The organism is Neisseria sp. 27098_8_139 (assembly GCF_041433195.1).
In the GTDB taxonomy this organism is placed as follows: domain Bacteria; phylum Pseudomonadota; class Gammaproteobacteria; order Burkholderiales; family Neisseriaceae; genus Neisseria; species Neisseria subflava.
In genome coordinates, this window is the sequence record NZ_JAPWBA010000004.1 from 1 (window position 1) to 57,671 (window position 57,671).

Here is a 57,671-nt window from a genome sequence, read left to right on the forward strand (position 1 = left end):
TAAACCTAATAAAACCATCTTCAGCACATACGCCATGATTCATTTCTTATCTCAAAATATTTCATCCAAACAAGCCACTGCCATCGGGCTGCTTGCTGTTGCCTTGTGGAGCTTCGTCATTTCCCTGATACGCTCTTTGAGCCTGCATATGGGGGCAGTGGGTGGCGCGGCAATGATGTACACCTTGTCCACCGTATTGATTTGGCTGATTTTCGGCCGGCCGCATTTGCGCAATTACAACCGCAGCTATTTGTTTTGGGCGAGCGTGTTTTTTGTCGGCTGCGAATTATGTTTGTCGCTGTCGGTCGGTTTCGCGCAAAACGCAAGACAGGCGGTGGAAATCGGCATGGTGAATTATTTGTGGCCGACGTTTACCATCGTCGGGGCGGTATATTTCAACAAACAGCCGTCAAAATGGTGGATAGTCATCGGCTTTGTGCTGTCGTTTTTAGGAATTGCCACCGTACTGGGGGGCGATGTCGGCTTGTCGGTTTCCGGCATCTACCACAATGTCCGCACCAATCCCGGCGGCTATATCATGGCATTTGTAGATGCCGTGCTTTGGGCGGCATATTGCACGCTGACGGCGCGTGTGAAAGCAGAGGGCAGCAGCGTTGGCTTCTTCTTTGCGCTGGTGTCGATACTGTTGTGGATCGAATACTTTCTCAGCGGCGCGAATACGTTGAATTTTGATGCCGTATCGATCGGCTATGCCGTTGCCGCGGCAGCTTGTATGGGTTTAGGCTATGCGGTGTGGAATATCGGTATTTCGCGCGGCAACCTGACAGTATTGGCAGGCGCATCTTATTTCATTCCAGTGTTGTCTGCGGTAGTGTCCTCGTTTTTGATTAGCGCGCCTTTGTCCATGACATTTTGGAAGGGGGCTGGAATGGTGTGCTTAGGATCGATTGTGTGTTGGTTGGCGACACGGAGAAAACGGATGGCGTGAGGTAATATCCCATAGCTTTGCGATATAACGAAAACAGCTTTTTTAACAACCAAACATTCTTTCCCATTTTCAGACGGCCTGTTTAAAGTAGCACTCAGTTTGAGAAATCACGAGAAGTAGACAAACTTAACCGCGCTGCCGAATCCGCCGAAACGCTCAAGCTCAACGACATCGGTAGTATCAGTTTCAAAACTCGCCGCTGCCGCATACGAAGACAACCATGCACAAGGCGCGTTTATTCTGATTGACGAAGCCACCAACCATACTGTCGCGGCAGGCATGATACGCAAAGTCAGCGAAGCAAACAGTTTTGAAATTTAAAAGAAAAGTTGAAATAAAAAAAGGCCGTCTGAACATTCAGACGGCCTGATATTTTATTCAAGTCGAAAATGCTTATGCGCCGTAAACCGGATATTTATTGCACAAAGCAGTCACTTGTTCGCGGACTTTTGCGAGGTTAGCTTCGTCTTCAGGGTTTGCCAAGACATCGGCAACCAAGTTCGCCAATACGCGTGCGTCGGCTTCGTCAAAACCACGAGTGGTCATGGCAGCAGAGCCGATGCGGATGCCGGAAGTCACGAATGGTTTTTCCGGATCATTCGGAATAGCGTTTTTGTTGACGGTAATGTGAGCTTTGCCCAAAGCGGCTTCGGCGGCTTTACCGGTGATTTTCATCGGTTGCAGGTCAACGAGGAAAACGTGGCTTTCGGTACGGCCGGAAACGATGCGCAAACCGCGTTTGACCAACTCTTCCGCCATGGCGGCAGCATTGATTTTCACTTGTTTTGCGTATTCTTTGAACTCAGGTTGCAACGCTTCTTTAAACGCTACGGCTTTGGCGGCAATAACGTGCATCAACGGGCCGCCTTGCAGGCTTGGGAAGATGGCAGAGTTCAGCGCTTTTTCGTGGGTATTGTCACGGCACAAAATTACACCGCCGCGAGGACCGCGCAGAGTTTTGTGGGTGGTGGTGGTGACGAAGTCGCAGAATGGCACGGGGTTAGGATATTCGCCGCCGGCAATCAGGCCGGCATAGTGTGCCATGTCGACAAAGAGGTATGCGCCGACTTTATCGGCGATTTCGCGGAATTTTGCCCAGTCGATTTGCAACGCGTAGGCAGATGCACCGGCCACAATCATTTTGGGTTTGTGTTCAAGAGCCAAGCGTTCCACTTCGGCATAATCGAGAACTTCGTTTTCATCCAAACCATAAGTAATGGCGTTGTAGAGTTTGCCGGAGATGTTAACGCTTGCGCCGTGGGTCAAGTGGCCGCCGTGTGCCAGAGACATACCCAAAATGGTGTCGCCCGGTTTCAAAACGGAAGCGTACACGGCTTGGTTGGCTTGCGAGCCGGAGTGCGGTTGGACGTTGACATATTCTGCGCCAAACAACTCTTTAGCGCGGTCAATCGCCAATTGTTCGACAATATCAACGTATTCACAGCCGCCGTAGTAGCGTTTGCCAGGATAGCCTTCAGCATATTTGTTGGTCAATTGCGAACCTTGGGCTTCCATAACGGCACAGCTGACGTAGTTTTCAGAGGCGATCAGCTCGACGTGGTCTTGCTGGCGCTTGTCTTCTTGGGCGATGGCTGCTGCCAAATCGGGGTCATATTGTGCGAGGGTAACGCTTTTTGAAAACATGTTCTCGATTCCTTTGTGATGGGCTGAAAATATAGGATGGAGTGCTGCGGATTGGTTCAAGATGAACTATTTTTCTTGCATTGTCAACAATTGTGTCAGGTGTTTGGTTTCAGACGGCCTGAGATTGAAGGGTTTATTTGAAAATATCATCTTGTTTTAAATGAAAATCCATTTTTTCCAGAAGCGCGGCTAAATCGGCTTCCGCTTGAGCGGCTTTAAGATTTTTTGCCAGTTCTACCAGGGCTACCGCATTTAATCGTTCTTTCTCCAGCCGTAGGGCTTCTTCGCTGAAGATTTTGATATTGTCTGCCGATTCGGCGGCATCTATTTTTTCAAATGGATAAAACGATTCTTCGTGTACGGCCAAACCGTCGGGCAGGGGCGCGGCATGGTTGAAATCGGCATCATTGATCGGCATCCATGAAGGATGGTTCTCAAGCAGGATAAATTGTCCGTCCATGCCGTTGATATGACGGAATAGGGTGGTTCGGCCATTATGTAAACGCATAAGTCCGATTGTATGCCCAAGTCGGCAAGCCGTCTATAAAGCCGTTTCTTTCTATTTTGGCGCTAACTTATGTTGATATTATTAATTTTGATGTAAAACAGTTTCGACTTAAAAAAGACTGGATAAAACGCCCGTGTTTGTTATAATGAAGCTAAAGATTGATTCGTCCTAGTTTTTGACCGCAGTACTTTTTTATTTAATTAACAGGAGAGGAAAACAAAATGTTTCCAGAATATCGCGATTTGATTTCTAAACTGAAACAAGAGGATGCACACTTTGCCCGTTTGTTTGACGAGCACAATGAGCTGGACGATAAAATCACCGGTTTGGTTAACAATCCTGTTACCAGCGGTGCCGAAGAGATTGAAGAGCTGAAAAAAGCCAAACTCAAACTCAAAGACGAATTGTATGCTATTCTGCAAAAAGCAGCAGGCAAATAATTAAAAATTGAATAAGGCCGTCTGAACGGTATGATGGAAATCTCGGATTTCGTTTCATGCTGTTTCAGACGGCCTTTTTAGTTGTTTGGTATTTTGTTAATTCTATTAACAAAATTTAAATATTAATTGTAAATCACTCTTAATTGCATTGAAAACTTTGTTAATTTTATTTAAAATTCAAAACGATTTTCATTTTAATTTTAAACAAACAAAACCAAGAGAAACGATGCAATGAAAACATTCACACTCGCCATTTTGCCTTTGGCGTTAATTAGTGCATTCTCACACGCAGCTGAAGAGAAAGCCGTTGAGCAGGCTGAAGTCGATACCGTTTACGTTACTGCCGAGAAGCAGTTGCAACAGTCGCTCGGCGTATCGCGTATTTCTAAAGACGATATCGACAAACGCCCTGCAGCCAATGATATTTCCGAATTTGTCCGCACCATGCCAGGTGTCAACCTGACCGGCAATACGGCAACAGGTCAGCGTGGCAACAAACGCCAAATTGACTTGCGCGGTATGGGTCCTGAAAACACTTTGATTTTGATTGACGGCAAGCCGGTTAATTCGCGCCAGTCCGAGCGTATCAGTATGCGCGGTGAACGCAATACGCGTGGTGACAGTAACTGGGTGCCGGTTGAAGAGATTGAATCCATTACCGTCTTGCGCGGTCCGGCAGCAACACGTTACGGCTCCGGCGCGATGGGCGGCGTGGTCAATATTGTCACCAAAAAAGTGTCTAAAGAATTTAAAGGCCAAGTCAATCTTTACGCCAATCAGCCGCAAGACAGCAAAGAGGGCGCAACCCGCCGTATCGGCTTCAATTTGAGCGGTCCAATCATTCAAGATACTTTGGGCTTCCGCATTTACGGCAACCTGAATAAAACAGATGCAGATGCTGCCGATATTAATGCCGGACACGGCAATGACAGCGCGGCCGGTGTCGAAGGCGTACGCAATAAAGACATTGCAGGCCGTCTGCAATGGAAAATCAGCCCAGCGCAAACGCTGATTTTAGACAGCAGTTACAGCCGTCAGGGCAATATCTACAACGGCGATACGCAAAACAGCAATCCGCGTTCCGCTTTGGTTAATTCTTTGGCCGACAGCAAAGCCGAAACTGCCCGCTTATACCGTTCTGCTTATTCCTTAACGTATGATGGCGCATGGGAATGGGGCGATACCAAAAACGTGATCAGTTATGAGCGCACAATTAACAGCCACTTGCCTGAAGGTTTGGCCGGTGGTCCGGAAGGCAGCTATACAGGCTTGGATTTTGTTCAAAGCCGTCTGAAAAACCTGCGCTTCAGCAGCGAAGCGAATATTCCGTTCAAACTTGGTGTCGATAATGTATTGACGGTCGGTGCGGAATTTACTGACAGCAAATTGGACGATCCTGCCTCCAATACTCAGGGATTTAAAGACCAAGGCAAAACCGATGCGTTTAACGGTATCTCCGCAACGCGCGGCGGTAAGGCATCGCAACGCAACTGGGCGGCATACGTTGAAGACAATATTTCATTGACCGACAAAACCCATCTGATTCCGGCCATCCGTTTCGACCACAACAGCGACAGCGGTAGCAACTGGAGTCCGGCTTTGAACTTCTCGCATCAAATCGGCGAAAACTGGTTGGTCAAAGGCGGTGTTGCCCGTGCGTACAAAGCGCCAAACCTGTATCAAACCAATCCTGACTTTATCCTGTACACACGCGGTCAGGGTTGCCCGCTCAATGCGCCGAACAGCGTCCGTTGCTATTACATGGGCAACAACAATTTGAAACCTGAAACCAGTATCAATAAAGAGATTGGTCTTGAGTTCAACAAAAACGGCTGGCAGGCTTCCGCGACTTATTTCCATAATGCGTACCGCAATAAAATCGTAATTGGCGACCAGCTTATTGCCACCAGCAATATCGGCAACTGGCTCCTGCAATGGGAAAATACGCCGAAAGCGACTATTTCGGGTATCGAAGGCAACTTGGTGATTCCGTTGCATGACACACTCAAGTGGAGCAACAATTTCACTTACATGCACAAATCCGAAGATTATCAAGGCAATCCATTGTCTTTGGTGCCAAAACACACCATCAACAGCACACTGTCTTGGACGCCGAACGAACGCTTTGATGCCAACCTGACCTTTACCCACTACGGTCGCACCAAGCCGCGCAGCGTGGCAGTCAACCATTTGGAGCAAAAAGGTAATCCTCGTGCAGGCGTGGCAGCGTTGTCTTCCGAACACAGCCAAACTCAAGTCGGCTCTTACGGCATCTGGGGCATCAATGCAGGCTACAACTGGAACAAACGCGTAGCCGTCCGTGGCGGTGTCAGCAATCTGTTTGACAAAAAACTGTACCGCACAACTGCCGGCGCACAAACGTACAACGAGCATGGCCGTGCCTTCTACGGCAGTTTGAAAGTATCGTTTTAAGTAGAAGCGTATCAAATAAGGCCGTCTGAAACGGTGTGAAATGAAATCTAGGATTTCTGACACATGGTTTCAGACGGCCTTTTTGAGTTTAAATTTAGAAGCATTTGTTGTTACGGAATTTGCCTCACTTTTTTAGAAAAGTAAAAGGGCAGCATTTGCCGCCCTGAGAATACAAACTGCTTATTCGACCCAAGTTACCATTTCTTCAATCGGTTTGCGTGATTTTTTGGTGATTTCTTTGGCACGATAGCCGAATGTTGCCGCTACGGATACGCCCCATTCGTTGGCATCAAACAGGCCTTCTGCTGCCAATACTTCGTTCATTTTATCGTAGTTGAAGCCTTCGATTGGGCAGGAATCGATGCCGATGGCGGCTGCGCCTGTGAGCATATTGGCCAAAGCAATATAGGTCTGCTTGCCGCTCCAGTCGAAGAGTGCGCGTTGGTCGTCGGCAATTTTAATGTCGGTTTCTTGGAAGCGTTTGTATTTTGCCAACGCTTTTTCCAGCTGCTCTCCTTGCAGGCCCTTGCGTTCGACAACACTGCGGAAGAACGGGGTATCGTAACGGGCATTTTTTTTGGCAAGGATAATCACCAGATGGCTGCAGTCGTCCAGTTGGAATTGCATCCCCCAGCTGAAAGGCTTGATTTTCTCACGCAGGGCTTTGTTTTGAATCACCAAGAATTTCCATGGCTCAGAGCCGACAGAGCTTGGGGAGAGGCGGGCAAATTCTAAAATCGCTGCAAAATCTTCTTGGCTGATTTTTTTGTTGGGATCGTAATAACGGGTGGAGCAGCGATTTTCGAATACTTGCAGCATTTGTTCGCGTGTAATTTGATTCATCTGGTTTTCCTAATAAATGAAGATGTTATTCCAATATCCGGTTCCTTTTGAGGCATTATTACCAGCATAACCTTAAGGAGGAAACAGGCTGGGGCAACACCATGTTAAATCAAACCTGACGGTCAGGCTATCTTTTAATTCTGAATTTCGCAAAAAAATTCGATAAATATCCATATCAATACGAAAAGGCCGTCTGAAACTTTAAACGTTAAAGTTTCAGACGGCCTTTGATTTCAAATCCTGATTACAGATGAGGATTCATCAGGTTTTCTGGGGAGAGGATGCGGTTGAGTTCTTCTTCGCTCAACAGACCGCGCTCCAGTACGACTTCGCGTACGCCTTTGCCGGTTTGGGCGCAGATTTTGCCAACCAAGTCGCCATTGCGGTGGCCGATGTATGGGTTCAGATAAGTGACCAAACCGATGGAGTTGAAGACGTAGTGTTCGCAGATTTCGCGGTTGACCGTAATGCCTTTGACGCATTTGTCGGACAGGTTGACCGCGGCGTTGCCTAAGAGGGAAATGGTTTCAAACATACATTGGGCGATTACCGGCTCCATAACGTTCAGTTGCAGTTGACCTGCTTCGGCTGCGAAAGTGATGGTGGTGTCGTTGCCGATGACTTTGAAGCAGACTTGGTTGACGACTTCGGGAATCACGGGATTGACTTTGGCAGGCATGATGGAAGAACCGGCCTGCAATTCAGGCAGGTTGATTTCTTTCAAACCGGCGCGCGGACCGGAAGAGAGCAGGCGCAAGTCGTTACAGATTTTGGACAGTTTGACGGCTGTGCGTTTCAATGCGCCGTGTACCATCACATATGCGCCGCAGTCGGAGGTCGCTTCGATCAGGTTTTCAGTCAGTTTGCAAGGCAGGCCGCTGACTTCGGAGAGTTTCTCAACGACCAAAGCCGCATAGCCTTTAGGCGTATTCACGCCCGTACCGATGGCGGTGGCGCCGAGGTTGACTTCAAGCAGCAGGGAGCGGGTGCGGTCGAGGTTGAGGATTTCTTCTTCCAACAACACTTGGAAAGATTGGAATTCTTGGCCGGCAGTCATCGGCACGGCATCTTGAAGCTGGGTGCGGCCCATTTTCAAAACGTCTTTAAATTCTTCGGCTTTGGCGGCAAAAGCGTTTTTCAGGACGGCCAGTTTGTCGAGCAATTCGCCGATGTTGTAATACACGGCAAGGCGGAAGCCGGTAGGGTAGGCGTCGTTGGTGGATTGGCTGGCGTTGACATGGTCCATCGGATTGACGATGTCGTAGTGGCCTTTTTCGTGTCCCAAGACTTCCAATGCGAGGTTGGCAATGACTTCGTTAGTATTCATGTTGACCGAAGTACCGGCGCCGCCTTGATAAACGTCGGACGGGAATTGGTCGAGGCAGCGGCCTTTGACCAATACTTCATCGCAGGCTTTTTCGATGGCGGCCGCGATTTCCGGCTTGATGGCACCCAATGCGCCGTTGGCTTGTGCAGTGGCTTTTTTAACCATGACCATGCTGCGGACAAATTGCGGTACGTCGGAAATTTTTTGTGTGGAAATTTTAAAGTTTTCAATGGCGCGCAAAGTATGGATGCCCCAATATACTTCAGCAGGGATCTCGCGGTCGCCCAATAAATCGTGTTCGATTCGTACAGTCATTTCTCTTACCTTCTCGTATAGTTGTGTTGGTGTGCATTATGCGTTTGGAACATTAGCCCAGTTCGGCAAGATTGTCCAGTTAATAAGACTTAATCGTCAGGATGAAAGCGCGCCGCTTCGCGTTCCTTAGCAACTGTATCTTTGTCTTTCAGTTTTGCGCCCAGACCCAACATTTTTTCGTATTCGGATTGCGGCGTGCCGTCTTCCTGCATACCGAACGCGCTGGCATTGACCCAGAGGGCGAGTAGGGAAACGATAATGGCGAAAAAGCCGACGATATACCAAAACATTTTTTTCTTCCTTGTGTGTCTGCGGGGCAGATTGTTGTGGTTTGTAAAGATGTGAATGTAGCACAAACGCGGTTGGGTTTAAATTCTTCTCCTGCATCCTTTCATTGATTTACCTGTAAGTGTTTAGAAAGGAAAAGGCCGTCTGAAGAGTCTTACTTTTCAGACGGCCTCGGAGGCTTTGGTTGGGAAGATTAGCCGCCGCATGCGCCGCAGCAACCGCCTTCGCTGTGACCGCCGCGTTTTTCTTCGTTATTGATAACGGGCAGTTCGGTTTCTTCGGTTTGCTCTTTTTTATCTTCAGGCAAATCGTTTACTTTGATTTTGTTTTCTTCAGCCATGATACATCCTTTCAATGGATTGAGGAGTGGAAAGATTCATAAAGATAGCATCTTTAAGCAGATAAACCAAGCAGCACAAAACTGCCTTGTGATAATGCCATGACTTGGAACAATAAATTTGCTTGTAAAAGCGTTAAGGCCGTCTGAAAAAATCTAAAGAGGAGTGTTGGTTTTTATGGTTTGAAATGGCAGCAGAAAGATTTAAGAATGCTTGATTTGAAGGGATAAACTGACATTGAATTCAAAAAACAATACAATGTTATCATCATCTGAAAACAGCCAATTTATCGGAGCATATATGTATTCATACCACAGCGAACGCCATTTCAGCGACTGCAACAACTGGCTTCGGGCAAGCGTATTGGGTGCCAATGACGGCCTGATTTCCACTGCCTCGCTGTTGACGGGCGTAGCCGCTGCCGCGCCAGATTTCCAAACCCTGCTGTTGACGGGCGTTTCTGCGCTTATCGGGGGCGCGGTGTCAATGGCGGCGGGGGAGTATGTTTCCGTGTCCAGCCAATCGGATACGGAAAAAGCCGATTTGCACAAAGAACGCTACGAATTGGCAAATAATCCTGATGCAGAGTTGGAAGAGCTGACTGAAATTTACCGCCGACGCGGTTTGTCTGACCCGCTCGCGGCAGAGGTAGCCAAAGCATTGATGGAACACGATGCACTCGCCGCCCACGCGCGCGACGAAATCGGCATTACCGAAACCTCTGCCGCCCAACCCATGCAGGCCGCGCTGGCTTCTGCCGCTTCATTTTGTGCCGGCGCGATTTTGCCTTTACTGGTCGCGTTGACGGCTTCTACCGCCATTGTTCCGGCCTTGGCAGTTTCCACTTTGTGCGGATTGGCCGGACTGGGCTATGTCTCCGCTAAACTTGGTGGCGCGCCTGTCGTTCCTGCCGTTTTGCGCGTGTGCTTATGGGGCGTTGCGGCATTGGTAATAACCGGATTTATTGGAAAACTGGCAGGCGTGGCTGTCTGAATGTAAGGCCTTATATTCTTTTAAACCTGTATCCAGTAAAATTGAAAATCTATTTTGATCGCTAAAGGCCGTCTGAAAATTTTTCAGACGGCCTATGGTGCTTGTATTTACTTATTACAAACTGTTTTGTCATGACTTATCCGATTCCCAAACCCCGTGAAAAATCCCGTTGGCTCAATCTGTCTCAAGGCTCGCTGCCCTTGGCTTTGGCGCGTTATCTGCCGCATAAGCGGCTCAAAGTCGTGCTGACCCAAGATGCGGAACAGGCGTTGCGCCTTCAGACGGCATGGCGGTTTTTCCGTCCGCACGACACGGCGGTGTTCCTGCCGGACTGGGAAACGCTGCCTTACGAGCGTTTTTCGCCGCATCAGGATTTGGTGTCGGAGCGGCTCTCGGCGTTGTGGCAGATTAAAAGCGGCGCGGCGGACGTGTTGTTTGTGCCGGTTGCCACGGCGATGCAGAAGCTGCCGCCCGTGCCGTTTTTGGCGGGGCGCACGTTTTGGCTGAAAACGGGGCAGACTTTGGATATAGGTCGTCTGAAAACCGATTTGGTGGATGCGGGCTACAACCATGTTTCCCATGTTGTCGCGGCGGGCGAGTTTGCCGTACGCGGCGGGATTGTCGATTTGTTTCCGATGGGCAGCGAAATGCCTTACCGCATCGATTTGTTCGACGATGAAATCGACAGCATTAAAACGTTTGACACCGACACGCAGCGCACCATCTCGCCCGTTTCCGAAATCCGCCTGCTGCCGGCGCACGAGTTCCCCACCGACAGCGAGGCGCAAAAAATCTTCCGCAGCCGCTTCCGCGAGGAAGTCGATGGCAATCCAAACGATGCCGCCGTGTACAAAGCCGTCAGCAACGGCCACTTCGGCGCGGGCGTGGAATACTATCTGCCGCTGTTTTTTGAAAACGAGCTGGAAACGTTGTTTGACTATATCGGCGAAGATGCGCTGTTTGTCTCTTTGGGCGATGTTCACGCCGAGGCAAACCGCTTTTGGAGCGACGTCAAATCGCGTTACGCCATGGCGCAGGGCGACGAAACCTATCCGCCTTTGCTTCCACAGCATTTGTATCTCTCTGCCGATGTGTTCGCAGGTCGTCTGAAAAACTACGGACAAGTGCTGCCCGATGTTTCCGGCAAGGAACACACCCTGCCCGACCTTGCCGTCAACCGCCAGTCCGACGAGCCGTTGCAGGCATTGAAGGATTTTCAGACGACCTTTGAAGGACGGATTTTGCTGTGCGCCGAAAGTTTGGGACGGCGCGAAACCATGCTCGGTTTCTTGCAGCAAAACGGTTTGAAAGCCAAACCTGTGTCCGACTGGCAGGGCTTTTTATCGGCGCAAGAGCCGCTGATGATTACAGTGGCGCCGTTGGCATACGGATTCAAACTGGGTGGGCTGCGCGCTCCGGACCAACGACAACCTACTCCCGCTTCCGAGGGAGAAGGTAAAACGGTTGCCGACCAAACCAAATTTCCCGCAGCCGCAACAAACCCTCTCCCTAGCCCTCTCCCACAGGAGAGGGAACAGAATGCAGCCGCCATTTCAGACGACCTAAAAACCAAAAGCAGCCTGCTCCCCATCGAAAGTACTCTGTACGGGCAAATCCAACGGCAACCTACCCCCTCCCCTGTGGAGGAAGGTTGGGGAGAGGGCAAAGCAGTTACCGCTCAAAGTGAATTTCCCACAGCCGTAACAAACCCTCTCCCGCAGGAGAGGGAACAGAATGCAGCCGCCATTTCAGACGACCTGAAAACTAAAAGCAGCCTGCATCCCGTCGAAAATAGCCTGCACAGGCAAATCCGACAGCAACCTGCCCCCTCCCCCGTTGGGGAGGGTTGGGGAGTTGCCGCTCAAACCGAATTTTCCACAGCCGCAACAAACCCTATCCCACAGGAGAGGGGACAAAGTGCCGCTGCCGTTTCAGACGACCTAAAAACCGAAAGCAGCCTGCACCCCATCGCAAGTGATCTGCACAGGCAAATCCAACAGCAGCCTGCCCCCTCCCCCGTGGGGGAGGGTTGGGGAGAGGGCAAAGCGGTTGCCGCTCAAAGTGCCATCGCCGTCATCACCGAATCCGAGCTCTACCAATACGTCGCCCGTTCTCGCGTCCACAGCCGCCGCAAGAAACACGCTGCCGTTTCAGACGGCCTGTTGCGCGACCTTGCCGAAATCAACATCGGCGACCCCGTCGTTCACGAAGAACACGGCATCGGGCGGTATATGGGCTTGGTAACGATGGACTTGGGCGGCGAAACCAACGAAATGATGTTGCTCGAATACGCGGGCGAAGCACAGCTTTATGTGCCTGTTTCGCAACTGCATTTAATCAGCCGCTACTCCGGCCAGGCGCATGAAAACGTCGCCCTGCACAAGCTCGGCAGTGGCGCGTGGAACAAGGCAAAGCGCAAAGCCGCCGAAAAAGCGCGCGATACCGCCGCCGAGTTGCTCAACCTCTACGCCCAACGCGCCGCCCAATCGGGACACAAGTTTGAAATCAACGAGTTGGACTATCAGGCGTTTGCCGACGGCTTCGGCTACGAAGAAACCGAAGACCAGGCCGCCGCCATTGCCGCCGTGATTAAAGACCTGACGCAGGCGAAGCCGATGGACCGCCTTGTGTGCGGCGATGTCGGTTTCGGCAAAACCGAAGTCGCCCTGCGCGCCGCGTTTGTAGCGGTGATGGGCGGCAAACAGGTTGCCGTACTCGCTCCGACCACGCTTCTGGTCGAGCAGCACGCGCAAAATTTCGCCGACCGCTTCGCCGATTTCCCCGTGAAAGTCGCCAGCCTTTCGCGTTTCAACAACAGCAAAACCACCAAGGCCGCGCTGGAAGGCATGGCGGGCGGCACGGTCGATATCGTTATCGGCACGCACAAATTGGTGCAGGACGACATAAAATTCAAAAACTTAGGTTTAGTGATTATTGATGAAGAACACCGCTTCGGCGTGCGCCAGAAAGAGCAGCTCAAACGCCTGCGCGCCAATGTCGATGTCCTCACCATGACCGCCACGCCGATTCCGCGCACCCTCAGCATGGCGCTCGAAGGTCTGCGCGACTTCTCGCTGATTACCACCGCACCCAGCCGCCGCCTCGCCGTCAAAACCTTTGTCAAACCGTTCAGCGAAGGCAGCGTGCGCGAAGCCGTGTTGCGCGAACTCAAACGTGGCGGGCAGGTATTTTTCCTGCACAATGAAGTAGATACGATTGAGAATATGCGCGAGCGGCTGGAAACCCTGCTGCCCGAAGCCCGCATCGGCGTGGCGCACGGACAACTGCGCGAGCGCGAGCTGGAACAAGTCATGCGCGACTTTTTGCAACAAAGATTCAACGTGTTGCTCTGTTCCACCATCATCGAAACCGGCATCGACATCCCCAACGCCAACACCATTATCATCAAACGCGCCGACAAATTCGGACTGGCGCAACTGCACCAGCTTCGCGGTCGCGTCGGCCGCAGCCACCACCAAGCCTACGCCTACCTGCTCACGCCCGAATACATCACCAAAGACGCAGAAAAACGCCTCGACGCCATCGCGGCGGCAGACGAACTCGGCGCAGGTTTCACCCTCGCCATGCAGGATTTGGAAATCCGCGGCGCAGGCGAAATCCTCGGCGAAGGACAATCCGGCGAAATGATGCAGGTCGGCTTCACGCTCTACACCGAAATGCTCAAACAAGCCGTGCGCGACCTCAAAAAAGGCCGCCAGCCCGACCTCGACGCACCGTTGGGCATCACCACCGAAATCAAACTGCACAGCCCCGCCCTGCTGCCCGAAAGCTATTGCCCCGACATCCACGAACGGCTCGTCCTCTACAAACGCCTCGCCGTCTGCGAAACCGTGCAACAAATCAACGCCATATACGAAGAACTCGTTGACCGCTTCGGCCTGCCCGAACAACCCGTCAAAACCCTCATCGAAAGCCACCACCTGCGGCTTGCGGCAAAAGAACTGGGTATCGATGCCATTGATGCGACCAGCGAAGCGGTAACGGTAACCTTTGGCAAAAACAATAATGTCGATCCAACCGAAATCATCCTGCTGATTCAGAACGACAAAAAATACCGCCTTGTCGGCGCGGATAAGCTGCGATTTACCGCAGAGATGGAAAATATCGAAGTGCGGATTAATACAGTGAAGAACGTATTGAAGACTTTGAAAGAAAGGGTGATGGTTAAGTAGAAAGGTTAGGAAAAGGCCGTCTGAAAATACTGAAACTGTCAGTTTTGAGATTACTAAATCGAACAGGGAATTATTATGAAAATGAGGGTAATGATGCTGGGAGTAACAGGCTTGATATTATCCGGCTGCTTTTTCACTGATGAAATTAAGTTGGAAGATATTCAGAATTTTAAAATTACTGTCAATGAAGCTAAGGGGAATAGGCAGGTGCATTTGACAGGCTTATTAGGCAATAGTGCAATGGGTATTTCAGATATCAAAACAACTAGCCGCAACGATGAGCTGAATATTACTTTATTTCAAAAATTAGCAGGTTCGGAATACTCAGGAACATTAGATAAAGAAATTGCTCTTGAAAGCAATATCAAGAAGATTACTTATGGTTCTAAACACGAGATGATATGGCAAGACTAAAAATACAATAAAGGGCGTCTGAAAAAGATTCAGACGGCCTTTAAAATTATAAATAGGATAGATTTTTTGACTATCCTATTTCGGCAACATTTCAAGGTTTATCTGCGCAGAAAAAGGAATACAGCAACTGTATCATCTCGGTTACCCTCGGGTCGGCAATGTAATATTGCCGTTCCCGATGGTTCACTTCAAACGATACCAAACCGGCTTCACGCAGTAGCGCTAATTGGCTGGACATTGCCGCTTGCGGCAGTCCGGATGATTCAGCCAACTCGGTTACATTGTGCGGTCTTTCATGTAGTTTGCACAATACGGCGAGGCGGTTGGGATTGGCCAGTAGTTTGAGAAAAGCGGTGGCTTCTTCGTAGGGCGGTTGATTGTCGGCAATGGTCATTTTTCACGCTTTTCGGCAAATGAAGAGGTCGAATTATCAGTCATAATGGCCTCAGCAGCAACTTTCAGACGGCCTTTGCTTAATGGTTCCATGGCATTTTGGCTAGCAGGCGAGCCATGCCGCAGAATCCGGTTAGTCCAGCCGTTAATAGGCCTGCGCCGACCATCACGTCTATCAGATAAAACCAAGGCGATACCAGCCAACCTGCCAGCACGCCCAACAGAATCAAACTGCCCGCAATGGTTTGCACCTGCCGCATGATATCCGGTGCGGCACGGTCGGCAACAATAGGAAGCCCTGCAGCTTTCCATGCAAGTAAGCCGCCTTCTAGAATATAACATTCTCGACCTTGGCCAAGCGCTGACAATATTGTTTCTGCCCGTGTTGTACGTTTACCGCTCAGGCAATAAAAAATCAGGCATTGGGCAGTATCATCGGGCAGTTTGTCTCGCTGCTGTTCAAGCGGAAGGGATAATGCACCGACAATATGCCCGCCCCGATATTCGACTTGGTTTCGGATGTCCACTGCCAACGCGCCCTCACGGATTTTTGCCATTGCTTCGGAAGGCTTGATTTGCGGGAGTTGTCCGACCGTACTCATGTTTTGCCTTCTTTATTTTTTGTTGATGCGGCAGGTGTTGATGCCCAATAAGCTGTACAGCGCGCAGTTGCCAATCAGTGCTGTACCCAGGGGGATGATGCCCAGCCAACCCCACCAGCCAATGTGTCCGGTAGCGGCCGCAGCAATCAGCGCTACGCCGATAACAATACGGATTACGCGATCCAAAGTACCCAAGTTTCGTTTCATTTTATTGCTCCTTGTTTCAGAATGAATTATCTATAAATAAATATATATAATAAAAATCATATATGAGAAATATTATATCCCTAAAAATGATTTTGTCAAATTATTTGTAACCATGCAGTTTGGAATAGGGATAGGTATTGGTTTGTTTGGTTGGTGTAAATGATCGCTTAAGCATCTGATTTAAAATAAAAGAACGATATAATTTTTATATATAAAAAAGGCCGTCTGAAAAGTATTTTTCAGACGGCCTAAATATTTATGTTTTACAGTAAAGGACTCATCAGGCGGACGACATTTTCCACGAGGCCGCGGAGTTTGGAGCGTTGTTGCCATGATTTGATGGCAATGTAGCTGCTGTTTTTAAGGTAGCTGCGTTGGAGGTTGCAGATTTGTTTGGTGGTATCACGATCGTAGATGGCGAGGCTGATTTCTAGGTTGAGGAAGAAACTGCGCATGTCCATGTTGACCGTACCGAAGAGGGAGTAGTCTTCGTCAATAGTCATGGTTTTGGCATGTAGAAGACCGCCTTCAAACATGGCGATTTTGACGCCGGCTTCCAGCAACATAGGGTAGTAGGCGCGTGAGGCGTAGCGAACCATCAGTGAATCGACTTTGGCAGGCAGTATCAGGGTCACTTTGACGCCGCGTTTGGCGGCAACGGTTAATGCCATGAGAAGCGGCTCGTCGGGGACAAAGTAGGGGGTGGTAATCGTGATTTGTTTGGTGGCGGCATAGATGGCGCTGATGATGGTTTCGTAAATAACGAAGCTGCCTTGCTCGGGGGCGGATGGAATGATTTGGGCAACGATATCGCCTTGCTGCATTTTTTCAGGAAGGATTTGGGGCAGCAGGCTTTGGGCTTTGTTGAGGTATGTTTGTACGTTTTGGAGGTTTTCATCGGTTTCGACGGCAAGGTCGGCGAAGAAGACGGCAGACAGTTCCAAAACCATAGGCCCTGTGCAGCGCATCATGACATCGACCCATTCTCCAACGCCGGAGTTTTGTTTGAAATAGCGCGGGTCGACGAGGTTGAAGCTGCCGGTGTAACCAATTTTGCTGTCGATAACGAGGATTTTGCGGTGGTTGCGCAGGTCGGTACGCGTAAATAATGTACGCCAAATGCCGACAGGCAATGAGGTATGTACTTCAATGCCTGCTTGGCGCAGTATCTCTACCCAATCGCTTTCAAAAAAACTCCTGCTGCCGACGGCATCGGCCAGAATGGCGCAGTCAACGCCTCGATCTGCGGCGGCAAGAATTTCATTTAAAATTTCTTCAATGCGGCCTTTGGGTTCGATAATGTAAAAGGCCAGCAGGCAGGAATGGGTTGCGGCGCGTATGTCCGCAAGCATGCTGTCGATGATGGCATCTGTGGTAGAGAGCAGGCTCATGGCGTTGCCTTTGGTTGCACCCAGCCCCGTTCCTTTTTCGGCAACTTTACTGATGCCGTGGTATCGTGATTTGACTTGGTCGGCAATGTCGAGATAGATATCGGCTAGATGGGTGGCGGCAAAGTTGCGGTAGAAGCGGTTCATTTCGCCGGTACGTTTGGCGCGGGCGGTGCCTAGACGAGGCTCTCCAATAAGGATGTAGGCGATGGTTCCGAATACGGGGAAAAGGAATAGGATAATCAGCCAGGCAAAGGTTGAGCCGATGTTTTTTTGTTTGTACAACACGCGCAGCATACAGACGAGTGCGGCGCAGGTGTGGGCGAAGATGAAAATTTCGGTCCAGGTGATGTCTTTAAAAAAATTCATATTCGGTAGCGGGAGTGGATGTGTTTTTAAGTTTGAAGGTGTCAGCTGATAAGCTTCAGATATTAAGTATATAGAAAAACCGTCTGAAAACAAATTTACACGATAATCGTGTTTCTGTTTTCAGACGGCCTTTGAGTTGTTTTAATTAATGGTGATACTGACGGGATAATTCGTGTACGGTATCGACCAAAATTTTGGCGTGTTCCGGATCGGCGTGTTGGTTGATGCCGTGTCCGAGGTTGAATACATGGCCGCTGCCGTTGCCATAGTCGGCAAGAATGCGTGCGACCTCGGTGCGGATAGATTCCGGTGTACCGAAGAGGGCAAACGGGTCGAAGTTTCCTTGCAGGGCAACTTGTTCGCCGACGCGACGGCGGGCTTCGCCGATGTTGCAGGTCCAGTCCAAGCCCAATGCATCTGCGCCGATTTCTGCCATGCTTTCCAGCCATAAGCCGCCGCCTTTGGCAAATACGATAACAGGCACGCGGCGACCTTCGCTTTCGCGTTTGAGTCCGGCAACGATTTGTCGGATGTACTTCAGGCTGAATTCTTTAAATGCGGCATCGCTCAACACGCCGCCCCAAGTATCGAAAATTTGTACGGCTTGTGCGCCGGCATCGATTTGGGTGTTGAGGTAGGCGGTAACGGCTTGAGCATTGGTGTCGAGGATTTTATGCAGCAAATCAGGACGCGAATACATCATGGTTTTGATGGTGCGGAATTCTTTGCTGCTGCCGCCTTCAACCATGTAGCAGGCGAGTGTGAACGGGCTGCCTGAGAAGCCGATCAGCGGAACTCGGCCGTCCAGTGCTTTACGGATGGAAGTTACGGCATCAAAGACGTATTGCAGTTTCTCCATGTCAGGAACTTGCAGTTTTGCAATGTCGACTTCGTGTTGCAAGGCGCGTTCAAATTTCGGGCCTTCGCCTTCGGCAAAATACAGGCCCAAACCCATGGCATCGGGAACGGTCAGAATATCGGAAAACAGAATTGCCGCGTCTAGATCAAAACGTTCTAAAGGCTGGATGGTAACTTCGGTTGCCAGCTCGGTGTTTTTGCACAAATCGAGAAAGCTGCCTGCGCGTGCGCGCGTGGCTTTGTATTCAGGCAGATAGCGTCCGGCTTGGCGCATCATCCAGATAGGAGTGTATTCGACAGGCTGTTTGAGCAGGGCGCGGAGGAAAGTGTCGTTTTTCAGAGCAGTCATGGTAGAGAGGCTTTCTGATTTGGTGTGTTGGACAAAGTTCAGACGGCCTTAGATATGTATTGAGGCCGTCTGAAATGATTAAATGGTTGGTTCTGTTGTAGATTTCATATTGTCGCTTAATGCGAAATCAGCACATCAATTTGACTGAGGAAGGGCTGCCGGATGTTCTTCTTCGGCCACGCTTTCCAAAACCAAATTGCGTTGTTCTTGAGCTTTTTGCGGTTGGTCGGTTTCATCAAACACGCGGGCCAAGACCAAATGTGCGGATACGCTGGGCTGCAGGGCGATGCTGGCTTCGAGGTAGCCTTGGGCTTTGCCCCAAAGTTTGCGTCCGTAAGCCAGTTGGCCAAGATACATCAACAGTGGTGCATTGTCGGGTTGTTCCTGCAGCCAAGAGTCTGCCAAGTCGATGGCTTTTTGTTGCTCGCGCTCGCTTAGGAAACGTACGGATTCGACAAATGCTTCCAAGAGCTCAGGCTGACGGGTTTGCGGATAATGGGCTTTAACCCATTTGACCGCCTCGGCATACAAACCCAAACGCTCGTATTTTTCGGCAATCGCGACACACAATTCGCCTGATTTCATGCTTTCAGGAATGTGTTTCAAACAAGCTTTCAGACTGCCTGCATCGGTTGCTTCGCTTAAGAGGCGGCGATATGCCCAATTTTGATACTGTTCGGCTTCGTAATCGTTGATGGCGCCGGCTTTAACCAGTTTTTCTGCTTTTGCCAAGACATCTGCAGCATCGCCATGATCAAAGGCATAACGCAATTGCAGGCGGACTAGGCGGCTTAAGTTGCTATTGATTTTTGCTGCGGCTTCAAGGTTTTGTGCGGCAGTCGGATAATCGCGGCGGCTCAGTGCAGATTCGGCCAGCAAAAGATGACGGGAAAGCTGTTGTTTTTGTGGCAGGTGTTCGATTTCATGCAGGTAGCGGTCGCGCAATTCGAAGTTTTCCATTTGGTCGGCCGCATGCGCGCCCAACATCAAAGCCAGGGTGCGGTTGTCGCCTGCTTCTTTGTTTTGCAAGACTTTGGCGGCTTCTTGTTCGGCTTTTTCAAAACGGCCTTCAAAATATGCCAGACCTGCGCTGTTCAAAGAGGCAGAAGCCTGACGGCCTTTGCGGGCAATGCCGAAGCGTTGCATACGCGCCGGAATGTTCAAGAGGCCGAACACGAATTTAATCAGGAAATACAAGACCAATACGCTCAACAGCAGACCTAAAACAAAGGCATGCAGATTGATACGCAGCATGGTTTGCTCAACCACGACGTACACGTTGCCGGTATAAATGCCGGAAGCCAAGGCTAAACCGACGGCGGCTGCAAACAGAATGACAATCCAAACGACGGTTTTCATGCTTGCTCTCCTTTAATTTTGGCAGCAGGCTTGGTTTGGTTTTGTGGTTTGGCAGCTTCGGCGGCCGGTTCTTTTTTGTTTTCAGACGGCAAAGCAGGTGCTTCCAGAGATTGAGAGGCAGAAGCGGCCGCCGGTGCGGCAGTTGTGGCTTGTTCGGTAGCTGCAGCCGGAGCGGAAGCGGTTTGCTCGGCAGCTTGGGTTTGTGCAGCTTCTTCGGTCGTCATTTGTATACGCGAACCTTCTTGAAAAGCGCGAACGGCGCTCAAGCTGGCTTTCAGGCTGTCGTCTGAAATCATACGGACATCAAGGGCTTTGAGTTCGGCCAACTCTTTCAGCCATGACTGGGTAGCAGGGGATTTACTGTCGAAGTATTGCTTCACGGTTGCTTCAACGTTGTTCAAATCGCTTTGATACACTTCGCCGTTGTGTTGCAACAGGGCAATGCGCGCATCCAAAAGGCGCAGGCGCAGGTTTTCACGGATAAAGTAGGTTTGATCGGGTGAAATCAACATGGCGTCGTTGCTGTCCAGATGACGGACTTCAACCAAGCCTTTGAGGGCATTGAGGGATTTTTCCCATGTATTTTCCCACCAAGTTCCTGAATTGGCGGCTTCGACAGGCGCGGCACCTGGTTTTAATACGCCGTCCAAAACCAAAGGCAGGCCTGAAATACCGGTTTCCAAACGGTCGATACGCAAGGCAGTAGCGGAAATATCGACATAAGGACGGTTTTTCAGCGCGGCCAAATCATTGCTGATGGCTTGTTTGATGGGGATAAGTTCAGGTTGTTCAAAACGGCTTAAGCGGCTGTCGATGTGTTCCAATACGCTGACTGCGCCTTGGAGGTTGCCTGACAGCATCAATTGTTGCGAAGCAGTGTTCAACATCGATTCGGCTTCGTCGACCAGCCAGTTGATACGGCCTTTGAGTAACTCTTGATAAGCTTTCTGCAATTGCAGGATTTGATCGCTATTGTTTTTTTGACCGTTGTTCAGGCGGTCTAACTCGGCTTGAATAGCGGTTTGGCGGTTGAGGTTGTCTTTTAAAAGGCTGGCGTTTTCAGACTCGCCCAATGCAGCTTTGTCGATTTTTTGGTTGAATTCGAGCTCTTGGTTTTTTAAAACATTTTGGCCCTGTACAAACAGGAATCCGCTCGCGCCCAAGCTAAGCAGTGCCAAGACGGTTGCACCTGCGGCCAAGGCTTTGCCGCCAGATTGTTTGATGATAACAGGGGCGTTGTTTTGTGGGAGATTGTTGGACTCGGGCATGCTCGCCTCCACTCGCTGAGGTTGGGTAGGTTTGATTTGTTCAGACGGCCTTGTGTTTTCAGAACGTTCAGGCCCCGGAGCTGCCGTATTGGCAACTTGTTGGGTATCTTTATTGTCTTCGACTGGGTTCACTGCTTGGCTCCTTTGTGGCATGGATGAAAGTGCAGCGGATAAAGAAGTGACGGTTTCTACATGTTTGGCGCCGACGATGCGAAGTGCATCGGCAATACGCGGATGGTGGGTAAAGTATAGCAAGGATTCGAAGAATCGGGAAAATTGCGGCGGAATCTGATGGAAAAATTCGCGCGCGAGCTCGCCGGATGTGACGTAGGCGGCAGCGATGTCTTCAGTTTTAAAGTTCTGCCAATCGATGGCGTGTGGCCGTCTGAAATAGATTTCGGCGATGTCGATTTGGAAACCCAGTTCGGTCAGTTTGTCTGCTAAAAAATCACGGCCGCCATGACCTCGAATGATTAGAACTCGGGCGTTGGGTGGCAGGTTTTTCCAAATAGGCATTCTCAAGACGGCTTCGCTGTCGTTGCCGTCTTCGGGAGAGAATACGGGATAGGGGGAGAATTGCGCCAAAGTATGTTGGCTGGTTTGGCCGACGGTAATGTGTGCTTTGTGGCCGTCTGAAAAGTTCAGATGCGGCGCTGCGGTTTCAATAGCGGTCGGGCTGACCCAAAACACGACGTCGGCTTGCTTGAATTGTTCGGGGAGTTTTTTTTGCGCCGAACGATCCACCTCTATTTCAATCGGACTCAATACCTGAGCCTGCCAACCGGCTGTATGGCAGGTTTGGATATCTTGCTGTGGACGGTTGGACGGACGGATGATGAGTAGAGTAGGCATAATGTGGGATAAATTATTAAGGTTTAGGCCGTCTGAAAGAAGGGTTTCAGACGGCCTGTTGCTAACGTACGTTATTGATCGACGAATGCGCGCTCAATCAGGTAGTCGCCGCGAACGCCGGTTTTCGGAGAAACGGTCAGTCCGAATTCGTCCAAAACGTTGCAGGTGTCTTTCAACATGGCTGGGCTGCCGCACAGCATAGCGCGGTCGTCTTGCGGATTGATTTTAGGCAGGCCGATGTCTTCAAAGAGTTTGCCGCTGCGCATTAAATCGGTCAGACGGCCTTGATGTACATATTCTTCGCGTGAAACGATCGGGTAGTAAATCAGTTTTTCTTTAACCAAGTCGCCCAAGTATTCGTGTTCGGGCAATTCTTTGGTGAAGCGGTCGTAGTATGCCAAGTCTTTTTTGTAGCGTACGCCGTGAACCAAGATAATTTTTTCGAATTGCTCATAAACATCAGGGTCTTTGGTAATACTCAAGAAAGGGGCGATACCGGTACCGGTGCTCAAGAGGTAGAGATGTTTGCCCGGATTCAGGTCGCCGGCAACCAGTGTACCGGTCGGTTTTTTACTGATGAGGACATCGTCGCCGACTTTAAGGTGTTGCAGGCGGCTGGTCAATGGGCCGTCTTGTACTTTGATACTGAAAAATTCCAGATGCTCTTCCCAGTTGGCAGAAGCCACGCTGTATGCGCGCATCAGCGGTTTGCCGTCTACCATCAGGCCGACCATGACGAATTGGCCGTTTTCAAAGCGCAAAGACTCGTCACGGGTACAGGTGAAAGTGAAGTAAGCGTCGGTCCAGTGGTGTACGGACAAGACTTTCTGGGTGTTGAATGCTGCCATTGATATTTCCTGTCGGATAAGGCCGTCTGAAAAGAATAGGTAGGGGCGGCCGAGGTTAATAAAAAGAATGGAATATGGTGTTCAGCTACTTGCTTGCCGGTTTGGCTGATTTTTCGCTGAGGCTGTGCAGGTCGGAATAGCGTCCGCCTGCGTTGATCAATTCATGATGAGTGCCTTGTTCGACTACATTGCCTTCGTGCATCACAACGATATTGTCGGCTTTTTCGATGGTTGAAAGTCGGTGGGCAATCACCAATGTGGTACGGTTTTGCATCAGGTTTTCCAATGCGGTTTGTACCAAACGTTCGGATTCATTATCTAATGCGCTGGTGGCTTCGTCCAAAATCAAAATCGGCGCATTTTTCAAAAGCGCACGCGCAATGGCGAGGCGCTGACGTTGGCCGCCGGACAGTTTTAAACCGTTTTCGCCAACTTCAGTGTGCAAACCTTGCGGCATTTTTTGGATAAATTCCCAAGCATTCGCGGCTTTTGCAGCATTGATAATTTCTTCTTCACTGAATTTGTCAGCTTGAGCATAGGCAATGTTTTCAGCAATCGTACCATTAAACAGGATAACGTTTTGGCCGACAAATGCCATGCGGCTGCGCAGGCTTTCGAGTGTATATTCCTTGATGTTGATACCGCCAATCAAAACCTTGCCTTCATCCGGATTTAGGAAGCGCGGCAACATATTGGCCAGAGTGGTTTTACCGCAGCCTGATGCGCCGACCAATGCAGTCACTTTGCCTTGCGGTACAAGCAGGTTGATGTGGTTCAAGCTGTTGCGTTCGGCTTCAGGATAGCGGTGTACAACATCGCAAAATTCAATATCTCCAGGGTTTGGGCTGAGGATTTGTTTGCCTTCGTTGCTCTCTTCGGGTTGATCCAAAAAGGTAAAGACACTTTCTGCCGCCGCCAAACCGCGTTGCAGGGATTGCATCACGCCGGTCATACGTTTGATGGGGTCAAACATCATGATCATGCTGGACAAAAACGACATAAAATCGCCTGCACTAAATCCTGAAAGCCCTGCTTGGCGTGCCGCTGCGTAAATAATCGCAGCCAGTGCAACCGAAGCCATTAATTGCGTAATGCCGGTACCGGCAGAGCTGGCGGAAACCTGTTTGAGCAGGTTGCGGCGCACATCGTCGGCAATACGGTTGAAGCGGCGATTTTCATAATCTTGACCGCCATAGATTTTCACAACACGTTCACCATTGATGCTTTCTCCCAAAACCTGCATCAGCTGACCGATGTAAATTTGATTGTTGGCAGACAATTTGCGCAAGCGTTTGCTGACCGTTTGGATACATACGGCGACGACCGGCAAAATAATAAAAGTAATCAGGGTCAAACGCCAGTTTAGATAAGTCAACAAGCCCAACAGACCGACCACGCTCACGCCGTCTTTGGCGATCACGGTAATGACGTTAAATCCTGCATCGGTAATTTGGTTGACGTCGTTTAAAATGCGCGACATCAGACGGCCGCCGGTATTGCTGCTGAAATACGAAGTCGGCAGGTGCATCATTTTATTGAACATTTCACCGCGCAAACGCTGCACCAAGTGGCTGGACAGATAAGTCGTGCAATATTCGTTAATGAAGTTGAACAGGCCGCGAACGAAAAACAGCGCCACAATTGCCAGCGGCAACCATGACATGCTTTTCATGTTTTTATCGACAAAACCTTCATTAATCAAAGGTTTGAGTAAGTAACCGAAAGCCGGCATCGTACCGGCGACAATCAGCATGGCTACTACGGAGACGATAAACATCTTCCAATAGCTTTTTAAATATCCAAGCAAACGCTTGTACAGCTCCCAGTTGGATGTGGCTTGTGTTGTCTGCATATCAATCCAGATTTAGAGCAAACATGCAATTCTAAACGAAAATATCTGTCATTACAATGTTTGCAATTGAAAGTTGAAAGGAGTTGGTATTGTTTTAACGCCTTGATTTTATAATGAGAACGACTGTGATGCGGTAGGATTGGCAATAATGTTATCCACTTCTCAAGCACCAGTTGCGGCCGTCTGAAAAAGTTTCAGACGGCCTCTTCAGTCGTCAAAGACAGCTGGTTAAGCCAAAGCTTCCTTAATGATGTCTTTTACTGTCGTTGCGTTATTAGGGACAACACGGACACGTTGCGGCAAGTTTTCCAAGCCTTCCAATGCGGCCGGGCGGGGGATGGCAACTTCGCCGACAGCTTCATGGATGGTGGCTTCAAATTTGGCAGCCAACGCGGTTTCGAGACAGACGATGGTTTCGCCGGCTTCGCGTACTTCACGCGCTACTTTGACGCCATCGGCTGTATGCGGATCAATCAACTCACGGTCTTGTTCGTAAACCTGTTTGATGGTGGCAAGGCGGTTGGCATGGGTCGATTTGCCGGAAACAAAGCCATATTGTTGATGTACTTTGTTTAACATAAATTCCAAATTGAAACCTTTGCCGGAGCCTACTTCAGCCCATAATGTTTTGATTTCGTCTGCATCGCGGTCTATCAGGTCAAACACAAAACGCTCGAAGTTGGAGGCTTTGGAAATATCCATAGACGGGCTGGAAGTGACGTGGGTGTGTTCGCTGTTGCGCGGGCGGTATGCGCCGGTTTTGAAAAATTCGTCCAATACGTCGTTTTCATTGGTGGCAACAATCAAGCGGTGGATAGGCAGACCCATTTGGCGGGCGATATGGCCGGCGCAGACATTGCCGAAGTTGCCGCTTGGCACGCAGAAGCTGACTTTTTCATCATTGCTCGAAGTGGCATTGAAATAACCGGCAAAGTAGTACACGACTTGGGCGATGATGCGTCCCCAGTTGATGGAGTTGACTGTACCGATGTGGTATTTGGCTTTGAATTCGGCATCGTTTTGTACGGCTTTGACGATGTCTTGGCAGTCGTCAAACATGCCTTCAACGGCGATGTTGTGGATATTAGCATCTTGCAGGCTGAACATTTGCGCACGTTGGAATGCGCTCATTTTGCCTTCCGGAGACAGCATGAAGACATTAACGCCTTTTTTACCGCGCAGGGCATATTCGGCGGCAGAGCCGGTGTCGCCGCTGGTGGCGCCCAAGATATTGAGTTCTTTGCCTTCTTTGTTTAATACATATTCAAACGCATTGCCCAAGAATTGCATGGCCATGTCTTTGAATGCCAAAGTCGGGCCGTTGGACAGTGCTTGGATTTTAATGCCGTCTGAAAGTGTGCGCACCGGAGTAATGGCTTGGGTACCGAATACTTCTTCGGTGTAGGTGCGGTTGATGATGTCGCGTAAATCATCAGCAGGGATGTCGGTGGCAAACAGGCTCATGACTTCAAACGCCAGCTCAGGATAGCTGAGTGTGCGCCATTGGTCTAAAGTAGCACAGTCGATTTGAGGGTATTGCTCAGGCAGCATCAAACCGCCGTCAGGAGCTAAACCCATCAATAAAACTTCGCTGAATTGCTTGCGTGCGGTTGCACCGCGGGTACTGATGTATTTCATGGTTTCTTCTCTATAAAAACAAAAATATTGCCGGTCAAAACAGGAAACCCGCCTGCGGACAATCCCGCAAACCGCTCTATCCCGACCTTAATCCACTATAAACTTTCAGACAACCCTGATACACAGAGGTCGTCTGAAAAACATTATCTATACAAACGCTTGAAACAAGCATTGACAGTTTTCACCGTTACCGACGCAATCGCCCGATCGCGCGAAGAAGGATTCAAAACATCCATCAACTCTTGCGCGGACACCTGATTCGGCGCCTCCTCGCTCGCGCAGCCGCAGATTTTATCTTCCCACTCGCGCTGCTTGTCCGCGCTCATCGTCAGCGCGATCAAACGCCACTCGTTGCGCTTGTTCAACTCCGAACGGCACTGATGATCGACCGCCATTTTCACCACGCTGCCGCCGATACCCGTACCGCCGCCCAAACCGCCGAACGCCGAGTCAGAATCAGAAGCGCAACCGCCCAACAACGCCGCCACAGAAGCAACGGCAACCATCTTTTTCATATTCATAGCCATCCCTTGCTGCAAGGTCGTCTGAAACGCCCCGCAAAGTCTTTAAACAAACGCGTATTATACCGTAAGCGGTGTGAGATGGGGGATTGGGGATTGTTGGGTTATAATTTTGGGTGAGCTTTGAGAATCTTTTAAAACGAAGGGATTTAATAATGATGAAAAAGCGAAAATTACATATTCAGCTAAAAACGAATGATAACAAAAAAGAGAAAATACATAGTATTTCGAACAATCGAATTAAAGAACCTACATCACCCGAGATAAAGCAACAAACACAAGTTGATTTAAAAACAAAGCAAACTGATTATATAGATGTAATTAATAAACTAACAGGTATTTCAGTTACCATAGGTATTGTAACAGGAGGTTTTTTGGCCTATACATATCTAGGGAATATTAACTATCTAAGTATTTTTCCTGACACTATAAACAATCCATCAAGCTTAGTAGCCTCAGCAGTATCTTTAGGTATAATTTATCTGTTATTCACCCTCCCATTTGCTACATTATACTTTATTAGCCCTTTTGATAAAAAAACAGATAAAAAGGGCAGAAAACAACTTGAAACAATTAAAGATCCTATTTCTATCTTAAATATTATAAATACATCACTACTAATATTATCAATAATAGTCATATTTTATTTTATTATAGAAAAAATTTATGATTTTTTTAAGTTCCCACTACTTTATGTGTTAATCTTAATCTCACTGATAATATTTCTTTTATATATTAACTTTTCATTTGCAAAATTATATAAAAAGAATAACAAAAAAATTACCTTATCAGAGCCTATTTTTTCTTCTTTTCTAGTTTTAATGACTATTTCAGCCATGCCATCGCAGTATTCTAGGGAAAAATCAATTTTATATTTATTAAATACTGTCCGCTTCATTGAAACTCCCGCAAACTCATCCTGGTATTTATTACATAATAATTTCCAACCAAACAATGGCATTAGAAGAGGTGATTTGCTCAAGTTAAAACAAAATTTCAAATGTTCTTCCCTTTCAGAAAAAGAAAAAGTAGAAAAAGGCATTACCTGTTCTTCAATCCCCGAACAACGCAACAACGCCCTATACGGCTACATGGCTTGGAACTTAGGTGACACTAAGGTCTTCTGCCCACCGACTGCTGAAAACAACAAAGGAAAAGAGGAAGCTGCGAAATTAGCTGAGGAATGTATCGTCATCAGCGGGAAATCACTACAAATTTTGAATGAAAATTATATTGATATTACGCCCAAAGAGCGTTAATCCCCCTTTCAGACGACCTGCTATAATCCACGTCGTCTGAAACCTCTCTTTCACGGAAACCGCCATGTCCGACCTTTTCACCCGCCAACCCGATGCGCCGCTTGCCGAACGCCTGCGTCCGCATTCTTTAGACGATGTCATTGGGCAGCAGCACTTAATCGGCGAAGGCAAACCTTTGCGCGTAGCGGTCGAGGGAGGAAAGCCGCATTCTATGTTGCTGTGGGGGCCGCCGGGGGTAGGCAAAACCACGCTGGCGCGGATTTTGGCGCAAAGCTTTAATGCCCAATTTCTGCCGGTTTCTGCCGTATTTTCCGGCGTGAAAGACATACGCGAGGCAATCGAGAAAGCTGAAATTGCCTTGCAACAAGGGCGCGCGACGATTTTATTTGTTGACGAGGTACACCGCTTCAACAAAGCGCAACAGGACGCATTTTTGCCTTATGTCGAAAGTGGCCTATTAACCTTTATCGGCGCCACCACGGAAAACCCGTCATTTGAAGTCAATCCGGCATTGCTCAGCAGAGCGCAGGTGTATGTTTTGCAATCCTTGTCTTCAGACGACCTGAAAAAGTTGATTGCCAAAGTATTGGCTTTGCCCGAATACCAAGATTTTACGATTGATGTGGATGCGCAAGAATTGCTCGTGAATACCGCCGATGGCGATGCGCGCAGATTGTTGAACTTGATCGAGCAACTTTTACGCGCTGCCGATACACGCCGTCTGAAAACCCTAACCGCCGAATTTCTGGCAGACAGTTTGGGTGCGCAAATCCGCCGTTTTGATAAGGGTGGTGAGAGTTTCTACAACCAAATCTCCGCGTTGCACAAATCTGTGCGCGGTTCGCATCCTAATGCGGCATTGTATTGGTTCTGCCGTATGCTCGACGGTGGTACCGATCCTCGCTATCTCGCCCGCCGCATTGTCCGTATGGCATGGGAAGACATCGGCTTGGCCGATCCGCGTGCCTTAACGATTGCCAATGATGCCGCCGCTACTTATGAGCGCTTAGGCTCGCCAGAAGGGGAACTCGCTTTGGCTCAAGCCGTGTTGTACCTTGCCGCCGCCGCGAAATCCAACGCGGGCTATAAGGCATACAACCAAATGCGCCGCTTCGTCAAAGAAAATGCCAGCGACGAAGTGCCTGTCCACCTACGCAATGCGCCGACCAAGTTGATGAAAGAGTTGGGTTACGGACGTGAATACCGCTATGCCCACGACGAGCCGAATGCCTACGCTGCCGGTGAGAGCTATATGCCCGATGGCTTGGACGAACCCGATTTCTACCAACCCGTCCCGCGTGGATTGGAAATCAAAATTGGCGAAAAGCTGAAATGGCTGAAATCCTTGGATGAAGATGCGCTGGATGATTAAAACAGTAAATGAACATAATACAAATCTAAGATCAAATTGAGTTTTTCAGACGGCCTTTGCTGTTTGAATATTTTTAACCTATACCATACACACAAATTTTCATGAATATTTTTGAAGCCTTACTATTATTGTGCCTGCTGATTGTTATTAGTGCGTTTGTGTCCTGTTCCGAACTCGCGCTTGCCTCGGCACGTAAAATCAAATTGCAGGTCATGGCAAAAGACGGCGGCGACACGCGCGCGCTGGATGTACTCAATATGCAGCAGCAGCCGGGCAGCTTCATCACCGTCGTCCAAATCGGTTTGAACGCCGTCGCCATTCTCGCCGGTATCGTCGGCGAAGCGGCAATACGTCCGTATTTTGGCAAGCTGTTGGAGAATGTAGGCAGTTGGGGTAGCACAGTTGCCTCTTTGCTGACTTTCTCGCTGGTTACAGGCAGCTTTATTTTAATTGCCGACCTGATGCCCAAGCGCATGGCAATGACCCATCCCGAAGCGGTGGCGGTACGCATTGTCCGTCCAATGATGTTTTTGATTTTTATCTTAAAGCCCCTTGTCTGGGTTTTTGACGGATTGGCAAACGCAATATTCAAACTCTTCAAAATCTCAACCGTCCGTCAGGAGCAGCTGACCTCGGAAGATATTTATGCCGTCGTTGATGCCGGTGCGCAGGCTGGTGTATTGAAAGAACAAGAACACTATCTGATTGAAAATATTTTCGATATGCAGGAGCGTACGGTTACTTCTACCATGAGTACGCGCGAATATATCGCCTATTTTGACAAACACGACGACAGCGATACCGTATTGGAAATGATGTCGGAAAAACCGCACAATAAATTTCTCGTATGCGACGGCGACTTGGAACGTGTCATCGGCTATATCGAATCGCATACGCTGTTGACCTTGTTTTTAAAAGAAAAAGACGTCCGCCTGACCGACAAACGCGTGTTACGTAAAGCCTTGTTCATCCCCGACACGCTGTCGCTTTACGATGTCTTGGAAACCTTCAAAACTTCCGGCGAAGACTTTGCCGTGGTGGTGAACGAATACGCGCTGGTGGTCGGCGTGGTCACGTTGAAAGACGTGATGAGCATCGTTATGGGCGAGCTGGTCAATACCGAAGAAGAGCCGCAGATCATCCGCCGCACCGAAGACACTTGGCTGGTGGATGGTGCCACGCCGCTTACCGATGTCATGCGTGCGCTGGATATTGAAGAGTTTCCCAATTCGGAAAATTATGAAACCATCGCCGGCTTTATGATGTATTCCCTGCGCAAAATTCCGAAACGTACGGATTTTCTGGTTTATGCCGGTTATAAGTTTGAAATCATTGATACTGAAAATTTGAAAATCGACCAGCTTTTGGTTTCCAAACAAGGAAATATGGTGGGGAAAATGTAATAGGCTTTAAAGGAATATTTGTAGTATCAGATGAAAACGGGCCATCTTGAAATAAGTTGCTTATGATTTATGTCTTTTCTTAAGTTGTATAAAAGGCCGTCTGAAAATCAAATAATCAAAAAAGAAAACCGGATTTCCATCAACTGGAAATCCGGTTTGTTTTATTTTCAACTTAGAACGTCAGCCTTACACCGGCGCGGACGGAGCGGCCCGGCAATGGTGCGATATATTTGAGCATGGAGTTTTGCGGTCTTGCAGTACGATTGGCAAGGTTGCGTGCATCGAGGAACCATTCGGCTGTCGATTTTCCATGTTTGGTGGTATGGCTCATGTACATATCCCATATGGTATAGCCGCCCAAAACAGGCTCTTTGTAGTTGGCAGCCATGTGGCCTGTATGTTTGGCAGGGCGGTAGCGTGTCAGGCTGGTGCCCAATTGCCAGTTGCCTTTATTCCATGTCAGGCCTGCGCCGTAGCGGGATACGGGCATATTGGGCATGTAATAGCCGTTGTTGCGGACACGGTTGCCATTGCCTAATGTGCTGTTGCGCTCGTCGTCCAAATCGGCGCGGTTGTGTACGAAATCGCCAAACAGGCGGGCTTCCAATGTGCCGTATTTATTCAGGTCAAACCATTGGTTTACCTCCAATTCCACGCCGTGAAGCTGGGTATCGCCGGAGCGCCAGTATTTGGTTGGCAGGCGTTGGCCGCCGTCATGTGCGGCATCTACGAGGAAGGTGTAGTCTTTAAATTGGGTTTTATACCAGCTTGCACGGAAGCGGCCGTCTTTCCAACCGATTTCTCCGTTTACCTCCCAAATGCCTGCTGTTTCCGGACGCAGTACGTCTACTCCCCAGTGTGATTCTGAAGCCATCAGGGCATAGTGATCGCCACCTGCATACAACTCGTTGACTTCAGGAGCGCGTTGTGAACGGCTGTATCGTGCACCCAGTTTTAAGAAGTCAAACAAATCTACGCCTAAGCCTGCATGATAGTGGTTTAAACTGTATTTCAGACGGCCTCTCTCTTCCAATCCTTTAACGGTCGAGCTATTGCGTCCAGGTTTGTAATCACCGATGTCGACCGAGTGGCGGACTTCGCCATGTCGCCAACCCAAAGATGCATTCCAGTTTTTCCACTTGAAGTTTTCCAAAGCGAAAATGCCGTATTCTTTGCTATCTGTATCGGGCAGGTAGGCATAGTTTCCGGTGCGTTTGCCGTTGATGCCTGAAGATTCGGTGCTGCGCTGTTTCCAATCTGCGCCCAATGTACCTTTCAACCAAGAATCTGCTTTGTGGTTGAACTCCAAACGGCTTTGGAAAGTTTTGCTGTCCAAAGTTTGCATTTTGGTGTCGCCCAAGTATTCGGATGTTGGATTTTGCGTATAGGCGGCTTGAAATTTGATGTTTTCAATCCATGGCGTCAATGGCCGGTACATGGCTTCTGCCTGCCAACGGGTTTGTTGGGCGCGTACGGAAGCGTATTCGCGTACCGGTGCTTTGTGGGTACCGCTGTGGTGGTGGCCTGATTCGGAAAAATTGTAATAGCCAAAGCCTGCAATACCGGATTTGCTCAAGAAGCGGCTGACGGATACGCCGGCATAGCTGCGTTCACCGATATGGCTCAGGCCAAAAGCAAAGTTTTGATTGCTCAAATGGCTGTTTTTCAGACGGCCTTTTTCAACAGGCATATCGTCTTTCATGGCATTGATGACTTTATTTCTAAAGTTTGGACTGCCGTCATAAAGCGGATTTTCTACCCAATTGCCCCAGGATGGTTTGTTTAATTTGTACAATTCAGATTCATCAGGTTCCGAGCCGTCGTTATAGCGTTTCCATTGTTCAATGAAAGCCGGAATGTCTTTCGCGACATAACGGTAATAGCCTTTGTTTAAGGTTTCGGTAATGTCGGGCGTAACCTGACATGCCCACATCAGGCGAGAACTAGAAATATTGGCATGATCGTAACAGGCGGCCGGTTTGGAATCGCCGGGGATACGGTAATCATTGGCATGAGTGTCTGCCCCCGACAAATGCCAAGCCACATTGCCGACTTTGCCGTTTAATTTGAACGCTGCGACACGCGGCGTATTGTAGCCGCCGCTAACTTCGACTTTGCCGTTTAAATCTTTTTCAGGCAGTGCTGTGGCAATCACGCCGGTATCGACGTCAACTGCGCCGCCAATCGCGTTGCCGCCATACAAGACTGCTGCCGATGATTTTAAAACGGTAATCTTTTCCGCTATGAACGGATTGACCATCAGCGGCAAATCGGGGCTGACAGAAGCGGCATCCGAAATACCCAAACCATTTTCACTGACATATACGCGCGAGCCGCTCAAGCTGCGGATTTGCGGTACGCCGGTATTGGGGCCGTAAGCATTGTTTTGAACGCCGGAGACTTGTTCCACAGTCTGTCCGAGCGATACAGCGCGTTTTGTTTTTAAATCGTTTGTAGTTAAAACTTCTCCATCTCTTAGATAGTCTTTTGCGCCAGGCTGCAAACGCCAGTTACTTGAAGGCGCATTACCGACAACTTTGACTTCAGGTATATCTACTTGAGGAATTTCTTCTGCAAATGACTGGCCTGAGAAAACAGCCAAAATGGCGCATAACATTTTATTTTTGTTACATAAAAATTGTTTTTTCACCGCTTATCCTTTATTGATATCACATTACGAAAGGCGTCATGATATATCTTTTCTACGGTGATTATCATGAATAAACATGTCTATTTTAATTATTTTTGATTATTATCAATAATTATAAATATTGGTAAAATTTAGTATAGACTAGCTATTAATAATTAGTTATAAAATATTAAAAAGGCCGTCTGAAACAATCCAATGTTTCAGACGGCCTTTTTATGGAATCAGAAATTGCTAGAGCTAAGACAGGGGTCTTTATTCGCAACTCAAGTTTTTTGTTTTTTCAGCGAATGTATCCATGGCAATTTGGCACATGCGTTCACGTTGGCCTACGTCGGCGGCGGGCAAGATTTGGCGCAGGTATTTTGTGTTGTCGCGTTGGAACGATGCTTTATCGCCTGCTTTTTGGTAACACGCATCCGCTCGGGTAAAGTATTGCTGGCAGATTTTCGGCAATTCTTCAAAGGATAAAGGTTTGCTTTTGTGCATGCCGTGTGCGGAGACGGATAGGGAGGAAAGGGTACACAACGCGATGATTAAGGTTTTTGAAATGGTTTTCATGGTCAGCCTGTTTATTGAAGTGGTGTTTAAATCAATTGTTCGCCCCAATGCAGCTTTTGACGCAGGGTTTTGAAGTATTGGTAATCGGTGGGATGGAGGACGCGCAAGGGATTGTGATAGCGGCGGATGAGGATGCGGTCGAAGTTTTGCACGTCGATATGGGATTGTCCGTCAAAATGTGCGCGTGCGTCGCCACTTTTTGTAATGAGAATTTCAATCACGCTGGTGTCGGGGATGGCAATCGGACGGTTGGTCATGGATTGCGGGCAGATAGGCACAAGTGTGAAGGCGTGCAGACCGGCCTGCATGATGGGGCCGCCGGCGGCAAGCGCGTAGGCGGTCGAACCTGTCGGCGTGGAAATAATCAGGCCGTCCGAACGTTGGGTATAGACAAATTCTTGATTGATAAATACTTCAAATTCAATCATTTGACCTGCGCCACCACGAGACAGTACGGTGTCGTTGAGGGCGAGGGCGCGTTCGATGGTTTCGCCGTCACGAATGATGCTGGCTTCGATGAGGATGCGCTCTTCGGGCAGATATTTGCCTTCCAGTACGGGGCGGATGCCCTCAACCATGGTGTCTCGTGAGATTTGGGTAAGAAAGCCCAAGTGGCCTTGATTGATGCCGATGATGGGAACGGCGCGGGGGGCGACTTCGCGGGCGGCGGAGAGGAAGGTACCGTCGCCACCGAGTACAACGACGAGGTCGCAATATTTGCCCAGCTGGGCTTTGTTTACGATTTCGCAGTAGGCGGAATCTTGGATATAGACGCAGTGTTCTTCTACGCTCAATTCATCCAGATAGATGGTGAAGCCGTTTTCGCGCAGAAAAGAAACCAATGTGTGGACGGTATCTTGAATTTCGGGCGTATTGGGACGTGTAACGATACCGATGTTTTTAAATGGGCTTTTCATGATAGTAGGCCGTCTGAAATTAAGTGTCTAATCTATCCAGATATCGCGCTCGAGCCGGTCGAGGCGTTCGTTTAGGCGGGCAACGTCGTCACGCAGTTTGTCCACTTCTTCCAACCATTCGGCAAGCGTGGCTTGGTCGATAACAGGGGATTCGGGTTCGCGTGAAAAGTCGCTGATTTGTTCGGCAATGCTTTTGCCGATTTTTTTCATGGTGCGGCCGATATCGCCGGCGCGCGAGCTGATGCTTTCTGCGGCTACATGACCGAATACACGCGCTAAATCTTCGCTCGGATAATAGCGCAGACCACCCAAAATAGGAAGGACGGACATACCTAATACCAAGTCGCCTTCGAGGCTGATGTCGCCCACGCCGGGCTGGCCGCCTTGGAGGATTTTTTGGATGGCGCTGTTGTGGAATGTGATGTTGGTGTCGGCGGTTTCGTTTGCGGTTTCAAGAAAACCTTGTTCGCTGATGCGTCCGGTCAGTCTGAAACCGGTCAGGCTGATGCAGATGATGCTGCCTGCAAATTCAGACAGCTCGCGCTGTTGCTCTGGATTTTGCTGTATCAGGTGGTTGATAAGGGGAAATAGGGCGGACATGGTTTACTCTGAATGCCGTCTAAAACGGATGAATGGATTGAGTCGCAATTTTACAGGCTTAGACCGTCTGCGCAAACGGTATTTACAATTTTGCCGTTGCTTTTGTCATCAACGATGAAATCAGGAGCCGGCAGTCCGAGTTTGGCCGCTTCGGCAGTATAAAATTCGGCCCGGCTTGGGTGGCGGGGTTCGACAATATTGCGGATACGCTTGCCGTCAGCTTGGCAGGCCGTCTGAAAGAGAACTTGGACGGCAAGGTCTTTATGAAGAATATTGACGGGTTGATTGCCGCCTTGAATGCGTGTTTTTTGAACCAGCTTGGTAACAGGATGACGGTCGGCGGAATAAAGTCCGCCCAGTCGCAGTATGTCGATATGGGGTACGGCACTTTCAAGCAAGGTTTGCTCGACTGCGAGGATTTGACGGGCGGATTCGGTTTGCGGATCGGGCGGCGTGGTTTCATCGCATATGCGTGCTTGGTCGCCATACACGCTGGTGCTGCTGGTGAAGATGATGTGTTGTACCTTGGACTGCTCGGCAAGTTGAATCCATTTTTTCAGGGTATCGGCGTAATGGTTTAATGACGAAGGCGGAAGCAGGCAAAACCATGTCGGCTTGTTGATGTGGTTTTGCCACAAGGTCGAACTGTGAAAAATATCGTCTTGATTCAAATCGATAATGTCGAGTTCAATCGGCAGATTGATGTCATCAGAGGTCAGGTTACGTTTGATGGCGGCTACCTGACTACCTTGCTCATAAAATTTTTGTGCCAGCGGCAGGCCGAGATAGCCCAGGCCGAGAATGGAAATATCGGGAAGGTGCATAAATAAAGCATCCGAAAATTAACAGGCCGTCTGAAAATAGCTTTAACTTGGTTAAAGCCACGTTTTCAGACGGCCTTTGTATGGAAGAATTAATGGTTGCTGCCGATTTTTTGGTCGAATTCGGCACGGTGTTCCGGCAGGAGGTAAGGGCGCAACAGGCTGAGTGTGCGGCTGACGCCCCGTACTTTGGAATCTTCGGTCAACTTGGCGCGGCCGCGCAGGGAGCTGTCGAAGTCGAACCAGTATTTTGTCACCATCCACATATTGACGGCAAGGTCGTTCATGGCGGTTTGGTCTGCGCTGATGATGTTCAGACCGTTGAGCTGGGTCAGCAGGTTGACCAACAGCGGGGAAACTTTGGCTTGGGTAAAGGTATTGTGTTCGCCCAATAATTCGGCACTGCGGGCAAGCAGGGTATTTACATCGCTGAAAAGGAAACGGTATTCCCACATCACATCATAAATACCGGCCATGTAGTTGATGGAGTCTTCCACATTAGACGGCAACACGGCTTCGTTAAGGTAGACAAGCAGGGCCTCGCTGTAACGCTTAAACAATTGGACGATGATTTCGTCTTTGTTGCGGAAATGGTAGTAGAGGTTGCCCGGGCTGATACCTAAATGGGCGGCAATGTGGTTGGTGCTGATATTGCGCTCGCCTTCTTCGTTGAATAAGGCGAGGCTGGCATTGATGATTCGTGTGTAAGTGTTGACTTTAGCAATGCGCGGCATGGGATACACTCCTTTGTTTTATAGGCTGTATGAAGTAGGCAGCCAGTTGGGTTCTGCGTGTAATTCTACCTGAAATTGAGTAAATACTGTATTACAAACATATTGTGCCAGCTGGTGGACATCTTGCGCGGATGCATTGTTTTTATTCACCAAAACCAAAGCCTGTCTGTCATGCACTGCCGCACCGCCGATCTGATGGCCTTTCAGACGGCATTGGTCAATCAGCCAGCCGGCCGCGAGTTTGACCGAACCGTCAGGCTGCGGATAGCGTGGCATAATGGGGTATTGCTGCAACAAATCGGCCGCTTTTTCAGCGCTGACAACAGGGTTTTTAAAGAAACTCCCAACATTACCAAGTACGTTAGGATTAGGCAGTTTACTGTTGCGGATTGCACACACTGCATCGGAAACATCTTTGGCCGTCGCCTCACGGCCTTGGCTCAGTTCGGCAACCGCTGCCGCCAAATCGCCATAGCCCAAGTTCGGCACAAAATGCTCTTTCAACGCAAATACAACCGAAACAATCACATAACGTCCTTTGCCTTCCTGTTTGAACAGGCTTTCACGATAGGCAAAGTCACAGTCGGCATTGGAAAGCTCGACAAAGGTTTCCGTATCCAAATCAAAGCAGCGTACGCTATGGATAACATCTTTCGCTTCAACACCATATGCACCGATGTTTTGTACCGGAGACGCGCCGACCGTACCCGGAATCAGGCTCAGGTTTTCCAGCCCGCTTAAACCCAGCCCAACCGTATGCAAAACAAAATCATGCCAAATTTCCCCGGCTTGCGCTTCGATATAAACCAGGCCGCCTGAACGCTCAATTTCACGAATTCCCTTGTTTTCCATATGCACAACCAGACCGGCGTAGTCCTCCATCAAAAGGATATTGCTGCCGCCGCCAAGCCATAAAACAGTATCTCGGTTGAACTCGGGCAGTCGGACGATGTCGCGCAACTCGTCGGCATGTTTGAGTGCGACAAATGCTTGAGCTTGGGCTTTCAGGCCGAAAGTGTTGTAGGAGGTGAGGTCGGTTTGGTATTGGATGGGTTGCATGGGTTTAACTTTAAAATAGGAATTCGTTGATTAAATAGCGTAATCATTGGAGAAAGACTGCTTGTATTTTTCAGACGGCCTTATGCGATTTGATCATCTCTTTACTGCAAAGCTCCAGGCACCATACCAATGCGATGGCGGCAATCGTCAGTGAAACGGTCAGCACGGTCCAGAAGCCGTAAATGCCCATATCGACATGATAGGCAAGCAGGTAGCCGGGCAACAGGCCGCAACCCCAGAAAGCGGCAGCATGGATGAACATCGGCATTTTGGTCACTTTATAGCCGCGCAGCGCATATGAAGCGATACATTGGGTGGCGTCTGCCAGTTGGAATAGGGAGGCGAAAAATAAAACGGTCGCGGCAATGCCTAATACTGCCGCATCGTTGGTGTACATACTGGCTAACTGAAAGCGAAAGATGACCAAGAGCAGCGCGGTGCAGGTGGCAAGTACCCAGCCCAACACCAGCGACACGCCTGAAATATAACGCGCCCGCAAAAAATCGCGCCGTCCGAGCGAAAAGCCAACGCGTACCGTGCTTGCTGAGCCGACGCTTTGCGGAACCATATACAAAATGCCCGACAGGCTGATGACGACTTGTTGCGCGGCGACATAATCCTCGCCGAATGGCGCCACCAAAAAGACGATAAACGAAAACGCGCTGGCTTCTAAGAAATAAGACAAGCCGATGGGTGCGCCGATTTTCCAAATCTGTTTGAAAGCCGTCAAATCGGGTTTGCCGATTTTTGCCGTCAAACCAAACGGACGGAAGAATTTTTCTTTGGCGATATAAAGCCACAAAGCCAATGCGCTGAACCAAAATACCACTGCCGTTGCCACGCCGCAACCTGCGCCGCCTAAAGCAGGCATACCGAATTTGCCGTAAACGAACACATAGTTCAGCGGTACATTTAACACAAATGCCGCGAAGCTGACCAACATAATCACGCGCGGACGGTTCAAGCTTGAGGCATAGGCGTGCAGGGCGCGGTGTATCATGGCGGCCGGCATTGCCAAGCTGGTAAAGAACATATATTGCGCCATCGTGTCTTCGACATAATCGTGCAATGTCAGCCAATGACGGAAAGGCATAATCATTGCCCACATCAACAGCATGCCGAATACGCCCAAACACGAGCCAAACCAAATGCCCTGCATTCCTGTTTTGCCGACTTCTTCGGTTTTACCTGCGCCGTACAGCTGGGCAATCATCGGGTTCAACGCCGCCATCACGCCCATAAAGGTAATGTAAATCGTGGAAAACGCGCTGCTGCCCAAAGCCACCGCGGCCAAATCTTCCTTACCTGCGCCACCGGCCATCACCGTATCGACAAAACCAATACCCACTTGCGCCACTTGCGCCAACAGCATAGGCAGGGCGAGGGCAGTAAGCAGGCGGGTTTCTTTTAAGAAAACAGGAAAGGCAAAGCGGTTGAGGTTCAGTAGCATAATTGTGTGTGGATTGAGGATAAAGGCCGTCTGAAATGGAAACTTAAAATTATAAAGGGTAATGCTGATAAGCAGGCAATATGTTGTTTAATCGCTAAATTTTTCAGACGGCCTTAAAAGTCGGATGTCTTTTTACTGCTTCCAACCAGCTGTCCGGCGTTTGAAACTGCATCAGGCCGTCTGAAAGCGAAACAGCGGCTTGGGTAGTCGAAGCGCGGGTCAGTTTTTCATTGGTTTCAACATCGTAAATGGTGTAATCGATACGCAGGCAGCTTTCGATTTCGACAATGTCCATATCAACGCGGATTTTTTGGCCGAAACGGGCAGGGCGGATGTATTTGAGGTTCATCTGCACAATCGGCCAGCTGTACCCTTGTCGTCCCATTTCGTTGTAGTCATAACCGATGGAAGACAGAAAAGCACAACGTGCGGTTTCAAGGTATTTGACATAGTTGCCGTGCCACACGATGTGCATGGCATCTACGTCAAAAAAAGGAACTTCGGTTTCAAAGCTGTGTTGGCAGTAGATGTGTTTTTTCATGGTTTAAAAGAGTGAATGTGATGGTTTCAGACGGCGTCTTCGCCCCAAAAATCATAAAAATTGAACCATTGTAGCGGATTTTGCGCACATTCTTGCGCCAAAATGTTGGCAAAACCCTGCATCGCGTCTTTGATGGCAGCCTCGCGGTTGCCGCGTTTCCAGCTGGAAGTATCGGTAAAGCGGCGCAGTTTCAAATGATAGTGGCCGTTTTGTTTGACGCAAAACAGCGTGTTTACCTGCGTTTTTAAAAGCGAAGCCAACAGCCACGCGCCTTGCGGCATAGGGGCGGTATGGCCTAAGAAATTAATGTCGGCGGTTTTCTCGCCGCGTACAGGCACGCGGTCGGCCGCGATGGCAATCCATTCGCCGTTTTCGATACGGCTGTTCAATTCCATCATCAGGGTGGTGTCCAAATCTGTTACTTGAATCAGACGGATATGATCTGCACCGGCTTTTTGCAATGCCTCGTTAAATGCCTGCGCGTGTTTGCTGTGCACCAATACGTTGAGTCTGAAATCTTTATGGTGCGACACCAGCGCACGGCAAACTTCGGTATTGCCCAAGTGCGAACAGGCAAAAATCTGGCCGCGTTCGTTGCGCTTGATTTGCGAATAGATGTCGTCCGGATCTTCAATCACTAAATCTTCATAACGGATTTTGCGTTGCCACACGGCAAAACGGTCGCAAACTGCTTCGCCAAATGCGACGAATTGTTTGAATACGCTGTGTTTCGGCAGGAGGGTATGGGGAAAGGCCGTCTGAAGACGGGTTTGATAGCGTAAGACATGACGGCGCGGTTTGGGTGCGGTTGCATAAAAATACAGCACCACAAACCAAATGCACGGCCTCATGAAAAAAGCTGGCAGATAGCGCACCATCAATGTGGTCAGAGTGAGAAACAAGCGGCTGCCTCGTTCGGGCTGCGCCGCCCAGTGGGTTTGTTTATTATCGGTCATGGTTTCAGACGGCCTTTCTGAAAACTTTACCCAATCGGTGTTTCAGCATGCCGAAAAACAGCCGTGTGTGCATTTTGCTGATGCGGACATTGTCGGCAAAGGCATCGAAGTGGGACACGCCGTCGGCGGCGTATTGGACGGGCGTTTTAATCCAAACCGGCTTGACGTTGCGCCAGTATAGGCGGATAAGGATTTCCGTGTCGAAGTCCATGCGGTCGCCTACGGTTTCTTCGCGGACAACGGATAGCGCGGGTGCAAGCGGATAGAGGCGGAAGCCGCACATGCCGTCTTTTATGTCGCATGACCAAGTGTGCAGCATATTCCAAAAGTCGGTAATTTTGCGTCCGTAAAGCCGTGCTTTGGGCGCATCATCGCCGTATTGCGGCCAGCCGCAAACAACGGCTTCGGGATTTTGTTCTGCTGCAGCGAGGAGTTTGGGTGTGTCGCTCAAGCAGTGTTGACCGTCTGCATCAACCTGCAAGACGTGGGTATAGCCATGTTCTTGAGCGTATTCCAAGCCGGTTTTGACCGCTGCGCCTTTGCCGCCGTTGATGGGACGGTAACGGACATCAATGCCGTCTGAAACCAAAGCCTGCAATACAGGTTTGCATTCTTCGCGTGAACCGTCGTCCACAATTAAAACGTTTAAACCGAAGCCACGCATGGTTTGGGCAACGTGGCTGATGGTGGACGGGTGGTTGTAATGTGGAATGAGGGCCAGGGTTTTCATAAATATTTTTTAGACGACGTTAACACAGTGCAGAGTATAGCAAATAAACATGCCATGGCGTTTGAAAAGGCCGTCTGAAACGGCGATGACAAAATCGTTTGATTTCGTTTTTCACTGTTTCAGACGGCCTTTGGTATGCCATTAATTCAGCATTGTACATGACCGACATCGAGGCATAAATCATGGAATTCGTTGAGCGTGCTGCGGTGGCCGATGCTGATGATGATGCTGTCGGGCAGTTTTTGCTTTAAGGCACGGTAGAGCATGGCTTCGGTCGGTTCGTCCAAGGCGGCGGTGGCTTCGTCAAGTAGGATGACTTTGGGTTGCGAGAGTAGGGCGCGGACGAAGGCGACGCGTTGCAGTTCTCCGGGGGAGAGTTTGTGTTGCCAGTCATCGGTTTTATCTAATTTATCAACCAGATAACCTAATCGGCAGGTATTCATGGCGTCAATCAGTTCCGGATGTTGTTTGTCGATGTCGGGGTAACAAATTGCATCGCGCAGGCTGCCTTGTGCCGTGTACGGGCGTTGCGGCAGGAAGAGGATGTCTTGAAGCGACGGATGGCTGACTTTACCGCTGCTGCCGAAAGGCCAAAGCCCTGCCAGCGCGCGCAGCAACGAAGTTTTGCCGCAACCGCTCGGGCCGCGTATCAGCAGGGAGTTGCCGCTTTTGAGGTTGATATTGATACCGTCTAATAAAACTTCGCCGTTGTGGCGGTATAGGGCAACGTTTTCTAAGATCAGGCCGTCTGAAACTTCGGTAAGGTCGGGTTGTCGCGCGGTGTGTTTTTCTTCCGTGCTCAGCAAAAAGCCGTATAGGCGTTCCAGTCGGGCACGGTAGGCAGTGAATTTGTTGTAGAACATCCGGAAGAAAGACAGGGCGTTTTGCAGTCGTGCGAAGGCTTGGACGGTCTGCTGGATGTCGCCGATTTTGATTTGTCCGGCAAACAGGCGCGGGGCTTGCAAAATAATGGGAAAAAGCTTGATGCCGTTGGTGAACATATCGTTAAAGCCGCTCAGGCAGACGCTTTGCCGCGCAATGCGCCAACGGTTGCGGATAATGGCTTTAAAACGGTCGGAAAGCTGGTCGTGTTCGTGTTTTTCGCCGCTGTAAAATGCCACGCTTTCGGCGTGGTCGCGCACGCGGATGAGGGAATAACGGTAGTCGCCGTTGAGCTTTTCGTTTTCATAGTTGTAACGAATCAACGGGTTGCCTATCCACATGGCGATAAAGGTTGCCAAAATCACAAAGATAAAGACGAACCAAACAATGCCGCGCGGAATGTCAAAGCCGAACACGGTCAGGATGCCTGCCAAGCCCCACAAAACAACGGCAAATTCCAGCGAGGTAACGACCGAATTGACCATGCCGCGCACAAATTCTATGGTCGAGGCGATGAAATCCTGTGCGTCCTGTTGGATACGCTGGTCGATGTTGTCCGGCGCGTGGCGGTGCATTTGCAGGCGGTAGTAGTTTTTGTCGGTAAGCCAGCGCGAAGTCAAAACTTCATTGAGCCGCTCTGACCATTTAATCGCCAAGCCTTGATCGAGAAAGTCGTTGACGACATTGTTAAAGGCCCGTATCAACACCACGCCTGCATTCATCGCTGCAAACATCCAAAACGCGGAGGCGTTTAAATCCTGCATCGAGTCGTAAAGCCCTTTGGACATAAAGGTACTCAACACATTCAGCCGCACTTCGGTTAACAGCAGCGTAATCATCGCCGTAATCAGCAGCAGAACTTTGACCGTACTTTTTGGTGTCAGGCACAGGCGAAGGATATAGCTAAACTCGCGCCCGAAGCGTGTGTTGCGTGCAAAAAACAGAATGACCGTCGAGGCTGCAGCGACCATCAATAAGGTCTGCAATAGCCAAGACGGCGTGGAATAAAGCTCGATTTGCCATTTTTGCATGGAGTGTTCTCTGAAAGGATGTAAAGGCCGTCTGAAAGGACGGCAAATTTATTTGACTATGGTAACTGTAATAATAGTTTTCTGAACTGTTGTATTTTTTGTGTTTACAAACGGTTCTTATTTGTTTTTGTGGAAAGCGGAAATCTTATCAAATATAATCGCAAAACCAAATTACTTTGTAATTTTTTACTCGATATAAGAATTATTAATATTTCAAACCAGAAGGTATTTTATGAACAGCAAATTAGCCCTGATGCCGCTTGTGGTTGCAAGCGCATTCGCCTACGCCGCCGATGAAGCCACTTCTGCTCCCGAAGCATATGCGGAAGTGCAGGAAGTCAAAGTTCAAGCCAATGCCAAACGCGTGAAGGCCGCGCGCTCCTATTCTATTGCCAGCGACGGCGATATGCGCGACCGTGTGAATTTGGGTGTATTGGGTAAAGCCAATGCCTTTACCGCCCCGATTACCGTAGTCAATTACGACGAAAAAGCCCTCAACAATACCGAAGCGCGTACTTTGGTGGATGCCGTAGCGAAAAAAGACGCTTCGACTTGGCAGTTTGGCGGCGAAAGCAACACCTTGACCGGCCTGTATTTCCGCGGTTACCAACTTGATGCGCGCCAATTCAGCGTCAACGGTTTGGCAGGCATGTACGGCACGCAAGGCACAGCCAGCGTGCAAGTCGGCTCCGCACAACTGATTAAAGGCGCGTCCACCGCCGTAAACGGCATGGACCCTGAAGGTGCGGTATCCGGTTCCGTCAACATCGAAACCAAAAAAGCCGCCGATGAAGGCAACCGCAAAATCGGTTTGGGCTGGTTCAGTAACAACCGTGCCCAAGGCACATTCGATTTAGGCCAACGTTTCGGCGAAAACAAAGAATTCGGCGTGCGCGCCAACGGCAAACTGCGCCACGGCGACACCCCGCGCCACGGTTACAGCGAAGACAACAAAGAATTTGCCTTAAATGCCGACTATCGCGGCGAAAAACTGCGCGTGGCGTTCGACTCCATCTATGCGAAACGTAAAACCAACGGTGGCCGCGCGCGTATGCAGGACATCCAAAATCTGCAAGGCCGTCTGTTTGATGCGCCTGACGGAAAAACCAACCTGCTGCCTTCTTGGAACTGGCAAAACACCGTCGGCCAAACCAATATGCTGACGTTTGAATGGGATGCGTTTGACAATGCACAGATTACAGGCGGTATCGGCTACAACAAAGCGCGTTATTACGGTACGCTGATTTCCCCGACAGTATGTTTGAATGCCACCAGCACTTGTACCGATACGGCCAATACCAATGCCAGCGGCAGGACAACGGCCCGCGCCTACGATTACAACACCGGCACGGCGCGCCTGACCGACCAATATTTCCGCACATTGAGCATGAATTTGTCCGCACGCGGCGAATTTGAAACCGGCCCGGTAACGCATAACTGGAGTACTGCTTTTGACCGTATCATTCGTCAGCGTGCGACTGTCCGTGGTTTGGCTGCAGGTAAAAGCCGCGTTGAGGTTGATGCAAACGGCAATATTGAAAATCAACTGGCTTCTTTTGTTCCTAATTACGCGACAGGCTGGGAAGGCTCAGCAAACTTGGATGCCAATATCAAAGTCAACAGCTTGGCCTTGTCCGACACACTGGGCTTTGCCGACAACAAATACCGTCTGACTTTGGGCGGTCGTTTCCAAGCGGTTGAATATACCGATAAAAAAGAAGGTAAAAGCGGGGATTCCAAACGCTTCAGTCCGATGCTGATGGCTGCATGGGTACCACAACCTGACTTGGTCGTTTACGGCAACTATATGGAAGACTTGGAGCCTGCGGATATCAAAACCGACGATGACGGCAATACCACCATGTCCAAACCGCGTGTCAGCCGTCAGTTTGAAGTGGGCGTGCGTAAAAACTGGGGCAATTTCGTGACCACGTTGAACGCGTTCCAAATTAAACGTCCGGGCTACTGGCGTGGTTCTACCACCAGCAAAACAGACTTTGCCGCGTATAAAGCCCAAGGAGGCGCAGCCGGAGACGAGCAAGGCATGGAACGCAGCCGCGGTATTGAGTTCAACACCTACGCGAACTTGCTCAACAATACTTTGCGTCCGTCTTTGGGCTTGATGTATCTGCAATCGACCGTGAAAGACTACCCAAATTCACGCGATATGCTGGTTAACGGCGTACAAGTCGCCAATCCGCGCGTGATTGCCAAAGCAGCTGTTGAGTGGGATACCCCGTTTGCCAAAGGCTTGACCTTGAACGGCAACGTTTCGTATTTCGGCAAGTCTTACCAAGACACACAAAAACAATACGCCTTCCCGTCCTACACCTTGGTTGACGTAGGCGCGCGCTACAAAACCAAGCTTGGCAAAAATACTTTGACCGTCAGCAGCTCGGTAGAAAATCTGTTCAACAAAAACTACTGGCAGGTACAGCGCGGCCAATACGACCGCAGCTTCGCCGTCGTCGGTATGCCGCGCACTTATTGGCTGAAAGCGGAATTGGATTTCTAATCTGATTTCGGTTTGACCGTAATAGCAGGCCGTCTGAAAGGGAATGATAAAGAGCAAGAATTTGATTTTTATCCCTTTTCAGACGGCCTGATTTGATTGCCTTATGTTTTTTGCTTGAAAAATCTTACATGTTTTTTATGGATTTCACGCGAAACAAGGTTAATATTCCATTTTCACAATACATCATTCGAGAAGACATATGAAAAAATCCATCAAACTAACCCTGTGCGCCCTCGCACTCTCACTTTCCGTGCAAGCGCAAGCGGTTACTCATGCCGTGATTGAAACCAATATGGGCAACATCCAACTGGAGCTGGATGAAGTCAAAGCACCGAAAACCGTGGCAAACTTTGTCAATTACGCCAAAAAAGGTTTTTACGACAACACGATTTTCCACCGCGTTATCGACAATTTTATGATTCAAGGCGGCGGATTTACCGAGAATATGGTACAAAAACCCACCGATAAAGCCATCAACAACGAAGCAGACAACGGCTTGAAAAATAATGTCGGCACCATCGCCATGGCGCGTACCGGCGATCCAAATTCAGCAACCAGCCAGTTCTTTATCAATACAGCCGACAACGACTTTTTGAATTTCAAAAGCAAAACCCCTCAAGGCTACGGCTATGCCGTTTTCGGTAAAGTTACTTCCGGCATGGACGTCGTCCGTAAAATCAGCAAAGTGAAAACAGCGACACGCGGCTTCCATCAAGATGTTCCAACAGAAGCCGTGATTATCCGCAAAGTCAGCATCAAATAATTTTGATTGTTTGAACCCAAACAACAGGCCGTCTGAAACATTCAGACGGCCTGAATTTATTTATTTGATAATAAGCAGCAATTTGGGCGATAATTCAGCATCTACAATTTAAGGAGTCGATTATGCAAACCCGCCTGCCTTTTTTCGGCGTTGTCCGTGTCAGCGGCGAAGACAGGGCTTCATTTCTTCACGGTCAATTATCTAACGATATTAATAATTTAGCTATCGGTCAGGCATGTTACGCCACATACAATACACCTAAAGGCCGTGTGTTGGCGAATATGCTGGTCGTCAATCGCGGAGAAGATTTGCTGTTGGTCATGGCGCAAGATTTGACCGAAGCCATCGTCAAACGCCTGAGAATGTTTGTCTTGCGTGCAAAAGTCGTCTTCGAGCTTATGCCTGATTTAGCAGTCAGCGGCGAGTTGGCTGACAATACAGAACCTCATCCTGCTGCCGAACCGCAACTGTCTTTCCCAGCTCAAATTCAAGAAAACACCGTAGAAATTGCCTTGCCGCACACAGGCCGTCTGAAAATTTCAGCAGCCGAAGACGCAGCCGAATATCAAGCAGGAGCCGAAAACGCGTGGAACCTGCACGAAATCCGCAGCGGCTATCCGTGGATTTGCGCCGCAACCAAAGAAGCGGCTGTTGCCCAAATGCTCAACCAACACATCATCGGCGCAGTCCATTTCCGTAAAGGCTGCTACCCCGGCCAAGAAATCATCGCCCGCGCCCAATACCGAGGCCAAGTCAAACGCGGTCTGGCCGTATTAAGCGGCGATTCTTTAGAAGCTGCCGGTATTGCCGTCAAAGTCGGCGAGGAAGAAGCAGGCGTCATCCTTAACACGGCACTGACTGAGCAAGGCAGCCTAAGCCTTGCCGTTATCAAGTTTTCCGCAGCAGAAGCTGCATTAACTGATGTAGACGGCAATACTTTGAAACAGGAAGAACTGTTTTTTACGGTTGAGAAAGATTGATTGTTAGATGATTGAATAAAAAGCTTAAATATTAGCTTGAAATGAAAACAGAAAGGCCGTCTGAAATTCAGACGGCCTTTGATATTGAGTTTTGTTGGTACATGACCCAAGCAGCGTTTGCTGCCGACTGAATTACGGCATGGTTTGGGATCATTTGGTAACAACAAAAACCGCGTGCGTGCGTACCGCACACACCCTACACCTTAATCTTAAGGTTTGCGTCGCCCGCAGGTAGGGTGTGTGGCGTAGCCACGCACGCGGTTGGTGGGAATGCAGGCTACGGCTTGCTTGCATGATAATTCTCCTTGTTTAGGGTTGGACGGTATCGGGATTTTAGCGGAAAAAGGCCGTCTGAAAACGGGGTTTGGGTTTTCAGACGGCCTTACAAAGATTTAAAACTGACGATTAGTTGGAAAACTTGGATTTGTAGGTCGGGCATTCATGCCCGACCTACTGCTGCTAACACAGTATATTTAGATCAATGGAATATCCTGCTTGTTTCAATTCGATAGCTAATTTTAACTTCCATCCTCCCGCGTCATCTACTTTCTGGTATACGACACCACTAATATCTGATGGAAATTCAACCTCTTCTTTAACCAATGCACACACTTTATTTCTTCCTAGTTTCCCTATAAGATAACCATGTTCAAAAACAACATTTTGTCTGGCTCTTGGTTTTAAATCGGTATCTAAATTACTTAACTTTTGACCACCAATATCACAGGGTGTATATAGAACAATTCCAAATCCAACATTCGTATATTCTTCAATTTTTTCAATAATAGTTTTTCCTGAGTTTGGTTGCTCATGTAGAATTATTGCGGATAAACCTAGTTTTTCAATAAGTCTTGCCACTTCTACTTTTAATAAATCATCTCTCCCATGCACTATAAATACGTTATTAGATACTATTGATGAGCTCTTTACTTCCATATTAGCCCCTTTCCTTGTGATGTAATTTTTATAATCTCGAGCAAATGGTATTAATACCTGCCTATTAAAGCTATGAATTCCTGCAATAATTTTATTGCCGCTATAGAAATAGTGATGGCAAAAATCAAGTACTTCGTTGGTATCATTAGATAACCAATTTACCAGCAAAATAATATAGCCCAATCTTTCTTTCATATCTGTTGGTAACAATAATTTTGAGCTACCAACAAAACTACCACCTGTGTTAGAGCTATCTTCTAGAAGTTTTTCTAAGTTTAAATTTTCTGTTAGCTCATCGTTGTGAACTTTTAAAACTTCATCATTTAATAGTTCGTTTAACCTTTTTAATGACCATTCAAAAGTTTGCAGTTCCGATGATTGCAAGTCCAATATAGCATTATTAATTTCTTCAAAAATATCTAATCCCATTTATTCACCTTTTTTGAGTCGTGCTTCGGCTGCTTCCCTAATAATTTCACTACGTGCATTTTCCTTGAGTCCCTCTAATAGCGAAGAAATTATTGGATTATTAATTTCATCTCCTGCTATTGAATCAAGACCATAATTATATTCCTGAATGGCTGATTCAATACTCAAAGGGTCAAATGGATCAAATTTAAGATTAATTGGTTGCGCCTCTAATTCGTTAAGTATCAGTTCTAGCTTATTGAGATTTTTCAAAAGAGATTTCATTTCAAATCCTTTGAGTTAAAAATATAATGATTATAGGATATATAAGGTTGGAGCATGCCCCAACATTCTTATATTTCACAAAATCTGTTGGATCGAGACCCAACCTACGGCTAGATAGTTGGCAAAGGCCGTCTGAAAACACGTTTCAGACGGCCTTTCCACATCAAGCCAGCTTCGCGCCGACCCAGTCTTTCACACTCTCAATCATCGCGGGCAGTTTCTCCGCATCGCTGCCGCCTGCCTGTGCCAAATCCGGTCTGCCGCCGCCTTTGCCGCCGACTTGTTCGGCTGCGAATTTGACCAAATCGCCGGCTTTTACTTTGTTTGTCAGCGGTTTGGATACGCCGGCGCACAGGGAGACTTTGCCGTCGTTTACTGCCGCCAAAAGAATCACGGCGTTGTCGGATTTACCGGTCAAGTCGGTCACGATTTCGCGCAGGGCGGCTGCGTCGGCTTCGATTTGGGCGGCAACGAGTTTGGCTGCGCCCAAGTCTTTTGCATCGTCTAAGAGTTTGGCGCCTGCGTGGACAGCGAGTTCAGCTTTGGCGCGTGCCAATTCTTTTTCCAATGCTTTGGCGTGTGCTGCGCCTGCTTGGATTTTCGCCAGTACGTCTTTTTCGGTTTGGGCTTTGGTTTCGGCAATGATGTCTTTAACCAAACGCTCTTGCTCTTGCGCCCATTTGAGTGCGTTCAGGCCGGTGATGGCTTCGATACGGCGCACGCCTGCGGCAATACCGCCTTCGCTGATGATTTTGAAGAGACCGATGTCGCCGGTGCGTGAAACGTGTGTACCGCCGCACAATTCGGTAGAGAAACCGCCCATTTGCAGTACGCGTACTTCGTCGCCGTATTTTTCGCCGAAGAGCATCATGGCGCCGGTTTTTTGGGCATCTTCCATGCTCATAATGGCGGCGTTAACGGCAACGTTGGCCAAAATGGCTTCGTTGACGCGGCGTTCGACTTCGGCGATTTCTTCGGCAGTTACCGCTTGAGGATGGGAAATGTCGAAACGGGTGGATTCGGCGGTAACCAAAGAGCCTTTTTGTTCAACGTGCTCGCCCAATACATCGCGCAGGGCTTTGTGCATCAAGTGGGTTGCGCTGTGGTTGCGCATATTGGCATTGCGGATTTCGTCATCCACTTTGGCGGTAACGCTGTCGCCGACTTTCAGACGGCCTGAAGTTTGTACGCCGAATTGGCCGAATACAGCCGCTTTGATTTTTTGGGTATCGTGTACTTCAAAGCGGTTTTCACCTGCGAAGATATAGCCGACGTCGCCGACTTGACCGCCGGATTCTGCATAAAACGGGGTAAAGTCGATAACGATGGCACCTTCATCGCCTTCGTTCAATTCGTTGACTTGCTCGCCGTCTTTGTAGAGGGCGAGGACTTTGGATTCGGTTTGGCGTTCGCTATAACCTTTAAACTCGGTGTCTTGACCTTCGTAAGGAAGTTGGGCGTTGGCTTTGAAGCTTTGTGCGGCGCGTGCGCGTGCGCGTTGGGCTTCCATTTCGCGGTTGAAGCCGTCTTCGTCCAGTTCGATATTGCGTTCGCGGCAGATGTCGGCAGTCAAGTCGTATGGGAAACCGTAGGTATCGTAGAGTTTGAAGATGATTTCGCCGTCGAGTTTTTTACTGCCTTTAGCCAACGCGTTTTCCAATAAAGCCATACCGGTTTCCAGAGTTTGGGCAAAACGGCTTTCTTCGTTTTTCAACGCTTCTTCGATTTGAGCTTGTTTTTCTTTCAATTCCGGGTAGGCATCGCCCATCTCTTTGACCAAATCGGCCACCAGTTTGTGGAAAAATGGTTTGCTTTGACCCAGTTTGTAACCGTGGCGCACGGCGCGGCGGATAATGCGGCGCAATACGTAGCCGCGGCCTTCGTTGGAAGGCAATACGCCGTCTGCAATCAGGAAGGAGCAGGAGCGGATGTGGTCGGCGATGACTTTTAGGCTTGGTTCTTCCATACTGAAAGGTGCGCCGGTTTCGCGGGCAACGGCTTTGAGCAGGTCTTGGAACAAGTCGATTTCGTAGTTGCTGTGGACATGCTGCATGACGGCGGCCATGCGCTCCAAGCCCATGCCGGTATCAACGGAAGGCTTAGGCAGCGGATTCATATTGCCTTGTTCGTCGCGGTTGAACTGCATAAATACGCAGTTCCAAATTTCAATCCAGCGGTCGCCGTCTTCTTCAGGGCTGCCCGGAATGCCGCCCCAGATTTCTTCGCCGTGGTCGTAGAAAATTTCGGAGCAAGGGCCGCAAGGGCCGGTGTCGCCCATTTGCCAGAAGTTGTCGGATGCGTATTTTGCGCCTTTGTTGTCGCCGATGCGGACGATGCGCTCGGCAGGCATGCCGATTTCGTTCAACCAGATGTTGTAGGCTTCGTCGTCTTCTGCGTAAACGGTTGCCAAGAGTTTGTCTTTAGGGATGCTCAACCATTCCGGGGAAGTCAGGAATTCCCAAGCGAAGTGGATGGCGTCGCGCTTGAAGTAGTCGCCGAAGGAGAAGTTGCCCATCATTTCAAAGAAGGTATGGTGGCGGGCGGTGTAGCCTACGTTTTCCAAGTCGTTGTGTTTGCCGCCTGCGCGTACGCATTTTTGCGCGGTCGTAGCGCGGTTGTAGGGGCGTTTGTCAAAGCCGAGGAATACGTCTTTAAATTGGTTCATACCTGCGTTGGTAAACAGCAGGGTCGGGTCGTCGTGTGGTACGAGCGAGGAGGAGCGGACGATGGTGTGGCCTTTAGATTCAAAAAATTTCAGGAATTTTTGGCGTAGTTCGGTGGTTTTCATAATGTCTCGATAAATTTTTTACAAGGATTTCAGACGGCCCGGACGGCGCGTTGCGATTAAAAACGAATGGGCGTTATCTTACCGCAAAACCATATTTCAAGCTATCGGCAGAAAGGTTTTAACGTCGCTTTCAGACGGCCTCAAGCGGGACGATATCTTTTAACAATGAAGCCTATCCGCTTGGGCTTGCCTGCTTTATAATGCCTCTCTATTTTCAACCGGATACGCAAGGAATGATAATGACCAAACATCTGCCCCTCATCGTACTGACTGCGCTGGCACTGGCCGGCTGCGGCGGCTCGGACAAAACTTCTGCCGACAAGGCGGCTCAAACCGATAATCAAAAGGTATTGAGCATTTACAACTGGTCGGAATATGTCGATCCCGAGACGGTTGCCGCGTTTGAAAAAAAACACGGTATCGCAGTAACTTACGATGTATATGACAGCGATGAAACGCTGGAGAGCAAGGTGTTGACCGGCAAGTCGGGTTACGACATCGTGGGTCCTTCCAATGCGTTTGTCGGTAGGCAGATTAAGGCAGGTGCGTATCAGAAAATCGACAAATCCCTGATTCCCAACTATAAAAACTTGAATCCTCAGTTGATGAAGCTGATGGAAAGCGTCGATCCGGGGCATGAATATGCGGTGCCGTTTTATTGGGGTACCAATACTTTCGCCATCAATATCGAGCGTGTGAAAAAGGCTTTGGGCACGGATCAGCTGCCGGACAATCAATGGGATTTGGTGTTTAACCCCGAATACACGTCCAAACTCAAACAATGCGGCATCAGCTATTTGGACAGCGCGGCGGAGATTTATCCTATGGTGTTGAACTATATGGGTAAAAATCCAAACAGTAGCGAAACGGCGGATATCAAGGCGGCTACGGAAGTCTTGAAGAAAAACCGTCCGTACATCAAGCGTTTTACTTCGTCCGGTTTTATCGATGATTTGGCGCGCGGCGATACTTGCGTAACGATTGGTTTTGGCGGCGATTTGAACATTGCCAAACGCCGTGCCGAAGAAGCAGGCGGCAAGGAAAAAATCCGTGTAATGATGCCGAAAGAAGGCGTGGGGATTTGGGTGGATTCGTTTGTGATTCCGAAAGATGCCAAACATGTGGCCAATGCCCATGCGTATATCAATGATTTCTTAGATCCTGAAGTTGCGGCAAAAAACGGCAATTTTGTTACTTATGCACCGTCCAGTAAACCGGCTCAAGAGCTGATGGATGAAGAGTTTAGAAACGACAATACGATTTTCCCGACCGATGAGGATTTGAAAAACAGCTTTATCATGGTACCTATCCAACCTGCAGCGTTGAAATTTATGGTCCGTCAATGGCAAAGCGTGAAAGCAGGTACATAAGCTGATTTAAACGTATTAAGGCCGTCTGAATGGTGTAACCGAAATATTTAATTTCGTTTTACGGCTGTTCAGATGGCCTTTGGTTTGTGTCAGATTGGTTTGGAAGGTTTAAAAACAAAGGGCGTGTCTATCAATCATGCCCTTTGTGTTTGTTTCAGACGGCCTTAGAATTTCACGCCTTTATGCAGGGCAACAATGCCTGCGCTCATGTTGTGGTAATCCACGCTATCAAAGCCTGCATCCAGCATCATTTGTTTCAAGGTTTCTTGGTCGGGGTGCATACGGATGGATTCGGCGAGGTATTGGTAGCTGTCGGCATCTTTGGCAATCAGTTTGCCCATAATCGGCAACAGTTTGAAAGAGTAGAGGTCGTACACGCCTTCCAAAGGTTTGTACACTTTGGAGAATTCCAACACCAGCAGGGTGCCGCCCGGTTTCAATACGCGGTACATTTCTTTCAGCGCGGCATCTTTGTGCGTCATGTTGCGCAGGCCGAATGCGACGGAAACCAGATTGAAATAGTTGTCGGGGAACGGCAATTTTTCAGCGTCTGCCAACGATACAGGCAGAATCATGCCTTCGTTGAGCAGGCGGTCGCGGCCGACGGTCAGCATGGAGGAGTTGATGTCTGTCAGCCAAACTTCGCCTTCTTTGCCCACACGTTTCGCCCAGCCTCGGGACAAATCGCCTGTACCGCCGGCGATATCCAATACTTTGTCGCCTTTTTTCAGGCGGGCGGTATTGATGGTGAAATGTTTCCAAACACGGTGCAGACCGCCGGACATTACGTCATTCATAATGTCGTAGTTTTTTGCCACGGAGTGGAAGACTTCGGCAACTTTGCCTGCTTTTTCGTCTTCGTCAACAGTCGTGAAGCCGAAATGGGTTTTGTGGTCGCTCATAGTGTCTGCCTTCTTAAAATAATACGGATTCAGATATCGAATACGTCGAAATCGCCAACCACTTTCGACGCGGGAAATATAGTTTGTGCCTGTCGCTCCAGCATCAGGCGTTGTTCTTCTTCGGTATAACGTGTGCTGATGTGGGTCAGGTAAAGTTGTTTCACATTGGCTTGCAAAGCCGGCTTGGCAGCATCGGATATGGTCGAATGGAACACCCGTTCCGCTGTCTCTTCATCGCCTGCGGCAAAGGTTGCTTCATGCACCAAAACGTCTGCGTTTTGTGCGGCGCGCACTGCCTGCGGGCAGGCTTTGGTATCGCTGAAGATAGCCACACCCGTCCTTTTTTGGGCGGGGAGAGGAACGCTTTGCCGTCAATAATCCTGCCATCGTCCAATGTTATATTTTCGCTTTTTTTCAGACGGCCTTTCCGCCGCAACCGCCGCTACCGCAGGAATGTGTGTGTTTGGGTTTCAAATCTTCGGCACTTGGCGTTCTGGACGCACCGGCTTTTTCGAGGCGGTCGAGATAGTCTTGCCAAAGCGCGTCTTGATTGTGTGCCAGTCGGTAGAGATAGTCCCAATCGTAAAGGCCGCTGTCGTGGCCGTCTGAAAAAGTAATTTTCAAGGCGTATTGGCCGACGGGGTCTAAATCGGTAATGCTGACTTCGGCTTTGCCTGTTTGCAAAACATCTTGACCGGCACCGTGTCCGCGCACTTCCGCGCTGGGCGAGTACACGCGCAGGTATTCGGCAGGAAGGCTCTTGGCACCGTCAACATAGACCAAAGTCAGTACGCGCCGCTCTTTTTGGAGGCGGATTTCTTGTGGGATTTTATCGGCTTGGGTCATGTCATGCTCCGTTCTTTTTACGCAAATAGGCAACGCGTACAGAAAAAATACCGCCAAGTACGGCAAACAGCACGATTGCGTAGAGTGAAAACCGTATCAGGCCCACTTGTGTGTCCGCCGTCAGCCCTAAGGGCAGCAACATCACGGCAACGAACAGTAAAAATGCGGCCAACATGGCGGCAATGCTGGCAAAGGCATAGCGGGTATTGGCTGCTGTTTGCGGATGTTTGGTCATATTGGATAGCTTGCCGTAGGGTAATGAGGCGGTATTTTATCAGTTTTTTGGTGCTTCATGCCGTCTGAAAACGGCTTTATTTCCATAAATAAAGCGTAATGGCGCGCCTGTCTTCGCCTTCGGGCATTAAGCGGATGCTGCTGCCTTTGCTTCCGTTGACACGGATAATAATGCCGCCGGCCTGCCGCTCGATGATGTCGATTTGGGTGTCGCGGTTCATGCGGTAGTTGTAGCGTTCGCATTGTTTCAAGCACCAAAAATCCTGCCAATGGATAAAATATTTTTGTCTGGATTCGATGGCCAGCGTTTCGCCGCCTTTGACGATGAAGTAAGGGTAATCGGGTTTTTGCGTGCTGAATGTCCATTCGGCCGTTCTGTTTTTTCCGTTTTGACGGTATTCGAACACGGCACGGTAGTCGGTGTCGTATTCCAAGGGCTGTAAAGGAAACAGCGCGAATTGGTGTTCGGTCAGGAGGCGGTTTGGGTCATTATCTTTATCTAAGATTTTGACGTCTTTGATTTCTTTTGTGTCCTGATACAGTTTGAACGAACGCATTTTGACCGGGGGCGATTGTTCTGAGAACGCGATGCTGACCGGATTGCCGGTCATTTCATAATGCGGCATAGGGTCGGGACGCTCGCCATGGAAAACCGGCGAAGCGAAGTTGCCTTGCGGATAGGTGATGTAAGGCCGGGTTTTGCGGTTGGAAATTTCATCTGCATAAACAATGGCATGACCATGACAGGCATCTTGATAAAACGAGCGGCTGAGGTCGGAGAGGGGGCGGTTTTTTTGGCAGAGGCTGTTGAATCTGCTGTCGCCCTGATTGATGCTCAGCGCGATTTGTTTGCCTTGCGATTCAAACGCTGCACCGGCTTCGTCGATATTTTGATCGAGCAAGGAGAAACGGTGGTAAATCGCCGTCATCAGGTTGTCCAGCTGATGTTGGGCAGGTAGGTGGTCGTTGATTTTTTCGTTTGGTGGGTGCTGGCCGGTACTGACGTTTTCGTGTACGCCTTTATAGGCATAACCGGCTTTGCGCGTGCGGTCGGATGGGCGTGGGCCTGTATAAAAGGGATTGCGTGTATTGTGTTCGTCATGGCCGTCGTCAGGATTTTGCAGAAGATAGCGGGCATGATTGCGCGCGGCGCGTTCGAGCGTGGCCGAGTGCGCCAGTGCGGGCAGATTGGCTGAGGCGCGGAGGAAGTTTAAATACGCCAAGGCGTCAAAATCGGCAACGGCAGTACGATTTTGCGGCGCTTGGGCGTAGATGAGCTGGTCTTCGGAATAGCGGTGGGTTTCGTAGTATTGGAATATGCCGAGGGCGACGGCAAAACCGCCCAGCCAGTAAAGAATGTGTTTCATTATATATGCTGCGTTCAGACGGCCTTGAGCTGTGGCTTTTTCCCCTTGAGACTCATGCCGCTGAATGATTATTTTGATGGCGGCTTGACTTGGAATGCTTCAGGGTGGGATTTGAAATATTCGAC

General features: G+C 49.2%; 53 protein-coding genes and 1 pseudogene (1 of these 54 running past the window's edge). 14 read left to right on the top strand and 40 right to left on the bottom strand.

From position 1 onward, the window contains the following. Both yddG and O3660_RS05715 read left to right on the top strand, forming a co-directional pair. Window positions 1-949: aromatic amino acid DMT transporter YddG (gene yddG, locus O3660_RS05710; protein WP_371464648.1), on the top strand; the 949-nt coding region annotated here is incomplete at its 5' end. A 135-nt stretch (window positions 950-1,084) separates the two neighbouring features. Continuing rightward, window positions 1,085-1,270: a hypothetical protein gene (locus O3660_RS05715; RefSeq protein ID WP_371464709.1), complete on the top strand. Its 186-nt coding sequence runs from the start codon at window positions 1,085-1,087 to the stop codon at window positions 1,268-1,270. Between the two features lie 72 nt (window positions 1,271-1,342). On the opposite strand, the gene glyA is transcribed toward O3660_RS05715, so the two are convergent. Then, window positions 1,343-2,593 carry a serine hydroxymethyltransferase gene (gene glyA / locus O3660_RS05720; protein ID WP_049328989.1) on the bottom strand — a complete coding sequence of 417 codons (1,251 nt, stop codon included), beginning with the start codon at window positions 2,591-2,593 and terminating at the stop codon, window positions 1,343-1,345. 133 nt (window positions 2,594-2,726) lie between these two features. Next, entirely contained in the window at window positions 2,727-3,101 is a 375-nt protein-coding gene (locus O3660_RS05725; protein WP_049328988.1) for a hypothetical protein, read from the bottom strand. Between the two features lie 221 nt (window positions 3,102-3,322). Between O3660_RS05725 and O3660_RS05730 the strand changes: the two genes are divergently transcribed. Together O3660_RS05730 and O3660_RS05735 are read left to right on the top strand one after the other, a co-directional pair. Further along, window positions 3,323-3,541: a YdcH family protein gene (locus O3660_RS05730; protein WP_049328987.1), complete on the top strand. Its 219-nt coding sequence runs from the start codon at window positions 3,323-3,325 to the stop codon at window positions 3,539-3,541. A gap of 231 nt (window positions 3,542-3,772) precedes the next feature. After that, window positions 3,773-5,974 carry a FepA family TonB-dependent siderophore receptor gene (locus O3660_RS05735; protein ID WP_049328986.1) on the top strand — a complete coding sequence of 734 codons (2,202 nt, stop codon included), beginning with the start codon at window positions 3,773-3,775 and terminating at the stop codon, window positions 5,972-5,974. Window positions 5,975-6,154: 180 nt separating this feature from the next. Here O3660_RS05735 and O3660_RS05740 read toward each other — a convergent pair whose 3' ends face one another. The 4 genes from O3660_RS05740 to O3660_RS05755 form a co-directional block, all read right to left on the bottom strand. Continuing rightward, window positions 6,155-6,817: an NAD(P)H-dependent oxidoreductase gene (locus tag O3660_RS05740; protein WP_049328985.1), complete on the bottom strand. Its 663-nt coding sequence runs from the start codon at window positions 6,815-6,817 to the stop codon at window positions 6,155-6,157. Between the two features lie 244 nt (window positions 6,818-7,061). Further along, a complete protein-coding gene (gene aspA / locus O3660_RS05745; RefSeq protein WP_049328984.1) occupies window positions 7,062-8,459 on the bottom strand; it encodes an aspartate ammonia-lyase in 1,398 nt (465 codons plus the stop codon). A gap of 89 nt (window positions 8,460-8,548) precedes the next feature. Further along, entirely contained in the window at window positions 8,549-8,749 is a 201-nt protein-coding gene (locus O3660_RS05750) for a hypothetical protein (RefSeq protein ID WP_003685538.1), read from the bottom strand. Window positions 8,750-8,940: 191 nt separating this feature from the next. Further along, window positions 8,941-9,087: a hypothetical protein gene (locus O3660_RS05755; protein WP_003685706.1), complete on the bottom strand. Its 147-nt coding sequence runs from the start codon at window positions 9,085-9,087 to the stop codon at window positions 8,941-8,943. Between the two features lie 298 nt (window positions 9,088-9,385). Between O3660_RS05755 and O3660_RS05760 the strand changes: the two genes are divergently transcribed. From O3660_RS05760 to O3660_RS05770, 3 genes are all read left to right on the top strand, one after another. After that, complete coding sequence (locus tag O3660_RS05760) at window positions 9,386-10,078, top strand: VIT family protein (RefSeq protein WP_371464650.1); 693 nt, start codon at window positions 9,386-9,388, stop codon at window positions 10,076-10,078. Window positions 10,079-10,209: 131 nt separating this feature from the next. After that, window positions 10,210-14,271 (top strand): transcription-repair coupling factor, encoded by a 4,062-nt coding sequence (mfd, locus tag O3660_RS05765; RefSeq protein WP_371464651.1) that lies wholly within the window; start codon window positions 10,210-10,212, stop codon window positions 14,269-14,271. A gap of 75 nt (window positions 14,272-14,346) precedes the next feature. Then, window positions 14,347-14,685: a hypothetical protein gene (locus tag O3660_RS05770; protein WP_049328981.1), complete on the top strand. Its 339-nt coding sequence runs from the start codon at window positions 14,347-14,349 to the stop codon at window positions 14,683-14,685. Window positions 14,686-14,776: 91 nt separating this feature from the next. On the opposite strand, the gene O3660_RS05775 is transcribed toward O3660_RS05770, so the two are convergent. The 12 genes and pseudogenes from O3660_RS05775 to O3660_RS05830 form a co-directional block, all read right to left on the bottom strand. Continuing rightward, window positions 14,777-15,079 carry a helix-turn-helix transcriptional regulator gene (locus O3660_RS05775; protein ID WP_049328980.1) on the bottom strand — a complete coding sequence of 101 codons (303 nt, stop codon included), beginning with the start codon at window positions 15,077-15,079 and terminating at the stop codon, window positions 14,777-14,779. 79 nt (window positions 15,080-15,158) lie between these two features. Then, entirely contained in the window at window positions 15,159-15,680 is a 522-nt protein-coding gene (locus O3660_RS05780) for a rhodanese family protein (protein ID WP_049351283.1), read from the bottom strand. A gap of 12 nt (window positions 15,681-15,692) precedes the next feature. Then, entirely contained in the window at window positions 15,693-15,887 is a 195-nt protein-coding gene (locus O3660_RS05785; RefSeq protein WP_036491196.1) for a DUF2892 domain-containing protein, read from the bottom strand. A gap of 263 nt (window positions 15,888-16,150) precedes the next feature. After that, on the bottom strand, window positions 16,151-17,644 hold the full coding sequence (cls, locus tag O3660_RS05790; RefSeq protein ID WP_049351282.1) for a cardiolipin synthase: 1,494 nt from the start codon (window positions 17,642-17,644) through the stop codon (window positions 16,151-16,153). Window positions 17,645-17,789: 145 nt separating this feature from the next. Beyond that, window positions 17,790-18,851, bottom strand: a complete 1,062-nt coding sequence (hemE, locus tag O3660_RS05795) for a uroporphyrinogen decarboxylase (RefSeq protein WP_049328978.1) — start codon at window positions 18,849-18,851, stop codon at window positions 17,790-17,792. 135 nt (window positions 18,852-18,986) lie between these two features. Then, complete coding sequence (locus O3660_RS05800; RefSeq protein WP_049351281.1) at window positions 18,987-20,210, bottom strand: heme biosynthesis HemY N-terminal domain-containing protein; 1,224 nt, start codon at window positions 20,208-20,210, stop codon at window positions 18,987-18,989. Then, complete coding sequence (locus O3660_RS05805) at window positions 20,207-21,478, bottom strand: uroporphyrinogen-III C-methyltransferase (RefSeq protein ID WP_308888376.1); 1,272 nt, start codon at window positions 21,476-21,478, stop codon at window positions 20,207-20,209. The genes O3660_RS05800 and O3660_RS05805 overlap by 4 nt, the downstream gene beginning before the upstream one ends. A gap of 109 nt (window positions 21,479-21,587) precedes the next feature. Then, window positions 21,588-22,330 (bottom strand): annotated as a pseudogene (locus O3660_RS05810) (uroporphyrinogen-III synthase). 71 nt (window positions 22,331-22,401) lie between these two features. Then, complete coding sequence (locus O3660_RS05815) at window positions 22,402-23,178, bottom strand: ferredoxin--NADP reductase (RefSeq protein ID WP_049328975.1); 777 nt, start codon at window positions 23,176-23,178, stop codon at window positions 22,402-22,404. 85 nt (window positions 23,179-23,263) lie between these two features. After that, window positions 23,264-25,030: a lipid A export permease/ATP-binding protein MsbA gene (msbA, locus tag O3660_RS05820; RefSeq protein ID WP_049351279.1), complete on the bottom strand. Its 1,767-nt coding sequence runs from the start codon at window positions 25,028-25,030 to the stop codon at window positions 23,264-23,266. Between the two features lie 228 nt (window positions 25,031-25,258). Then, window positions 25,259-26,668, bottom strand: a complete 1,410-nt coding sequence (gene thrC / locus O3660_RS05825) for a threonine synthase (protein ID WP_049351278.1) — start codon at window positions 26,666-26,668, stop codon at window positions 25,259-25,261. A gap of 143 nt (window positions 26,669-26,811) precedes the next feature. Beyond that, window positions 26,812-27,189 (bottom strand): hypothetical protein, encoded by a 378-nt coding sequence (locus tag O3660_RS05830; RefSeq protein WP_080974641.1) that lies wholly within the window; start codon window positions 27,187-27,189, stop codon window positions 26,812-26,814. Between the two features lie 155 nt (window positions 27,190-27,344). Between O3660_RS05830 and O3660_RS05835 the strand changes: the two genes are divergently transcribed. From O3660_RS05835 to O3660_RS05845, 3 genes are all read left to right on the top strand, one after another. Then, complete coding sequence (locus O3660_RS05835) at window positions 27,345-28,448, top strand: hypothetical protein (RefSeq protein ID WP_049351277.1); 1,104 nt, start codon at window positions 27,345-27,347, stop codon at window positions 28,446-28,448. Between the two features lie 64 nt (window positions 28,449-28,512). Next, window positions 28,513-29,820, top strand: a complete 1,308-nt coding sequence (locus O3660_RS05840) for a replication-associated recombination protein A (RefSeq protein WP_049351276.1) — start codon at window positions 28,513-28,515, stop codon at window positions 29,818-29,820. Between the two features lie 101 nt (window positions 29,821-29,921). Beyond that, a complete protein-coding gene (locus tag O3660_RS05845) occupies window positions 29,922-31,223 on the top strand; it encodes a hemolysin family protein (RefSeq protein ID WP_049351275.1) in 1,302 nt (433 codons plus the stop codon). A gap of 172 nt (window positions 31,224-31,395) precedes the next feature. Here O3660_RS05845 and O3660_RS05850 read toward each other — a convergent pair whose 3' ends face one another. The 12 genes from O3660_RS05850 to O3660_RS05905 form a co-directional block, all read right to left on the bottom strand. Then, entirely contained in the window at window positions 31,396-33,840 is a 2,445-nt protein-coding gene (locus tag O3660_RS05850; protein WP_065425733.1) for a TonB-dependent receptor domain-containing protein, read from the bottom strand. Between the two features lie 285 nt (window positions 33,841-34,125). Beyond that, entirely contained in the window at window positions 34,126-34,431 is a 306-nt protein-coding gene (locus tag O3660_RS05855) for a hypothetical protein (protein ID WP_039863640.1), read from the bottom strand. A 26-nt stretch (window positions 34,432-34,457) separates the two neighbouring features. Further along, on the bottom strand, window positions 34,458-35,348 hold the full coding sequence (locus O3660_RS05860) for an NAD(+) kinase (RefSeq protein ID WP_070748036.1): 891 nt from the start codon (window positions 35,346-35,348) through the stop codon (window positions 34,458-34,460). 27 nt (window positions 35,349-35,375) lie between these two features. Further along, window positions 35,376-35,948: an SCP2 domain-containing protein gene (locus O3660_RS05865; protein WP_154953408.1), complete on the bottom strand. Its 573-nt coding sequence runs from the start codon at window positions 35,946-35,948 to the stop codon at window positions 35,376-35,378. 50 nt (window positions 35,949-35,998) lie between these two features. Next, a complete protein-coding gene (locus tag O3660_RS05870; protein ID WP_049351270.1) occupies window positions 35,999-36,772 on the bottom strand; it encodes a hypothetical protein in 774 nt (257 codons plus the stop codon). Between the two features lie 89 nt (window positions 36,773-36,861). Next, a complete protein-coding gene (locus O3660_RS05875) occupies window positions 36,862-37,503 on the bottom strand; it encodes a TetR/AcrR family transcriptional regulator (protein WP_049351269.1) in 642 nt (213 codons plus the stop codon). A gap of 18 nt (window positions 37,504-37,521) precedes the next feature. Then, on the bottom strand, window positions 37,522-38,562 hold the full coding sequence (gene murB / locus O3660_RS05880) for a UDP-N-acetylmuramate dehydrogenase (RefSeq protein ID WP_049351268.1): 1,041 nt from the start codon (window positions 38,560-38,562) through the stop codon (window positions 37,522-37,524). A gap of 70 nt (window positions 38,563-38,632) precedes the next feature. Next, window positions 38,633-40,012, bottom strand: a complete 1,380-nt coding sequence (locus O3660_RS05885; RefSeq protein WP_049351267.1) for an MATE family efflux transporter — start codon at window positions 40,010-40,012, stop codon at window positions 38,633-38,635. 103 nt (window positions 40,013-40,115) lie between these two features. After that, on the bottom strand, window positions 40,116-40,553 hold the full coding sequence (locus O3660_RS05890; protein WP_049351266.1) for a thioesterase family protein: 438 nt from the start codon (window positions 40,551-40,553) through the stop codon (window positions 40,116-40,118). Window positions 40,554-40,579: 26 nt separating this feature from the next. Next, the gene (locus O3660_RS05895) at window positions 40,580-41,509 is read right to left on the bottom strand and encodes a glycosyl transferase family 2 (protein WP_049351265.1); all 930 of its coding nucleotides are present in this window, start codon (window positions 41,507-41,509) and stop codon (window positions 40,580-40,582) included. Window positions 41,510-41,513: 4 nt separating this feature from the next. After that, window positions 41,514-42,239, bottom strand: a complete 726-nt coding sequence (locus tag O3660_RS05900; RefSeq protein WP_049351264.1) for a glycosyltransferase family 2 protein — start codon at window positions 42,237-42,239, stop codon at window positions 41,514-41,516. Between the two features lie 146 nt (window positions 42,240-42,385). Next, window positions 42,386-44,152 (bottom strand): ABC transporter ATP-binding protein/permease, encoded by a 1,767-nt coding sequence (locus O3660_RS05905; protein WP_049351263.1) that lies wholly within the window; start codon window positions 44,150-44,152, stop codon window positions 42,386-42,388. A gap of 232 nt (window positions 44,153-44,384) precedes the next feature. Here O3660_RS05905 and O3660_RS05910 point away from each other — a divergent pair, with 232 nt between their 5' ends. The 3 genes from O3660_RS05910 to O3660_RS05920 all read left to right on the top strand — a co-directional run bounded on the left by O3660_RS05910 (window position 44,385) and on the right by O3660_RS05920 (window position 48,410). Beyond that, on the top strand, window positions 44,385-46,667 hold the full coding sequence (locus O3660_RS05910) for a TonB-dependent receptor domain-containing protein (protein WP_049351262.1): 2,283 nt from the start codon (window positions 44,385-44,387) through the stop codon (window positions 46,665-46,667). Window positions 46,668-46,866: 199 nt separating this feature from the next. After that, window positions 46,867-47,430, top strand: a complete 564-nt coding sequence (locus tag O3660_RS05915; RefSeq protein ID WP_049351261.1) for a peptidylprolyl isomerase — start codon at window positions 46,867-46,869, stop codon at window positions 47,428-47,430. A 122-nt stretch (window positions 47,431-47,552) separates the two neighbouring features. Beyond that, the gene (locus tag O3660_RS05920) at window positions 47,553-48,410 is read left to right on the top strand and encodes a folate-binding protein YgfZ (RefSeq protein WP_049351260.1); all 858 of its coding nucleotides are present in this window, start codon (window positions 47,553-47,555) and stop codon (window positions 48,408-48,410) included. Between the two features lie 150 nt (window positions 48,411-48,560). Here the strand turns inward: O3660_RS05920 and O3660_RS05925 are convergent, their stop codons facing one another. The 4 genes from O3660_RS05925 to alaS all read right to left on the bottom strand — a co-directional run bounded on the left by O3660_RS05925 (window position 48,561) and on the right by alaS (window position 52,827). Next, on the bottom strand, window positions 48,561-48,704 hold the full coding sequence (locus O3660_RS05925; RefSeq protein WP_318250343.1) for a hypothetical protein: 144 nt from the start codon (window positions 48,702-48,704) through the stop codon (window positions 48,561-48,563). A 165-nt stretch (window positions 48,705-48,869) separates the two neighbouring features. Beyond that, window positions 48,870-49,775 (bottom strand): TIR domain-containing protein, encoded by a 906-nt coding sequence (locus tag O3660_RS05930; RefSeq protein WP_004519952.1) that lies wholly within the window; start codon window positions 49,773-49,775, stop codon window positions 48,870-48,872. Then, complete coding sequence (locus tag O3660_RS05935; protein WP_049351259.1) at window positions 49,776-50,039, bottom strand: hypothetical protein; 264 nt, start codon at window positions 50,037-50,039, stop codon at window positions 49,776-49,778. Between the two features lie 163 nt (window positions 50,040-50,202). Beyond that, window positions 50,203-52,827 (bottom strand): alanine--tRNA ligase, encoded by a 2,625-nt coding sequence (gene alaS / locus O3660_RS05940; RefSeq protein ID WP_049351258.1) that lies wholly within the window; start codon window positions 52,825-52,827, stop codon window positions 50,203-50,205. Between the two features lie 239 nt (window positions 52,828-53,066). Here alaS and O3660_RS05945 point away from each other — a divergent pair, with 239 nt between their 5' ends. Next, window positions 53,067-54,197 (top strand): polyamine ABC transporter substrate-binding protein, encoded by a 1,131-nt coding sequence (locus tag O3660_RS05945; RefSeq protein ID WP_049351257.1) that lies wholly within the window; start codon window positions 53,067-53,069, stop codon window positions 54,195-54,197. 164 nt (window positions 54,198-54,361) lie between these two features. Here the strand turns inward: O3660_RS05945 and ubiE are convergent, their stop codons facing one another. From ubiE to O3660_RS05975, 6 genes are all read right to left on the bottom strand, one after another. After that, window positions 54,362-55,099 carry a bifunctional demethylmenaquinone methyltransferase/2-methoxy-6-polyprenyl-1,4-benzoquinol methylase UbiE gene (gene ubiE, locus O3660_RS05950; protein WP_003746386.1) on the bottom strand — a complete coding sequence of 246 codons (738 nt, stop codon included), beginning with the start codon at window positions 55,097-55,099 and terminating at the stop codon, window positions 54,362-54,364. 29 nt (window positions 55,100-55,128) lie between these two features. After that, complete coding sequence (locus tag O3660_RS05955) at window positions 55,129-55,431, bottom strand: MBL fold metallo-hydrolase (protein ID WP_049351256.1); 303 nt, start codon at window positions 55,429-55,431, stop codon at window positions 55,129-55,131. A gap of 82 nt (window positions 55,432-55,513) precedes the next feature. Further along, complete coding sequence (locus tag O3660_RS05960) at window positions 55,514-55,945, bottom strand: gamma-butyrobetaine hydroxylase-like domain-containing protein (protein ID WP_003746392.1); 432 nt, start codon at window positions 55,943-55,945, stop codon at window positions 55,514-55,516. 1 nt (window position 55,946) lies between these two features. Next, window positions 55,947-56,180: a hypothetical protein gene (locus O3660_RS05965; protein ID WP_003746394.1), complete on the bottom strand. Its 234-nt coding sequence runs from the start codon at window positions 56,178-56,180 to the stop codon at window positions 55,947-55,949. A gap of 76 nt (window positions 56,181-56,256) precedes the next feature. Beyond that, window positions 56,257-57,546: a CAP domain-containing protein gene (locus tag O3660_RS05970; RefSeq protein WP_049351255.1), complete on the bottom strand. Its 1,290-nt coding sequence runs from the start codon at window positions 57,544-57,546 to the stop codon at window positions 56,257-56,259. A gap of 68 nt (window positions 57,547-57,614) precedes the next feature. Beyond that, window positions 57,615-57,671 carry the 3' end of a hypothetical protein gene (locus O3660_RS05975; protein ID WP_315611839.1) on the bottom strand. The gene runs 75 nt beyond the window's last position, so only the last 57 of its 132 coding nucleotides appear in the window; its start codon lies beyond the right edge, outside the window — the gene reads right to left on this strand; the stop codon is at window positions 57,615-57,617.

What these genes read in the sequence shown, in the direction of transcription:
- glyA (WP_049328989.1), bottom strand. Translation starts at nt 2,593, where the DNA reads ATGTTTTCAAAAAGCGTTACCCTCGCACAATATGACCCCGATTTGGCA.
- O3660_RS05725 (WP_049328988.1), bottom strand. Translation starts at nt 3,101, where the DNA reads ATGCGTTTACATAATGGCCGAACCACCCTATTCCGTCATATCAACGGC.
- O3660_RS05730 (WP_049328987.1), top strand. Translation starts at nt 3,323, where the DNA reads ATGTTTCCAGAATATCGCGATTTGATTTCTAAACTGAAACAAGAGGAT.
- O3660_RS05735 (WP_049328986.1), top strand. Translation starts at nt 3,773, where the DNA reads ATGAAAACATTCACACTCGCCATTTTGCCTTTGGCGTTAATTAGTGCA.
- O3660_RS05740 (WP_049328985.1), bottom strand. Translation starts at nt 6,817, where the DNA reads ATGAATCAAATTACACGCGAACAAATGCTGCAAGTATTCGAAAATCGC.
- aspA (WP_049328984.1), bottom strand. Translation starts at nt 8,459, where the DNA reads ATGACTGTACGAATCGAACACGATTTATTGGGCGACCGCGAGATCCCT.
- O3660_RS05750 (WP_003685538.1), bottom strand. Translation starts at nt 8,749, where the DNA reads ATGTTTTGGTATATCGTCGGCTTTTTCGCCATTATCGTTTCCCTACTC.
- O3660_RS05755 (WP_003685706.1), bottom strand. Translation starts at nt 9,087, where the DNA reads ATGGCTGAAGAAAACAAAATCAAAGTAAACGATTTGCCTGAAGATAAA.
- O3660_RS05760 (WP_371464650.1), top strand. Translation starts at nt 9,386, where the DNA reads ATGTATTCATACCACAGCGAACGCCATTTCAGCGACTGCAACAACTGG.
- mfd (WP_371464651.1), top strand. Translation starts at nt 10,210, where the DNA reads ATGACTTATCCGATTCCCAAACCCCGTGAAAAATCCCGTTGGCTCAAT.
- O3660_RS05770 (WP_049328981.1), top strand. Translation starts at nt 14,347, where the DNA reads ATGAAAATGAGGGTAATGATGCTGGGAGTAACAGGCTTGATATTATCC.
- O3660_RS05775 (WP_049328980.1), bottom strand. Translation starts at nt 15,079, where the DNA reads ATGACCATTGCCGACAATCAACCGCCCTACGAAGAAGCCACCGCTTTT.
- O3660_RS05780 (WP_049351283.1), bottom strand. Translation starts at nt 15,680, where the DNA reads ATGAGTACGGTCGGACAACTCCCGCAAATCAAGCCTTCCGAAGCAATG.
- O3660_RS05785 (WP_036491196.1), bottom strand. Translation starts at nt 15,887, where the DNA reads ATGAAACGAAACTTGGGTACTTTGGATCGCGTAATCCGTATTGTTATC.
- cls (WP_049351282.1), bottom strand. Translation starts at nt 17,644, where the DNA reads ATGAATTTTTTTAAAGACATCACCTGGACCGAAATTTTCATCTTCGCC.
- hemE (WP_049328978.1), bottom strand. Translation starts at nt 18,851, where the DNA reads ATGACTGCTCTGAAAAACGACACTTTCCTCCGCGCCCTGCTCAAACAG.
- O3660_RS05800 (WP_049351281.1), bottom strand. Translation starts at nt 20,210, where the DNA reads ATGAAAACCGTCGTTTGGATTGTCATTCTGTTTGCAGCCGCCGTCGGT.
- O3660_RS05805 (WP_308888376.1), bottom strand. Translation starts at nt 21,478, where the DNA reads ATGCCCGAGTCCAACAATCTCCCACAAAACAACGCCCCTGTTATCATC.
- O3660_RS05815 (WP_049328975.1), bottom strand. Translation starts at nt 23,178, where the DNA reads ATGGCAGCATTCAACACCCAGAAAGTCTTGTCCGTACACCACTGGACC.
- msbA (WP_049351279.1), bottom strand. Translation starts at nt 25,030, where the DNA reads ATGCAGACAACACAAGCCACATCCAACTGGGAGCTGTACAAGCGTTTG.
- thrC (WP_049351278.1), bottom strand. Translation starts at nt 26,668, where the DNA reads ATGAAATACATCAGTACCCGCGGTGCAACCGCACGCAAGCAATTCAGC.
- O3660_RS05830 (WP_080974641.1), bottom strand. Translation starts at nt 27,189, where the DNA reads ATGAATATGAAAAAGATGGTTGCCGTTGCTTCTGTGGCGGCGTTGTTG.
- O3660_RS05835 (WP_049351277.1), top strand. Translation starts at nt 27,345, where the DNA reads ATGATGAAAAAGCGAAAATTACATATTCAGCTAAAAACGAATGATAAC.
- O3660_RS05840 (WP_049351276.1), top strand. Translation starts at nt 28,513, where the DNA reads ATGTCCGACCTTTTCACCCGCCAACCCGATGCGCCGCTTGCCGAACGC.
- O3660_RS05845 (WP_049351275.1), top strand. Translation starts at nt 29,922, where the DNA reads ATGAATATTTTTGAAGCCTTACTATTATTGTGCCTGCTGATTGTTATT.
- O3660_RS05850 (WP_065425733.1), bottom strand. Translation starts at nt 33,840, where the DNA reads ATGTTATGCGCCATTTTGGCTGTTTTCTCAGGCCAGTCATTTGCAGAA.
- O3660_RS05855 (WP_039863640.1), bottom strand. Translation starts at nt 34,431, where the DNA reads ATGAAAACCATTTCAAAAACCTTAATCATCGCGTTGTGTACCCTTTCC.
- O3660_RS05860 (WP_070748036.1), bottom strand. Translation starts at nt 35,348, where the DNA reads ATGAAAAGCCCATTTAAAAACATCGGTATCGTTACACGTCCCAATACG.
- O3660_RS05865 (WP_154953408.1), bottom strand. Translation starts at nt 35,948, where the DNA reads ATGTCCGCCCTATTTCCCCTTATCAACCACCTGATACAGCAAAATCCA.
- O3660_RS05870 (WP_049351270.1), bottom strand. Translation starts at nt 36,772, where the DNA reads ATGCACCTTCCCGATATTTCCATTCTCGGCCTGGGCTATCTCGGCCTG.
- O3660_RS05875 (WP_049351269.1), bottom strand. Translation starts at nt 37,503, where the DNA reads ATGCCGCGCATTGCTAAAGTCAACACTTACACACGAATCATCAATGCC.
- murB (WP_049351268.1), bottom strand. Translation starts at nt 38,562, where the DNA reads ATGCAACCCATCCAATACCAAACCGACCTCACCTCCTACAACACTTTC.
- O3660_RS05885 (WP_049351267.1), bottom strand. Translation starts at nt 40,012, where the DNA reads ATGCTACTGAACCTCAACCGCTTTGCCTTTCCTGTTTTCTTAAAAGAA.
- O3660_RS05890 (WP_049351266.1), bottom strand. Translation starts at nt 40,553, where the DNA reads ATGAAAAAACACATCTACTGCCAACACAGCTTTGAAACCGAAGTTCCT.
- O3660_RS05895 (WP_049351265.1), bottom strand. Translation starts at nt 41,509, where the DNA reads ATGACCGATAATAAACAAACCCACTGGGCGGCGCAGCCCGAACGAGGC.
- O3660_RS05900 (WP_049351264.1), bottom strand. Translation starts at nt 42,239, where the DNA reads ATGAAAACCCTGGCCCTCATTCCACATTACAACCACCCGTCCACCATC.
- O3660_RS05905 (WP_049351263.1), bottom strand. Translation starts at nt 44,152, where the DNA reads ATGCAAAAATGGCAAATCGAGCTTTATTCCACGCCGTCTTGGCTATTG.
- O3660_RS05910 (WP_049351262.1), top strand. Translation starts at nt 44,385, where the DNA reads ATGAACAGCAAATTAGCCCTGATGCCGCTTGTGGTTGCAAGCGCATTC.
- O3660_RS05915 (WP_049351261.1), top strand. Translation starts at nt 46,867, where the DNA reads ATGAAAAAATCCATCAAACTAACCCTGTGCGCCCTCGCACTCTCACTT.
- O3660_RS05920 (WP_049351260.1), top strand. Translation starts at nt 47,553, where the DNA reads ATGCAAACCCGCCTGCCTTTTTTCGGCGTTGTCCGTGTCAGCGGCGAA.
- O3660_RS05925 (WP_318250343.1), bottom strand. Translation starts at nt 48,704, where the DNA reads ATGCAAGCAAGCCGTAGCCTGCATTCCCACCAACCGCGTGCGTGGCTA.
- O3660_RS05930 (WP_004519952.1), bottom strand. Translation starts at nt 49,775, where the DNA reads ATGGGATTAGATATTTTTGAAGAAATTAATAATGCTATATTGGACTTG.
- O3660_RS05935 (WP_049351259.1), bottom strand. Translation starts at nt 50,039, where the DNA reads ATGAAATCTCTTTTGAAAAATCTCAATAAGCTAGAACTGATACTTAAC.
- alaS (WP_049351258.1), bottom strand. Translation starts at nt 52,827, where the DNA reads ATGAAAACCACCGAACTACGCCAAAAATTCCTGAAATTTTTTGAATCT.
- O3660_RS05945 (WP_049351257.1), top strand. Translation starts at nt 53,067, where the DNA reads ATGACCAAACATCTGCCCCTCATCGTACTGACTGCGCTGGCACTGGCC.
- ubiE (WP_003746386.1), bottom strand. Translation starts at nt 55,099, where the DNA reads ATGAGCGACCACAAAACCCATTTCGGCTTCACGACTGTTGACGAAGAC.
- O3660_RS05960 (WP_003746392.1), bottom strand. Translation starts at nt 55,945, where the DNA reads ATGACCCAAGCCGATAAAATCCCACAAGAAATCCGCCTCCAAAAAGAG.
- O3660_RS05965 (WP_003746394.1), bottom strand. Translation starts at nt 56,180, where the DNA reads ATGACCAAACATCCGCAAACAGCAGCCAATACCCGCTATGCCTTTGCC.
- O3660_RS05970 (WP_049351255.1), bottom strand. Translation starts at nt 57,546, where the DNA reads ATGAAACACATTCTTTACTGGCTGGGCGGTTTTGCCGTCGCCCTCGGC.